General features: G+C 49.7%; 51 protein-coding genes and 1 riboswitch (1 of these 52 only partly in view). Of the genes, 49 read left to right on the forward strand and 2 right to left on the reverse strand.

The genetic code is table 11. The features are described from left to right. From ACSR9A_RS02460 to spoVT, 10 genes are all read left to right on the forward strand, one after another. Positions 1 to 34, forward strand: partial view of an SPFH domain-containing protein gene (locus tag ACSR9A_RS02460; protein ID WP_473755426.1) — the end only. The gene continues 839 nt to the left of window position 1, outside the view; only the last 34 of its 873 coding nucleotides appear in the window; its start codon lies beyond the left edge, outside the window; the stop codon is at positions 32 to 34. Between the two features lie 13 nt (positions 35 to 47). Beyond that, a complete protein-coding gene (locus ACSR9A_RS02465; protein WP_473755427.1) occupies positions 48 to 248 on the forward strand; it encodes a type II toxin-antitoxin system antitoxin in 201 nt (66 codons plus the stop codon). Positions 249 to 330: 82 nt separating this feature from the next. Continuing rightward, a complete protein-coding gene (locus tag ACSR9A_RS02470; protein WP_473755428.1) occupies positions 331 to 465 on the forward strand; it encodes a hypothetical protein in 135 nt (44 codons plus the stop codon). 153 nt (positions 466 to 618) lie between these two features. Then, positions 619 to 768: riboswitch (guanidine-I (ykkC/yxkD leader) on the forward strand. A gap of 53 nt (positions 769 to 821) precedes the next feature. Next, positions 822 to 1550 carry an urea amidolyase associated protein UAAP1 gene (locus tag ACSR9A_RS02475; protein WP_473755429.1) on the forward strand — a complete coding sequence of 243 codons (729 nt, stop codon included), beginning with the start codon at positions 822 to 824 and terminating at the stop codon, positions 1548 to 1550. Continuing rightward, positions 1550 to 2200 (forward strand): urea amidolyase associated protein UAAP2, encoded by a 651-nt coding sequence (locus ACSR9A_RS02480; RefSeq protein WP_473755430.1) that lies wholly within the window; start codon positions 1550 to 1552, stop codon positions 2198 to 2200. The genes ACSR9A_RS02475 and ACSR9A_RS02480 overlap by 1 nt, the downstream gene beginning before the upstream one ends. Positions 2201 to 2223: 23 nt before the next feature. Next, positions 2224 to 5973: an urea carboxylase gene (gene uca, locus ACSR9A_RS02485; RefSeq protein ID WP_473755431.1), complete on the forward strand. Its 3750-nt coding sequence runs from the start codon at positions 2224 to 2226 to the stop codon at positions 5971 to 5973. Then, on the forward strand, positions 5970 to 7805 hold the full coding sequence (atzF, locus tag ACSR9A_RS02490; protein ID WP_473755432.1) for an allophanate hydrolase: 1836 nt from the start codon (positions 5970 to 5972) through the stop codon (positions 7803 to 7805). The genes uca and atzF overlap by 4 nt, the downstream gene beginning before the upstream one ends. Before the next feature lie 220 nt (positions 7806 to 8025). Next, positions 8026 to 8820: an ABC transporter ATP-binding protein gene (locus ACSR9A_RS02495; protein WP_473755469.1), complete on the forward strand. Its 795-nt coding sequence runs from the start codon at positions 8026 to 8028 to the stop codon at positions 8818 to 8820. Between the two features lie 22 nt (positions 8821 to 8842). Next, positions 8843 to 9079 carry a hypothetical protein gene (locus tag ACSR9A_RS02500; protein WP_473755433.1) on the forward strand — a complete coding sequence of 79 codons (237 nt, stop codon included), beginning with the start codon at positions 8843 to 8845 and terminating at the stop codon, positions 9077 to 9079. Between the two features lie 538 nt (positions 9080 to 9617). Further along, complete coding sequence (gene spoVT / locus ACSR9A_RS02505; protein WP_341280342.1) at positions 9618 to 10160, forward strand: stage V sporulation protein T; 543 nt, start codon at positions 9618 to 9620, stop codon at positions 10158 to 10160. A gap of 132 nt (positions 10161 to 10292) precedes the next feature. Here spoVT and ACSR9A_RS02510 read toward each other — a convergent pair whose 3' ends face one another. Further along, a complete protein-coding gene (locus tag ACSR9A_RS02510; RefSeq protein WP_473755435.1) occupies positions 10293 to 10679 on the reverse strand; it encodes a hypothetical protein in 387 nt (128 codons plus the stop codon). A 325-nt stretch (positions 10680 to 11004) separates the two neighbouring features. On the opposite strand from ACSR9A_RS02510, the gene yabN reads away from it, so the two are divergent. From yabN to ftsH, 15 genes are all read left to right on the forward strand, one after another. Next, positions 11005 to 12486 (forward strand): bifunctional methyltransferase/pyrophosphohydrolase YabN, encoded by a 1482-nt coding sequence (gene yabN, locus ACSR9A_RS02515; RefSeq protein ID WP_473755437.1) that lies wholly within the window; start codon positions 11005 to 11007, stop codon positions 12484 to 12486. Between the two features lie 192 nt (positions 12487 to 12678). Next, positions 12679 to 12951, forward strand: a complete 273-nt coding sequence (locus ACSR9A_RS02520) for an HU family DNA-binding protein (protein ID WP_046234423.1) — start codon at positions 12679 to 12681, stop codon at positions 12949 to 12951. A gap of 3 nt (positions 12952 to 12954) precedes the next feature. Next, a complete protein-coding gene (locus ACSR9A_RS02525) occupies positions 12955 to 13236 on the forward strand; it encodes an RNA-binding S4 domain-containing protein (protein ID WP_046234424.1) in 282 nt (93 codons plus the stop codon). Positions 13237 to 13342: 106 nt separating this feature from the next. Then, positions 13343 to 13951 (forward strand): histidine phosphatase family protein, encoded by a 609-nt coding sequence (locus tag ACSR9A_RS02530; RefSeq protein WP_473755438.1) that lies wholly within the window; start codon positions 13343 to 13345, stop codon positions 13949 to 13951. Between the two features lie 91 nt (positions 13952 to 14042). Next, entirely contained in the window at positions 14043 to 14810 is a 768-nt protein-coding gene (locus ACSR9A_RS02535; protein ID WP_473755439.1) for a DUF817 domain-containing protein, read from the forward strand. A 208-nt stretch (positions 14811 to 15018) separates the two neighbouring features. Next, positions 15019 to 15303, forward strand: a complete 285-nt coding sequence (yabP, locus tag ACSR9A_RS02540) for a sporulation protein YabP (RefSeq protein ID WP_473755440.1) — start codon at positions 15019 to 15021, stop codon at positions 15301 to 15303. Beyond that, positions 15300 to 15902, forward strand: a complete 603-nt coding sequence (yabQ, locus tag ACSR9A_RS02545) for a spore cortex biosynthesis protein YabQ (protein WP_473755442.1) — start codon at positions 15300 to 15302, stop codon at positions 15900 to 15902. The genes yabP and yabQ overlap by 4 nt, the downstream gene beginning before the upstream one ends. A gap of 69 nt (positions 15903 to 15971) precedes the next feature. Further along, positions 15972 to 16286, forward strand: coding sequence for an FtsB family cell division protein (locus tag ACSR9A_RS02550; protein WP_473755443.1), 315 nt, complete (start codon positions 15972 to 15974; stop codon positions 16284 to 16286). Between the two features lie 103 nt (positions 16287 to 16389). Then, positions 16390 to 16941: a S1 domain-containing RNA-binding protein gene (locus ACSR9A_RS02555; protein WP_099517810.1), complete on the forward strand. Its 552-nt coding sequence runs from the start codon at positions 16390 to 16392 to the stop codon at positions 16939 to 16941. Positions 16942 to 17305: 364 nt separating this feature from the next. After that, positions 17306 to 19798 (forward strand): stage II sporulation protein E, encoded by a 2493-nt coding sequence (gene spoIIE / locus ACSR9A_RS02560; protein ID WP_473755444.1) that lies wholly within the window; start codon positions 17306 to 17308, stop codon positions 19796 to 19798. A gap of 398 nt (positions 19799 to 20196) precedes the next feature. Next, on the forward strand, positions 20197 to 20922 hold the full coding sequence (locus ACSR9A_RS02565) for a vWA domain-containing protein (protein WP_046234430.1): 726 nt from the start codon (positions 20197 to 20199) through the stop codon (positions 20920 to 20922). Continuing rightward, positions 20906 to 21829, forward strand: a complete 924-nt coding sequence (locus ACSR9A_RS02570; RefSeq protein WP_473755446.1) for a protein kinase domain-containing protein — start codon at positions 20906 to 20908, stop codon at positions 21827 to 21829. Before ACSR9A_RS02565 ends, ACSR9A_RS02570 begins: the two co-directional genes overlap by 17 nt. Before the next feature lie 78 nt (positions 21830 to 21907). After that, a complete protein-coding gene (gene tilS / locus ACSR9A_RS02575) occupies positions 21908 to 23338 on the forward strand; it encodes a tRNA lysidine(34) synthetase TilS (RefSeq protein ID WP_473755447.1) in 1431 nt (476 codons plus the stop codon). A 49-nt stretch (positions 23339 to 23387) separates the two neighbouring features. Further along, entirely contained in the window at positions 23388 to 23927 is a 540-nt protein-coding gene (hpt, locus tag ACSR9A_RS02580; RefSeq protein WP_338553848.1) for a hypoxanthine phosphoribosyltransferase, read from the forward strand. A gap of 103 nt (positions 23928 to 24030) precedes the next feature. Further along, entirely contained in the window at positions 24031 to 26025 is a 1995-nt protein-coding gene (ftsH, locus tag ACSR9A_RS02585) for an ATP-dependent zinc metalloprotease FtsH (protein ID WP_341280352.1), read from the forward strand. A 474-nt stretch (positions 26026 to 26499) separates the two neighbouring features. Here the strand turns inward: ftsH and ACSR9A_RS02590 are convergent, their stop codons facing one another. Beyond that, complete coding sequence (locus ACSR9A_RS02590) at positions 26500 to 26985, reverse strand: hypothetical protein (protein WP_473755448.1); 486 nt, start codon at positions 26983 to 26985, stop codon at positions 26500 to 26502. A gap of 82 nt (positions 26986 to 27067) precedes the next feature. On the opposite strand from ACSR9A_RS02590, the gene ACSR9A_RS02595 reads away from it, so the two are divergent. From ACSR9A_RS02595 to ACSR9A_RS02710, 24 genes are all read left to right on the forward strand, one after another. Beyond that, positions 27068 to 27472 (forward strand): hypothetical protein, encoded by a 405-nt coding sequence (locus tag ACSR9A_RS02595; RefSeq protein WP_473755449.1) that lies wholly within the window; start codon positions 27068 to 27070, stop codon positions 27470 to 27472. A 903-nt stretch (positions 27473 to 28375) separates the two neighbouring features. Then, positions 28376 to 29446 (forward strand): BMP family lipoprotein, encoded by a 1071-nt coding sequence (locus tag ACSR9A_RS02600; RefSeq protein ID WP_473755450.1) that lies wholly within the window; start codon positions 28376 to 28378, stop codon positions 29444 to 29446. 117 nt (positions 29447 to 29563) lie between these two features. Beyond that, positions 29564 to 31111 (forward strand): ABC transporter ATP-binding protein, encoded by a 1548-nt coding sequence (locus ACSR9A_RS02605; protein WP_473755451.1) that lies wholly within the window; start codon positions 29564 to 29566, stop codon positions 31109 to 31111. Positions 31112 to 31116: 5 nt separating this feature from the next. After that, positions 31117 to 32211: an ABC transporter permease gene (locus ACSR9A_RS02610; RefSeq protein ID WP_473755452.1), complete on the forward strand. Its 1095-nt coding sequence runs from the start codon at positions 31117 to 31119 to the stop codon at positions 32209 to 32211. Position 32212: 1 nt separating this feature from the next. Continuing rightward, a complete protein-coding gene (locus ACSR9A_RS02615; protein WP_341280356.1) occupies positions 32213 to 33175 on the forward strand; it encodes an ABC transporter permease in 963 nt (320 codons plus the stop codon). Between the two features lie 417 nt (positions 33176 to 33592). Next, a complete protein-coding gene (gene nadA / locus ACSR9A_RS02620; RefSeq protein WP_046234439.1) occupies positions 33593 to 34531 on the forward strand; it encodes a quinolinate synthase NadA in 939 nt (312 codons plus the stop codon). A 38-nt stretch (positions 34532 to 34569) separates the two neighbouring features. Then, positions 34570 to 36186, forward strand: coding sequence for an L-aspartate oxidase (nadB, locus tag ACSR9A_RS02625; protein ID WP_341280357.1), 1617 nt, complete (start codon positions 34570 to 34572; stop codon positions 36184 to 36186). After that, positions 36179 to 37063 carry a carboxylating nicotinate-nucleotide diphosphorylase gene (nadC, locus tag ACSR9A_RS02630; RefSeq protein WP_473755453.1) on the forward strand — a complete coding sequence of 295 codons (885 nt, stop codon included), beginning with the start codon at positions 36179 to 36181 and terminating at the stop codon, positions 37061 to 37063. Before nadB ends, nadC begins: the two co-directional genes overlap by 8 nt. Next, positions 37060 to 37830, forward strand: coding sequence for a type III pantothenate kinase (locus ACSR9A_RS02635; protein WP_473755454.1), 771 nt, complete (start codon positions 37060 to 37062; stop codon positions 37828 to 37830). The genes nadC and ACSR9A_RS02635 overlap by 4 nt, the downstream gene beginning before the upstream one ends. Before the next feature lie 3 nt (positions 37831 to 37833). Continuing rightward, entirely contained in the window at positions 37834 to 38733 is a 900-nt protein-coding gene (gene hslO / locus ACSR9A_RS02640) for an Hsp33 family molecular chaperone HslO (protein ID WP_341280359.1), read from the forward strand. A gap of 18 nt (positions 38734 to 38751) precedes the next feature. Then, positions 38752 to 39723, forward strand: a complete 972-nt coding sequence (locus tag ACSR9A_RS02645; RefSeq protein ID WP_473755455.1) for a peptidylprolyl isomerase — start codon at positions 38752 to 38754, stop codon at positions 39721 to 39723. Positions 39724 to 40030: 307 nt separating this feature from the next. Beyond that, on the forward strand, positions 40031 to 40969 hold the full coding sequence (cysK, locus tag ACSR9A_RS02650) for a cysteine synthase A (RefSeq protein ID WP_046234444.1): 939 nt from the start codon (positions 40031 to 40033) through the stop codon (positions 40967 to 40969). A 197-nt stretch (positions 40970 to 41166) separates the two neighbouring features. Then, positions 41167 to 42798 carry an anthranilate synthase component I family protein gene (locus tag ACSR9A_RS02655; RefSeq protein WP_473755470.1) on the forward strand — a complete coding sequence of 544 codons (1632 nt, stop codon included), beginning with the start codon at positions 41167 to 41169 and terminating at the stop codon, positions 42796 to 42798. Positions 42799 to 42812: 14 nt separating this feature from the next. Next, positions 42813 to 43394 (forward strand): aminodeoxychorismate/anthranilate synthase component II, encoded by a 582-nt coding sequence (gene pabA / locus ACSR9A_RS02660; protein WP_046234446.1) that lies wholly within the window; start codon positions 42813 to 42815, stop codon positions 43392 to 43394. Beyond that, positions 43391 to 44347 (forward strand): aminotransferase class IV, encoded by a 957-nt coding sequence (locus ACSR9A_RS02665; protein WP_473755456.1) that lies wholly within the window; start codon positions 43391 to 43393, stop codon positions 44345 to 44347. Before pabA ends, ACSR9A_RS02665 begins: the two co-directional genes overlap by 4 nt. A 61-nt stretch (positions 44348 to 44408) precedes the next feature. Then, positions 44409 to 45281, forward strand: coding sequence for a dihydropteroate synthase (folP, locus tag ACSR9A_RS02670; RefSeq protein ID WP_473755457.1), 873 nt, complete (start codon positions 44409 to 44411; stop codon positions 45279 to 45281). 31 nt (positions 45282 to 45312) lie between these two features. Beyond that, positions 45313 to 45699, forward strand: a complete 387-nt coding sequence (gene folB / locus ACSR9A_RS02675; RefSeq protein ID WP_473755458.1) for a dihydroneopterin aldolase — start codon at positions 45313 to 45315, stop codon at positions 45697 to 45699. After that, positions 45677 to 46228, forward strand: coding sequence for a 2-amino-4-hydroxy-6-hydroxymethyldihydropteridine diphosphokinase (gene folK / locus ACSR9A_RS02680; protein WP_046234450.1), 552 nt, complete (start codon positions 45677 to 45679; stop codon positions 46226 to 46228). Before folB ends, folK begins: the two co-directional genes overlap by 23 nt. Continuing rightward, entirely contained in the window at positions 46180 to 46401 is a 222-nt protein-coding gene (locus tag ACSR9A_RS02685; RefSeq protein WP_341280364.1) for a helix-turn-helix domain-containing protein, read from the forward strand. The genes folK and ACSR9A_RS02685 overlap by 49 nt, the downstream gene beginning before the upstream one ends. Positions 46402 to 46448: 47 nt before the next feature. Then, complete coding sequence (gene dusB, locus ACSR9A_RS02690; protein WP_473755459.1) at positions 46449 to 47447, forward strand: tRNA dihydrouridine synthase DusB; 999 nt, start codon at positions 46449 to 46451, stop codon at positions 47445 to 47447. Positions 47448 to 48024: 577 nt separating this feature from the next. Then, complete coding sequence (greA, locus tag ACSR9A_RS02695; RefSeq protein ID WP_046234453.1) at positions 48025 to 48501, forward strand: transcription elongation factor GreA; 477 nt, start codon at positions 48025 to 48027, stop codon at positions 48499 to 48501. Positions 48502 to 48586: 85 nt separating this feature from the next. Continuing rightward, positions 48587 to 50110, forward strand: coding sequence for a lysine--tRNA ligase (gene lysS, locus ACSR9A_RS02700; protein WP_473755460.1), 1524 nt, complete (start codon positions 48587 to 48589; stop codon positions 50108 to 50110). Positions 50111 to 50379: 269 nt separating this feature from the next. Beyond that, positions 50380 to 54234: a glycosyltransferase family 39 protein gene (locus ACSR9A_RS02705; RefSeq protein WP_473755461.1), complete on the forward strand. Its 3855-nt coding sequence runs from the start codon at positions 50380 to 50382 to the stop codon at positions 54232 to 54234. A 65-nt stretch (positions 54235 to 54299) separates the two neighbouring features. Further along, positions 54300 to 54716, forward strand: a complete 417-nt coding sequence (locus ACSR9A_RS02710; protein ID WP_046234455.1) for a GtrA family protein — start codon at positions 54300 to 54302, stop codon at positions 54714 to 54716. The last annotated feature ends 149 nt before the right edge of the window (positions 54717 to 54865 follow it).

The raw sequence follows: 54865 nt of genomic DNA on the forward strand, positions 1-54865 counted from the left end.
TCCGGTCATTAATACCGGGTCTTTGTACACGTAGGGAGCTGTCGATAATGGGAAAAGAAAAGAAAGCTTTTCCGCTCCGACTGAATCCTGACATTCACCGCGCTCTGGAGCAGTGGGCTAATGAGGAATTTCGCAGCGTCAATGGTCATATTGAGTTTTTGCTGCGCGAAGCGCTTAGCCGTTCAGGCAGGCTGCCGAAGCCGCGGCCAGCCGAGCCTCTGGAAAATGCCGGTGAGCCTAAGGAATAGAGAGAAGCAGATAAAGATCCTGATTATAGGTAAGAAACAAAGCCAAACAGCAGCTGCCGTCCAATGACGATGGAGCTGCTGTTTGGCTGATTTGCAATCATCTGAAGCTAAACTTGAAGCTGTTCAAAATTGGTTGGCTTCAAGTGATAGGAAAATCAAGAAGGTTACCATTTTGTTGAACCAAGAGGAGTTGTTAGACGCTTACTCAATGCCTTAGAGTAGGAATGCTAAGGTGTCTAAAATCGACGCCTCTTGTGTTATGTTATCTAACATAATTGTTGACAAACGATATTCAACAGTCATATAATCTATCTAACGTTAGGTTATATGACAATTAAATATGGGTTTCCGTTGCAAAATAAACTGGAAACAAATCGCTGTCTAGGGTTCCGTTAGCTGCTGATGGGGTATATCTCATCTGTTAATAGCTAAGTCTGGTCCGAGAGACGGCATGCAGTCGAATGCGAGTAATACTGGCGCGAATCGCTGTATAACACGGAAGGATAAAAGCCTGGGAGATCAAATCTCCCAGGCTTTTTTTATTTATATTTACACGGGGAGGCGAAAGAGGGAATGAGTGAAGAATGGAGCAAAACGATTGAAGCTGGAGGCAAGTGGTCAGGCGTTATTGGGCGGGGGAGGCTTGTTCGTTTAACCGCCCTTGAAGGTGGGGCGAATGTGTCTACCATGCTGTTCAGCGCTCGAGATTTGAATGAACGCTACAATATGCCAGATACACTCAAGGCGCAGCATACCTCACATCTAACGAAAGGGAATGTGCTGATGAGCGACAATGGACGTGCGATGATCAGTATTGTAGAGGATGGACTTGGCTGGCATGACCCGCTTGGCGGCTATACAAGCCGCGAACTGACGGATGAGCGCTATGGCGCGACGACTTATCAGGTGCTTCGAAACGGCTGGCTGCGAAGCGGGCAGGAAAATTTGGCGGTTGAGCTGGTGCGAAGCGGCATGGGTGTCAGGGATTTGATGCCGGTCATCAACTGGTTTTCCAAAATTAGCTGCGATGAGCAGGGTGATATGCATTATGCCGAAAATCATTGCCTGGCAGGTGCTAGTGTGACGCTTCGAACAGAAATGGATGTGCTGCTGGTGCTGTCGAATACGCCTAATCCGCTTGATGCTAGAACGATTTATCCTTCGGTACCGGTGCGGGTAGAAGTGTTCGAGGCTGAGAGAGTAGATCGAGAAAATGACTATTGTGTAAATTTTCGTGCGGAAAATCGCCGTGCGTTCGAAAATACGTGGGAATACAACCTTTTATGGGGAGGCGGAAGGTAATGGCGGCATTTAACTTGGTAGAAAGCCCGCGCAAGACGGCGGAAGCTGTGTACAGTAAAACAATTTTGGCCGGCGATGGCTGGATGCATGATTTGCTGCCTGGACAAGTGCTCAGAATTGTTGATCTCGAAGGAAATCAGGCGGCGGATACCCTATTTTACGATGCCGATCAGCCGGAAGATCATTATAGCGCCATAGCAACGATTGCAAGGCAAACCAATGTGTATTTAACGGCAGGCTCGGTGCTGCGGGCAGAGTCGGGCAAGCCGCTCGTAACGATCGTTGCCGATACATGCGGACGCCATGATACGATTGGTGGCTCCTGCTCTGCACAGAGCAACACAGTGAGATATGCCCATGAAAAGCTGCAAATGCACAACTGCCGCGATACGTTCATGCTCCAGCTGGCGAAACGGGAGGCTGGCTATACAAAGCGCGATTTGGCGCCTAACGTGAACTTTTTCATGAATGTGCCAGTGACAGCCGAGGGCGGCTTGCAGTTTGCGGACGGCGTATCCGCGCCTGGCTACTACGTAGAAATGCAATCGCATGGCAAGGTGACGGTGCTCATCAGCAACTGTCCACAGTTGAACAATCCTTGCAATGCCTATAACCCAACACCTGTGCAGGTACTAATCTGGAACGAATAAATGAATGCGAAGGAGAGGTCGCTATGTTTACAAAGGTACTGATCGCAAATCGCGGCGCAATTGCCGTGAGAATTGAGCGCACGCTGCGCAAGCTAGGTGTTCAATCTGTCGCTGTCTATACGCAGGCGGATCAAGACAGCAGACATGTCGATGACGCCGATGAGGCGGTGTGGATTGGGGATGGCCCTGCTAAAGAGAGTTACTTGAATGCAGAGCTCATTCTTCAGACGGCGATAGCAACAGGTGCGGAGGCGATACACCCGGGCTATGGATTTTTGAGCGAAAATGCAGACTTTGCCCGTGCCTGTGCCGAGCGTGGTATCGTATTCATCGGCCCGACCCCGGAGCAAATGGAGCAGTTTGGGCTTAAGCATTCCGCCAGAGAGCTGGCGCTGAAGGCTGGCGTGCCAATGCTGCCGGGAACCGACCTGATTGACAGTGTGGAGGAAGCGGTGCTGCATGCACGGCAAATCGGATATCCGGTTATTCTGAAAAGCACGGCAGGCGGCGGCGGTATCGGCATGCGGGTATGTGACGATGAGCAGGCGCTGCTTGCTGCCTATGAGGGTGTTCGTCATCTGGCGGAGACGAATTTCAAGAACGACGGGATGTTTTTGGAAAAATACATCGCCAAGGCACGCCATGTCGAGGTGCAAATTTTCGGCAACAGCTACGGTGAGATTGTTGCGCTTGGTGAACGGGATTGCTCCGTGCAGCGGCGCAATCAGAAGGTGCTGGAGGAAAGTCCGGCTCCCCATTTGCCGGACAGCGTCCGCGCGGCCATGATGGAATCGGCAACGAGGCTTGCGGCCGAGGTGGGCTACCGCAGTGCGGGAACGGTGGAATATTTATATGACCCCGAAACGGCTGCGTTTTATTTTCTGGAAGTGAACACGCGGCTTCAGGTGGAGCATGGCGTGACGGAAGAGGTGCTTGGGCTCGATCTGGTGGAATGGATGGTGCGGGAAGCGGCGGGGGAACTGCGCGAGCTGAAATCATTAGTAGGGGAGCCGCAGGGACATAGCATTCAGGCTCGCATCTATGCGGAGGATTGCTTGCAGGGCTTCCGTCCAAGTGCGGGGCAGTTGGATCAAGCGAGATTTTCAGAGCAGGCTCGCAATGAAACATGGGTGAGAGACGGCATGACCATTACGACGCTGTATGACCCGATGCTGGCAAAAATCATCGTGCATGGCGCGGATCGCGAGGATGCTCTGCGGAAGCTGGGCGAGGCGCTGGCGCAGACGCGGATGTACGGCCTGACGACGAATTTACAGTACGTGCAGGCGCTGCTTGCGGATGCAGCTTGTAAGGAGGGGCTTGTTTATACGCGGATGCTGGAGGATTTTGCGCCAGTTGAGCAAGCCATCGAGGTGCTGGACGGCGGCGTGCAGACGACGGTGCAGGATTGGCCTGGAAGAGTCGGACATTGGGACGTGGGTGTGCCGCCATGTGGTCCGATGGACCCTTACTCGTTCCGCCTAGGCAACAAGCTGCTCGGCAATTCGGATCAGGCGGCGGGCCTTGAGCTGACGCTGCGCGGCGGTTCTTATCGCTTCCGCGGTGCGATGCGATTTTGCCTGACGGGTGCTGACATGCAGGCGAAGCTGGATGGCAAGCTTGTGCCGCTGTATGCGCCTTTACTGGCGAAGGCAGGGCAAGTGCTCAGCTTCGGTGAGGCAGCCGCTGGGCTGCGGACGTATTTGCAGATTGCAGGCGGGCTGGATATGCCGCTCATTCTGGGCAGTGCCGCAACGTTTACGCTGGGCGGCTTTGGCGGTCATGGCGGCCGGGCGCTGCGAGCTGGTGATGTGCTGAGAGTTCACGGTGCTGGCAGTACGCTATCTCATGAAATGGCGGTCTCTGAACGATTGCCGAAACAACAATCTGAACAGCAATCTGAGCAGCTTTCTGAACAACGCTCGGAACTGCTTCGAGACCATGTATCCTCGACGTTAGCAGAAGGGCTTGCTCCTGCTTACCGTCCGGCTATTGGGAGACAATGGACGATTGGTGTCATACCGGGACCGCATTGTACAGAGGAATTTTTGCGACCGGAGTATTTAAAGCAGTTAACCGATACGCAGTGGGAGGTTCACTTTAACAGCTCCCGTACAGGAGTGCGTTTAATTGGTCCTGCGCCGCTTTGGACTAGAGAGGATGGAGGAGAAGCGGGGCTGCATCCTTCGAATATTCACGACAATGCCTATGCTGTGGGAACGCTTGATTTGACGGGCGATATGCCGATTCTGCTGGGGCCCGATGGCCCGAGCCTGGGTGGTTTCGTATGCCCGGTCACGACGGCTTCCGCTGAGTTTTGGAAGCTGGGGCAATTGCATCCCGGCGACAAGGTTTATTTTCAGCTATTGACGCTTGAAGAGGCTGATGCGCTGCGCGATGCGCAGGAAGCTAATTTGCGGGCGCTGGGTGAAGGCGACAGGGCTTCTCTGCAAGAGCTGATGCTTCCTGAGCCTAGGAAACAGTTGCTTTCCCCGTCCTATCCGCTGCTCGTTAGCGAGGAGGCGGGGCGGAGGTTTCCTATCTCCATTCGGTGCAGTGGGGATGAAAATTTGCTCGTGGAATATGGCGAGCTGAAGCTGGACATTTTGCTCCGTTTTCAGGTGCATGTGCTAATGGAGGCGATTCGGGCGGATGCTTCGCTTCCGGTGCTCGATCTGACGCCGGGTATTCGCTCGCTGCAGGTGCATATCGATCGCACTCGCATCACAGCCTACGATGCTTGCCACCGCTTGCTGGAGCTGGATAGCTCGCTGCCGCCGCTTGAAACCATTGAAGTTCCGTCGCGAATTGTCCGGCTCCCGCTTTCGTGGGATGATCCGTCCACGCAGCTGGCGATAGACCGCTATCAGCAAACGGTGCGTCCGGATGCTCCTTGGTGCCCAAGCAACATAGAGTTCATTCGCCGCATCAATGGTTTGGATGGTAGGCAGGATGTACAGCGAATCGTTTTTGATGCCAGTTATCTTGTGCTAGGTTTGGGCGATGTGTACTTGGGCGCTCCTGTTGCGACGCCAATTGATCCGCGGCATCGTCTGGTGACGACTAAATATAATCCGGCGCGGACGTGGACGCCTGAAAATGCCGTCGGAATTGGCGGAGCTTACATGTGTGTTTATGGCATGGAAGGGCCGGGCGGCTATCAATTTGTTGGGCGCACGATTCAAATGTGGAACAAGCTGCGAACGACGAAGAGCTTTACGGCGGGCAAGCCGTGGCTGCTGCGGTTTTTTGACCAAATTCAGTTTTATCCGGTTGCTGCGGATGAGTTGTTGAAGATGCGTGAAGACTTCCCGCGCGGGCGCTTTGATGTCGAAATTACGGAGACAACCTTCGAGCTGAAAGACTATTTGGCGTTTCTCGCTTCTATTGAACAAGATGCGGAGTCGTTCCGTGCTACCCAGCAGGCGGCGTTCAAGGCCGAGCGCGAGAGCTGGAAGGCGCTCGGGCTTGCGGAGTATGTCTCCGAGCAGGATGGCGCGGCTCAAAGCGAAGAAGAGGAGCTGCCTGCAGGGGCGGAGGCCATTCGCTGCAATATGCCGGGAAGTGTGTGGAAGGTGCTTGTACAGCTGGGCGCTCGAGTGAAAAAGGGTGATACGCTTATCATTGTGGAAAGCATGAAAATGGAGTTTTCCCAGCAGGCATCCTGTGATGGGGTTGTTGCCTCGATCTATGTCAAGCCTGGTGATGAGGTTCATACCGGCCAGCTTGTTGCTGGCATTATGCAAATCAAGAAAGAGGTGTCGCTCGTATGACGGCTGTTACTTTTCCTGAAGTGCTCACGATGCAGTGGCTGCGTGAAAAATATACCGCCAAACAGCTTGCGCCTGAGGCGGTTATTGAAGAAATCATCAGCCGTTCCGAGCGAGATGCGGCTATGAATATCTGGATTACGCCGCCTTCGCTTTTGCAGCTGCGCCCTTATCTGGAGCGGCTCGCGCTGCTTGATCCGGCACAAACGCCGCTCTGGGGCATCCCTTTTGCGGTCAAGGACAATATCGACGTTGCGGGCTTTCCGACAACGGCAGCTTGTGCGGAATTTACCTATACGCCAGGCGAGAACGCCACTGTAGTGGAGCGTTTAGTTCAGGCGGGGGCTATCCCGCTAGGCAAAACCAATCTCGACCAATTTGCCACCGGCTTGGTCGGCATGAGAAGCCCTTACGGCGAGGCGCATAATGCTTTGCGCCCCGAGCTGATCAGCGGCGGCTCGAGCTCCGGCTCGGCTGTCGCTGTTGCCCGCGGCCAAGCGGTATTCTCGCTTGGCACAGACACCGCTGGCTCCGGCCGTGTACCTGCCGCGCTGAACGGGCTTGTCGGCTATAAGCCGACCCTTGGCGCGTGGCCGACCAAGGGCGTCGTGCCTGCCTGCGCCAGTCTGGACTGTGTGACGGTATTCGCCCACAGTATAGATGATGCGCTCGCCGTGGACAGCTCCGCTCGCGGCCTGGATCCTGCCGATCTATGGTCAAGGGAGGTTGTACGCTCTGCCAGTGGTCTGCCGTCCAAGCTGTATTTGCCTCAGGAACGTCCAGCCTTTTACGGGCCATTCTCCGACGAATATGCCCGGGCATGGGAGGGCTCAATCCAGCGATTGCAAGCGCTTGGGATCTCCATTGAATATGTGGATTGCAGCTTGTTTGCAGAAGCGGCAGCTGAGTTGTATGAAGGTCCTTGGGTAGCGGAGCGCTGGGCTGATCTGAGCGAATTTATCGAAAGCCACCCTGGGGCTTTCGTGCCTGCAACGGAGCAGGTACTTCGTTCAGGAGCGGCAGAGCGCCATACGGCAGCTTCCGTATTTGCCTCCATGCATCGCTTGCAGGCTTTCAAGCTGGCGACGAAAGCCCTGCTCGGCGATGCGGTGCTGGTAATGCCGACTTGTGGCGGAACGTGGACGCGGGAGCAGGTTCGCGAGCAGCCAATACAGACGAATACGGCAATGGGAGCTTATACGAACCATTGCAATTTGCTTGATTTGAGCGCGCTTGCCCTTCCTTCGGGGGAGGCGGCGGAAAGGCTTCCTTTTGGCATAACGCTGTTCGCTTTAGCAGATCAAGAGCATTTGCTTGAAGGCTTGGGAAGATTGTATGCCGACCAGGCAATGGAGTCTGGGTCGTCGGAACGAGCGAAATGCAGTCTGAATAGCGCTATTGCAAAGGTGTCATCTGAAGCATTCGAATCAACCGACTCCGATCAGACGACGCTCGTCGCTGTGTGTGGTCTCCATATGCGCGGATTTGCTTTAGAGCAGCAAATGCTCGCCTTCGAAGCGAGCTTTGTCAGGGAAGCGAACACGGCGGCTAAGTACGAGCTGATCAAGCTCGATACAACGCCTGCAAAGCCTGGCATGATCAAGCTGGAGCAGGGCGGTGCATCGGTCGCGCTGGAGCTTTGGCGCATGCCGCTTTCACGTTTCGGCGCATTTGCTGCCCTTATACCGGCACCTCTGGGGATAGGAAAAGTGGAGCTGGAAGGTGGGGAAGAGGTGCCAGGCTTCATCTGTGAAGGTTATGCTCTTGAGCGGGCGGAGCGAATTTCCGAGTATGGCGGCTGGAGGGAATATCGGCGAGTAATAAGTCTAATGTAAATAAACCTAACATATAAATTGACAAACCATAAAAAATTACGGTATCCTAATTAAAATTGTTAGATTATCTGACAAAAGGGACGGCGGCTTAGCCAAATTCGCTGCCAGCCCGCTTGCTGGAATGTAAGCGGAGCAGGCGGCGCAAATTGAACGCTTTTGGAGGCGATCATAGTTGAATACAGCGACGGTAACAGCAAAGGAGCAGCCGCAGGAGAAGGCACTGGCGCAAAAAGGGAAAGCTGCTGCTCCGGCAGCTGGCAGCGGAACGATTGAAATTCGCGATTTGCATAAGGTATACGAGACGAAAAAAAGCAGCTTTGAAGCGCTGCGCGATATTCAGCTCACCATTGGCTCCAATGAATTTTTAACGATACTTGGCCCGTCCGGCTGCGGCAAATCTACGCTGCTTCGCATGGTCGCCGGGCTTGATGAGCCTTCGAGCGGCATGCTTGCCTTGGATGGAGAAGAAATCGTCGGCCCGGGCGCTGAGCGAGGCATGGTATTTCAGGGCTATACGCTGTTTCCGTGGCTGACGGTGCGTGAAAATATTGAATATGGTCTCAAGCTGCAAGGGATACCAACGCTTGCTCGCCGTGCCATCTCCAATTATTGGCTTAAAATCATTCGTCTTGAGCGATTCGACAAGTCTTATCCAAAGCAGCTTTCTGGGGGAATGAAGCAGCGGGTTGCCATTGCCAGAGCGCTTGCCAATCGTCCAAAGGTACTGCTGATGGATGAGCCATTTGGCGCCTTGGATGCCCAGACAAAGCTGGAGATGCAGGAGATGCTGCTGGATGTGTGGCAAAAGGAGAAAACCACCGTGCTTTTCATTACGCACGATATTGATGAAGCGATCTTTCTGTCGCAGCGCATTGTCGTAATGGGGGCTGGCCCAGGGCGGATTTTAAAGCAATTTGAAGTGAATTTGCCTGCAGAGCGCTCGCCGGAGGTGCGTGAGCACAAAGCGTTTTTAGCTTTAAAGCGGGAGCTTGTCGAACTGCTGAAGCATGATTGATTTATTTTTAAAGGAGGAGTTAATGATGGAGAAACTGACTAGGGCTGTGCTGGAAGAGGATCAGAAAGATCAGCGGAATTTCCCTACTGCCGAGGTTCTCAAGGCTCGTCCCAAATTGCTTGCGGCTATGGCTTTGCTTGCTACCGTCATGTTATTCAGGCATCCTGCCGCTCTTAATGGAGCGACAGGATGTTTTGATTTTCGGGGAGAAGAAGGACAACAATCGGAGGCCCGAGGAGAGCAAGAGAGGCAGGTTTAAACCTCTTGTAGTCAAATATTTTTTGTAGATGCTACCCAACCCAAGAGCTGGATAGGGCGACAAATATTTAAAAATTTCATGGAGATTCACCCGCTGGAACTAGGAAATTAGTCTGGGAACGAGCTGTCCACCGCCTTTCAGGAGTGCTGAAAGGCGGTGTTAATGAAGGGGATGTAAAGGGTAAAATAGTTTAAAGGGTTGCTGTTCAAGGTTCGTGCATAAGAAATTGGGAGCGGATGAATACTATGGTCAGATTCACAGCAAACGCATTGCCCGGTTTGATCAAGTAAAGAACGGTCCTTCGAGTGCCGGCCTTCGTCATGCATCGGAAAACGACTGCTTCAGCATTCGAGGATTTCCCCTGTTAGCCGTGTTTTTTTAAATATAAGACTTTATAAGTTCCTGCTTATAACCCGCTTATATTTCAGCGCAAAACGAGCCTTTGCCGATAAATGACGGCGAGAGCCGTTTACGCTATTAGACAGGCAGTTCGTACCCAGTAGACTTAAAATCCTCTAGGAAAGTGGGGCAACATGAAATGAAAGCAACTGGAATTGTACGCCGCATTGATGATCTTGGGCGTGTAGTTATTCCGAAGGAAATTCGCCGGACACTACGCATTCGGGAAGGTGACCCGCTTGAAATATTTGTGGATCGCGATGGGGAGGTTATTCTTAAGAAGTACTCTCCTATTGGCGAACTCGGGGATTTTGCCAAAGAATACGCAGAATCGTTGTTTGAGAGCACGAATCATGTGGCGCTCATCTCTGACCGGGATACGATTATTGCGGTAGCTGGCGCCTCCAAGAAGGATCTGCTGGACAAGCAGGTTGGGCCGATACTGGAAAGCTGCATGGAGAACCGCAAAGCTGTAGCTGAAACGACTCCTGGGGCTTATGAGATGATTAAAGATATAAGTGACACTTTCTCAGCCTTCGTTATAGCGCCGATTATTGCAGGCGGGGACCCGATTGGTACCGTTGTGCTGCTTAGCAAGGATGAAACTGTGAAAATGTCGATTATGGAGCAAAAAATGGCGGAGACTGCTGCTGGCTTTTTAGCGAAGCAAATGGAGCAGTAAAACAGGCTCTCCCTTCACACGCAAAAGCCCGGTGCACACAGCAGGTTAGCTGTTTAAGCACCGGGCTTTTGCGTGTTTGTGTTGCTGGGGACTGGATGTCAGAGCATATATGAGCTCATTTTATTCTGATATTTAAAAAGCGTCATCATCTTGAACGGCGAGCTCGCCTGCATAAAGCAGCTTGAAATATTTGTAGCCCAATATACAAAAAGCAATTAAAAAAACGAGTTGTTTAATCAGCATTGGCACAGGAATGAAGTCAGAAACGATCCAAACATCCAACAGGACGGTGAACACGATGATTTGGGTCATAACTTTTGCTCGAAGCTCCGTCCTAATCCACTTTTTCACATGTAAAAGAGCGATTCCGCCGCACAGCATCATTATGAGCCAAATAAAAAAAATGTCTTTATTAAGCGAGTAGCCGAATAAGGAGCCATAAAGCAGTGATGAGGCAATACCAGAGAATTTATGCAATTTTTGTTCGTTGGCATTTAAATTATAATAGGTCTTTTTCATTTAGTTACCATGTGCCTTGCGAGTAATTCAACAAGACCATTTTTCCATCTGGACCTGATGATATTTTTCCGCTGAGGATGCTGCATTTGGAATAGCGGCTAAAATCATTGCCGATGTCGTTATTAAAATTAAGGATTTCTTCAAATTAATACTCCACCTTTCTGGTTATAGAGGGTGTATCTAACGGCATCGAACCCTTTCGCTAAACAATACCTCTATTTTCCATAAAAGGGAATCGAAAAAGTGCTTGTCCGCTTTTTTGTAGTTGCAGCGCCTTCTTTAGTATACTAATGGGAGAAGCTAATTGTAGGAGAGTGGGAGAAAAATGAGTGAACCACATATTACGGTTGTCGGTCTTGGTTCTGGCGACGCCGATCAAATGACGCTTGGCGTATGGCGCAGGCTCCAGCAGGCGGCCCGCGTCTATGTCAGGACGGAGCAGCACCCGGCGATAACGCTGCTTAAGGAGCATCAGCTTGCCTATACCTCGTTTGATTCGGTGTACGAACAGCATGATACGTTCCCAGAGGTGTATGAGGCGATAGCGGCCGCGCTGCTGTTAGAGGCGCAATCGTCGCAAGGAGAGGTTGTGTACGCCGTTCCGGGGCATCCGATGGTCGCAGAACGTACAGTTCAGCTGCTCCGCGAGCGCTGTACGGATGCGGGCGTGCAGCTTGACATTATCGGTGGAGAGAGCTTCTTGGATCAAGCGTTTATTCGGCTTGGCATCGATCCGATTGAGGGTTTTGCGCTGCTGGATGCCGCAGAGCTTCAGCCTGCCATGCTTCAACCGCGCGTACATACGATTATTGGGCAAATTTACGATGCGTTTACCGCATCAGACGTAAAGCTGGCTCTGATGGAGCGTTATCCTGATGATTTCGAGGTTGTCATTGGCCATGCGCTCGGCGTTGCTGGCGAGGAGCAGATTATTCGGGTGCCCCTCTATGAGCTGGATCGCACACCTGGCTTTGGCAATCTTTCATTGCTGTTCGTGCCGCGTACGACGGAGGATGCCGTGCTGAACCGATCTTTTGACCGCTTGCACGAGATTGTGGCGATTTTGCGCAGCCCCGAGGGCTGTCCGTGGGATCGGGAGCAGACGCACTCATCTATCCGCAAAAACTTTATCGAAGAACTGTACGAGGCGCTTGAAGCGATTGATAATGATGATCCGGATGGCATGCGCGAGGAGTTTGGCGATGTGATTTTGCAGGTGATGCTGCATAGTCAGATGGAGGAGGAGACTGGTGCGTTCACCGTCTATGATGTCATTGAGACGCTGAACGAGAAGCTGTTGTTCCGTCATCCGCATGTATTTGGCGCCAGCAGTGCCACGGATGCTGATGAAGCGCTAGGCAACTGGGAGCAAATGAAGGCTGAGGAGAAGGAGCGCAATGGCACAGCTGCCAGCCGCCAATCTCAGCTGGATGGCATTCCGCCAGACCTTCCAGCGCTGATGAAGGCATACACGCTTCAGAAGAAGGCAGCGAAGGTAGGGTTTGACTGGGATGACCTGGGGCCTGTGCTGGATAAAATCCAAGAGGAGCTCTCCGAGCTTCGCGAAGCTATTGCCTCGAAGGATGAGTTGGAACAGGCGGGCGAGCTAGGCGATTTGCTTTTTGCCGTCGTCAATGCAGCGAGATTCATTCATGCCGATCCAGAGGAAGCGCTGACGATGACGAACCGGAAGTTCAAGTCGCGTTTTGCTTATATAGAAGAGCAGCTTCGTATAAACAACAAAACATTTGACCAGACTGATTTAACAGAAATGGACCGCTGGTGGGAAGAAGCAAAGCGACAGTAAGGGACGCGGTTCGCTAAGAGCAGCAAAGATTCCGCACTTTTCGTGAAAAAAATTTGCGGTCAGCGGCAGGAATTCATGTCGGCAAGCAGAATAAGTTAACTTCGTAAGTGTAACAGTTTCAAACTTTCACGAACGTAGGCCGCGCTGAGCGGCTATACCATTAGCTAAGCTTATCATTAGGAGGATTTTAGAATGAACAAAACAGATTTGATTAACAACATTGCAACAAAAAGCGGTTTGACTAAACGCGATGTAGAGGCTGTTCTTAACGGCTTTCTTGGTGAAGTAACAGATGCTCTTGCTGGTGGAGACAAAGTACAATTGATCGGCTTCGGTACTTTCGAAACGCGCACACGCTCAAGCCGTGTTGGCCGCAACCCACAAACAGGCAAAGAGATTAACATTCCAGAATCGAAAGTTCCTGCATTCAAAGCAGGCAACAAGCTGAAAGAAGCTATCCAATAATTCATGCGTCTGGATAAGTTTCTCAAAGTATCCCGCCTGATCAAGCGGCGCACAGTCGCCAAAGATGTGTCCGAGCAGGGGCGCGTCTGGATCAACGGCCGCGAAGCGAAAGCGAGCAGCGCCGTAAAGGTTGGGGATGAGCTTGCTATCCAATACGGGCAGAAGACAGTAACCGTTCGAATTGAGCGAATTGCCGAAACGACCCGCAAGGATGAAGCCGGTGAGCTCTACACGGTGCTGAAGGAAGAACAGCGTCCGCGTGACAATGATCTTGAATGGCAATAAGGTTAAAGGGTTGCTCGCGCATGGTAATTATGTGCAGAGCGGCCCTTTTTTTATAATTTTACGTATATAACCATGAATGGAGCAAATCAAGGAGGGAAACTGAAGCATGACGAAAATAGGTTGGATCAGGCATGGGGTTACGCAATGGAACGTCGAGGGGAGAGCGCAGGGCTCTACGGATATTCCGCTGAATGAGGAGGGCAAGCGGCAAGCGGCAATTTTGGCTGAGCGGCTGAGCAAGGAGGAGTGGCATCATATTTACTCCAGTGATCTGCAGCGGGCGCTTGTGACAGCAGAGACAGTAGCGGCGCGCCTGGGAGGCGGCATGGCAGTCAAGCAGGATGCGCGGCTGCGGGAAATGGGAGGCGGCCTTCTGGAAGGCATGACGGAAGCGGAGCGTATTCTGAAGTGGGGAGCCGACTGGCGCAAAGCGGATTGGCAGGGTGAAAGCCATGAATCCGTTATAGGCCGCGGTTTCGAGGTGCTGAGGGAGATTGCTGATAACCATCCGGGTCAAAATATACTTATTGTCAGCCACGGAGCGCTCATCGGCCGCTGCTTGAAGGAGCTTGTGCCGGACGCTTATAAGAACGAGCCGCTTCAAAACACGTCCATCTCGACGATTTATGCGAATGCGGCAGGTGGCTGGTCCTGTGAGAAGTTTAATTGTGCGCTGCATTTGAGCGGCGTGGCTGATGAAGTAGAGGCGAAATGATTCATTTTCTAAGGTGAAACGGCTGTCGTCGTCCTTTGGCGGAGCGGCACGTTTCAGTCCGAGAAATATAGAGAAAGGATGGCGAAATCACATGCTTTTCTATATTTTAAAAAAACTGCTGCTGTTTGGGTATTTGCAGGCGCTGAATTGCCTATTTCCGGTTACGATCTTCGGGGCTATGGCTCTTACACATTACGTCCAGGTACCGGGCATTGCAAGGTATGACCTAATTCTGCTCATCTGCTTGGTCATGCAGGTTGTTATGGTAGCTACAAAGCTGGAGACGTGGGATGAGCTGAAGGTCATTTGCCTGTTTCACATTATCGGTCTGGCCCTTGAGGTATATAAGGTGAAGATGGGCTCTTGGACGTATCCGGGCGAAGGGTGGTCAAGGGTATTCGACGTTCCGCTTTACAGCGGCTTCATGTATGCGAGCGTAGCAAGCTATATCTGCCAGGCTTGGCGCAGGTTCAATCTGGAGATGGTCGGCTGGCCAAAAATGGCGTATGCGGTAACGATCAGCGCAGCGATTTACTTGAACTTTTTTACCCATCATTATTTGTGGGATTTCAGATGGGTGCTGATGGTGGGGCTGATTATCGTATTCTGGCGTTCTAGTGTCCACTTCACGCTTGGGGAAGCTGTATATAAGATGCCGCTTACGCTGGCTTTTGTTCTAATCGGATTTTTTATTTGGATTGCGGAAAATATTATGACCTTTTTCGGGGCGTGGGCCTATCCGGATCAGGAAAAGCAATGGACGCTCGTCCATGTGAGCAAAATCAGCTCGTGGCTGCTGCTCGTCGTGATCAGCATTATTATTGTGGCCCAGTTGAAACGGGTAAAAAGCGCCCGCTGAGCGCAATGGCATTTTCAGCTAATAGGTATCCGTGCAAGGCATTCTGCTGTTTCAAAATCATAGAATAGGGTATATATCGGTAGCCGCTTTATTTTCATGAGCCCTTTCATAGATTCCATAGGTTTGTCCTTCTGGACAGGTTCTAAAGTTCGTCCCACTCCCATAAGCTTTAGCATAAGCTGCGTTTTTGAAGTGGAGGGACGGGTCAATGGTGGATCAGGATAAAGGGCAGAAGCGTCAGGAAGTGAAGATGCTCAATCGAAAGCTGCTGGAAATTACCGGGGTATTAAACGTGGAGAGCTTTGACAGCGAGGAGTTTTTGCTGGAAACGGATCTGGGCTTTCTGACGATTAAAGGGCAGAATCTGCATATTAAGCATCTCAGCCTGGAGCAAGGTTTTGTCGCTATAGAGGGGCTCGTTCATTCGCTCGCCTATCTGGACGGCAATGCCCCGAGCAAATCCAAAAGCCTGTTTGGTAAATTATTTAAGTGACACTGACGATGCAGTGGTACACGCTCGCGATGATGCTTCTGTCAGGAATCGGCATGGGAGTCGCCTTTGACGGCTATCGTGTGGTGTCGAATGAGCTGCGGTTTCCACGTTGGTGGCTGCCGGTTCTGGACATTATATACTGGCTGGCAGCGTCGATTATCGTGTTTCGTGTGCTGTACGCAAGCAACAATGGCGAGGTGCGGGCGTACGTCTTTCTAGGGCTGGCAATAGGTGTGAGCAGCTATTACTTTCTATTTAGCAAGCCGGTCATCAAGCTGGTACAGGGCATTATTCGCGCTATCCGCGCACTGATCAGAGGAATCGTCAAAACGGTGGAATTTGTCATTATTAAGCCGATTCTTCTTTTGTACAAAATAGGTATTGTAGCACTGGGATTTGGGACTGCTTTCACTATTTTTGTGCTAAAAATTATGTTAAAATTGACTCGTCCATTATGGCTATTGCTATGGTGGGTATTAGGTCCTATCATACGACCGTTGAACCGCCTATTTATGAAGTACGCCGATAAGTTTAAGCTTACAGAGCGCTTTAAGGCAGCGGTTGCACGCGTAGTTGCGCTTTGGCGGAAGTTATTCTAAGTTTTCATGGCATGGAGCAGATCGAGTGATGGATGCATCTGGTTCTATTTCTTAAGGGGGTACAAGCAATTGGCGACAGCAGCAGCAGCAAACAAGTTAACCGTTAATCCAGGCTCCAAGCGTCGGATCAAGATGTGGATGATGTTTATTGTCCTCTTCATGGGCTGGGCGGCTTATACCTTCTTTGGACAAATCCAGCAGCAAAACGCTACCGAACTGCGGCTTGCAGCTGTAATGAAACAGAAGGAAGATGCCACAAATCAGGCGCAGCAGCTGCAACAGGAAATTGAGCGGCTTAACGATCCGGAATATATTGCGCAGCTTGCAACCAAAGGTCAAGGCATGGTTAAAGAGGGCGAACAACAGATACAGGTGGTTAAATAGACGCACAAACGGGTGAACGTCTGTTGACCTTCCTTCTTCCGTTCGGTTATAATCACGTTAATAGTACATTAAGCGAAACTTTTAGGGAGGAACATTTTATTTTATGGCAATTGAAGTAGGCGCGAAGTTAGAGGGCAAAGTGACAGGCATTACGCATTTCGGGGCATTCGTTGATTTGTCTGGAGGTGTCACAGGTCTCGTTCACATCTCGGAAATTGCTGATAATTACGTCAAAGACGTGAAAGATCACCTGAAGATCGAAGACGTGGTCAAGGTCAAAGTGATTAACGTTGACAAAGACGGAAAAATTGGACTTTCCATTAAACAGGCAATTGATCGACCAGAAGGCCAACTGCCTCCTGCACGCGAATCACGTCCAAGCACTCGTCCAAGTGGCGGGCCTGGTGGTGGTGGCGGCGGAGAACGCTTTAATCGTGGCGGCAGTGGTGGCGGTCAGGATCGTGGCGACCGTGGAGGACACGGTGGCGGCGGTGGCGGGCGTCCATTCAAGCAGCAGGCCGGGAGACCAGCTTACGGAAAACCAACTTTTGAGGATAAAGTGTCGCGCTTCCTGAAAGATAGTGAAGAACGCATTTCCTCCCTGAAGAAGAATACCGAAGGCAAACGCGGTGGACGCGGAGCCAAGCGGGTTTAAGCAAGAGCTATATTTTAATGACAAAAGCAGAGCCTTTATGGTTCTGCTTTTTTTGCGTTTATGTGCCGCCTCGAAGTTTTTTCCTCCCCTACTCTTTCAATACCGACACATTCACCTGCATATTCGCCAACAAATGGAAGTGCCAATAGACGGTTTTTGTTGAAGCTATTTGAGGCACTGTCTGCAAAGAGGGCGGCATGAGCCCAGACAGGGCAAGCGAAAATTTGCTTTTGACAAGGACTGCGAGGGCAGTTGATTTTGTCGGAAAAAACTTTTGGGCCGCCTACGTTAAACTGACAAACTTCCTATGGACGACCTCCTATAATGGGAAACACAATACATTCGGAAATGGTGGTGTCTGCGGATGAACAAGGAAAGTGTACTCGTATTTCCCAGAGGAAAGAAAGAAGGATGGTTGCAGCCTCGAATCGGTAAAGTCAAGGAGCGTGTTGCCTCGCAGCGATTTATTCAGCTGGTGCTGGCGAAAAAATGGACCTTCCTGCTTGTTGCTGTTGGTTTTTTGCTTGGACGAGCCGTCATTTTGGAGTCGCTTATGCCGTTTGCCGCCGCTTATTTTGCCGTCATTTATTTTCTTCGAAAGGATGCGGTTGCTTGGGTTGGGCTGTCAGTGGTGGTGGGGAGCTTCTTCGCGGTTACACCCTCCCCAGTCTGGATTGCGATGGAAATTGCCGCATTATTTCTTTTGTTCAAGGGGCTCGAAGCCTACGAGAAGGCTGAGCTTGCTTCGGCTCCGCTGCTCGTATTTACCGCCACCTTGCTCGTCCAATTGTTTCATGCCTTCACCTTGGATACGCTGACCTGGTACAGCATCATGCTGGTTGTAGTGGAAGCGGCACTCGGCTTTGTTCTCACGCTCGTGTTCATCCAAGCCATTCCGGTGCTGACTATGTCTAAGAAGACAACGGCGCTGCGCAGCGAGGAAATCATATGCCTGATGATATTGCTCGCTTCCGTCATGACAGGGGCGGTTGGCTGGGTGATCTACGGCATGTCGGTGGAGCATATAATGTCACGTTATATGCTGGTGCTGTTCGCGCTTGCTGGGGGCGCGCCGCTTGGAGCATCGGTCGGGGTCATTGCTGGACTCATACTCAGCCTTGCGGACTTTAACGCCATTGTGCAGATGAGTCTGCTGGCGTTTGCGGGCTTGCTGGCGGGGCTGCTGCGGGATGGAGGGAAGATGGCTGTAGCCTTCGGCATGCTGCTCGGAACGTCCATTCTAGCCGTATATGTAGGGGGTCAAGGCGATGTGATGGCATCCACCTGGGAATCAGTTACAGCGGCTATTATGCTGATTTTGACGCCGCGCGTCATGATACGAACGATATCCCGCTATGTGCCGGGAACGAATGAGCATGCGAAGTCACAGCATGAATATGCGAAGCGGGTGCGTGAGGTGACGGCTGAGCGGGTCACGCAATATTCGGAGATGTTCCGGCAGCTCTCGCGAAGCTTTGGGCAATTAAACGGCGGCGCTGTGGCGATGAATCGCGAAGATGAGATCACTCATTTTATGAATGAGGTGGCGGCACGAAGCTGCGCAAGCTGCCATCGGCAAAATGCATGCTGGGGGGATAAATTTTATCAGACCTATAAAGTGATGACGGAGATGATGACGACGGTTGAGCAGGAAAGGGCTCCTGGAGCCAAGGATATGCCGCGAACATGGACCGCCCATTGCTCCAAGTCGACGCAGGTGATGTCTGTCATGAAGCAGCAGTACGAGCTTTATCAAAATAATATGCACTGGAAGAAGCAAATATTCGACTCTCGTCAGCTGGTGGCCGAGCAATTGACCGGCGTGTCCCAGGTCATGGAGGATTTGGCGAAGGAAATTCGCCGCGAGGGGCAAACGCTGCATTTGCAGGAGGAGCAAATTAGGGAGGCGCTGGAGGGGCTGGGTCTGTCGATTCGAGAAATTGAAGTGATTAATTTGGAGGAGGGCAATGTTGATATTGAGCTGTACCATACCTTTAGCAAGGGATATGATGAGTGTCGCAAAATTATTGCGCCGCTGCTTACGGATATTTTAGGTGAGCATATTGCAGTTAAACTTGAGGAGGAACCAGAGAAAAATGGAGAAGCAACAAGGGTCGTATTTGGCTCCGCCAAAGTGTTTGAAATTGAAACGGGCGTTGCTGGTGCGGCAAAAGGGGGCGATCTGCTGTCAGGCGACAGCTTTAGCATGGTGGAGCTTGGCAACGGCAAATTTGCCGTGGCAATTAGCGATGGCATGGGAAATGGAGAGAGGGCGCGCCAGGAAAGCAGCGCAGCGCTGTCGATTTTGCAGCAGCTGCTCAAGTCGGGTATGGACGAGAAGCTCGCGGTCAAATCGGTCAATTCCATCCTGCTGCTGCGTTCGTCAGATGAAGTATTCGCAACCGTGGATCTCGCCATTATCGATCTTTACACCGCCTCAACAATGTTTATGAAGATAGGATCAACGCCGAGCTTTATTAAGCGCGGCAAGGAAGTGATTCCAGTTACGGCCAATAATTTGCCAATCGGTATTTTACAGGATATTGATGTGGATATGATTTCGATGCAGCTTCAGCCCGGGGATGCACTCATTATGATGAGTGATGGCATTTATGATGCGCCAGGCCATGCGGTCAATAAGGAGATGTGGATGAAACGAATGATTCATGAGCTGAAAACGGAGGACCCGCAGGAGATGGCCGATGTGCTGCTGGACACCGTTGTGCGTTACCATAAGGGGGAGATTATCGATGACATGACCGTGCTGGTGGCGCGTGTGGACAAGCATTTGCCAGAGTGGGCGGCATTCCGCTGGCCGGGGATGACGCGAATGGAGCGCCCGCGGACGGTAAGCTAGCATATAGGAGGGCCGCCAGGGACGGCGACAGCCGTTTTACCTTGGCTCACATACTAATTGGAGGTGAAGCGGCTAAGCGGTAGCTAAATAGAATGTTCTCTTGGAGGTGGTTAACCAAACCAGCGTTCATTCATAGCGTGCTTCAAAGGAAGCGGCTATGAATAAACGCTGGTTTTTTCTGCGTATAGCCGTTTATCTCTCTTAAAATGGGCAAAACTGATAGAATCAGCTCCTTGTCACTCTAAGTGGGTCGGCATGCTGGTTTGTGGCTGTTTGTGCAAATATAAGAATTTATAAGTTTCACACTTATAAATGGGCTTATATTTCAGCGCGAAACGGAAGCTTTGCCGCCAGATGATGGCAAAGCCGTTTACGCTTGTGAAGGGAGATTGATAGGGATGAAACAAATTTTGCTAATAACCGATGGTTGTTCGAATGTAGGGCTTAGCCCGATTGTAGCAGCGGCTCATGCGAAGGCGGAGGGTATTGCAGTCAATGTCGTCGGGGTGCTTGATCACGGCGATGCAGGCGAGTCCGGCAGCATGGAGATTGAGGAGATTGCAAGGGCTGGCGGGGGCATCAGCCGGATGGTTCATACGCGCCAGCTGGCGCAGACTGTCCAGATGATGACGCGCAAGACGGTTGTACAGACGATTCAGCTAGCTGTACAGAAGGAGCTTAAACATGTGCTTGGCAGCGGGGCGATTGAGGATTTGCCGCCGGAGACGCGCAGCGAGGTCGTGAGGGTGATGGATGAGCTGGGGGAAAGCTCCAGTCTGCAGGTGGCGCTTCTTATCGATGCCAGCGCTAGCATGAAGCCAAAGCTGATTGCGGTAGAAGAGGCGATCCGCGACTTGATGCTGAGCCTGCAAGCAAGGCAAGGGAAAAGCGAAATCGCTGTCTTTCATTTTCCGGGCGGAAGGCATGGAGAAGAGTGCAAAATGGATTTGGGCTGGACGGATAATTTGACAGGAGCGCAGTCGATTTTTCCAAAATTGCAAATGAGCGGCACGACGCCAACGGGTCCTGCGCTGATGCAGGTGATTGATTTTTATCGTCAGGGGGATTATGGTAGGAGGAGCAGAGAAGAAACGGATGGGATGATGAGTGACTACGTCGTTTAGAATCAGTCTCCGCCGTGGCACTGTGGTGACTGGAAAATGGAAGCGCCGTAAGTATCGGGTCGAGCGTCTGCTTGGGGAAGGCGCCAATGGCAAAGTGTACTTGGTCCATTCCGACCAGGGGTGGGTTGCGCTTAAGGTAGGTGCTGACGCAGTAGACCTGCAATCGGAAATCAATGTGCTTCAGACGCTTGCGAAGCAGGGGAGGCGTCAGGCGCCTGCATTTTTGTATGACGTGGATGATCTGCAAGGCTCCGATGGACGCGATTACCCTTTTTATATTATGAAGTATGTGCGCGGGGTGAACTTGTCTGCGTATTTGCTGCAAAACGGCAAGGAATGGTTCCCGCTGGTCAGCCTTAATCTGTTGAATAAACTGGCGGAGCTTCACAGCAAGGGCTGGGTATTCTGTGATTTGAAGATGGAAAATGTGATGGTTGCCGATTATGGGCATGTCGAGCTGGTGGATTACGGCGGGGTGACGGCGGTAGGAAAGAGCATTCGCCAGTTCACTGAAATTTATGATCGTGGCTACTGGAACGCAGGTTCCCGGGCTGCCGATTTGAAATACGACTTATTTTCTTTCGCTGTGCTGTGCATCCAAATGCACGAACCGAAGAGACTGCACCAGCTTACCTTGACGCTGCTCCCGCAAAATCGTTCGACCGATGATTTAGAGCAGCTGATTGCGACCAATGCTTCTCTGAAGCCGATTGCAGGCTGGCTTGCAGAAGCTCTTGCGGGACGTTTTGCAGATGCTGCTGAAGGCGCGGAGGCGTGGCGTGTGCTGATGCATGGAACGAGCCGCAAGCAAGCTGCTCCGACCCCTTTCTGGCTCAAAGGGCTAGTTGCGGGTTCGGCAATTATGCTGGCTGTATCGGTTTATTGGCTGCTTCGCGTGGGTATGTAATGACATGAGATGTTATAGCAAGGTTTCGCCAGCTATTTTGTTGAAGGCGGCGGCCAGAAGGGAATGAGGGAAGAGGAAATGACGATAGGAATCGATATGCTTCCCGATGTTCAGAAGCTGGCAGCAGTGGAACGGTTATGGAGCGAAGGGGACTGTGTTGTTGTTGCTGTCTCCGGGGGACCGGACTCTATGGCTCTGCTGCATCTCCTGAGCCGCCTGAAGTCAAGCGGGGTGCTAAACGTTGTTGCAGCTCACGTGAATCACGGCTTCCGGCCGAAGGAGTCGGCGCTGGAGGCAGAGGTAGTTCGGCGTTATGCGGGGGAGCTTGGGCTGCCCTTTGAGCTGACAGAACTCGATTTGCCTGCTTATATAGAAGAAAAAAAAATGAACGCACAATCGGCGGCGCGCGAAAAACGCTACGCCTATTTGCATGAGGTTGCGCAGCGATGGGGCGCGCAGGCGATTGCCCTTGCCCATCATGCAGATGACCAAGCGGAAACGGTGCTCATGCATTTGATTCGCGGCAGCGGTATTTCGGGACTTTCTGGCATGTCGCTGCGCAGGCAGGAAAAAAACGTGGAACTCATTCGCCCCCTCATGCGTAAGAACAAAACAGACCTTTTACAATACTGCCGTCATTACGGCATTCCGTATTGCGAGGACAGCAGCAACGAGAAGCGCCATTACTTTCGCAATGTTGTCCGTCTGGATGTTATTCCGCAGTTATCCAGCTTCAATCCGCAGCTGTCCGAATCGCTTGGCCGCCTTGCTGAAGTGGCGGGCGCCGAGGATGAATGGCTGGATAGGCAGACAAAAGCTTTATTCGAAGAGTTAGCCTATACGGAGCCAGAGGAATGTTCTGTAAGCTGCAGTCGTTTGGCGGGCCTTCATGTCGCTTTACAAAGGAGATTGATTAAACTAATATTAGATTATCTTTCGAGGGATGCTGATGTGGTCTCCTTCGAGCATATCGAGTCTATGCGGCTTGCCGCAGCGCCCGAAAGTTCAAGCACTTGGCGTATGGATATTGGAAACGGTTTGCGCTGCTTGCGTGAATACGACCATATGCGTTTTGTCAGGATGCCGAAACAAGAGGAAGCGAATACAGACTATGCGCTTGTTGTTGTACCTTTGACCCAGCAATACATAGAGGTAGAGGCGGGCGGCTGGAAGCTCGCATTTGAGCGGCGGACAGCTGATGATCAGACTGCTGGAAAACTGGCGGGCCGCCATGAAGCTTGTTTCGATTTGGAGCAGCTTGCGTTTCCGCTGACTATACGAAATCGGCGCCGTGGCGATCGAATTCAAGTTTTAGGATTAAATGGGTCTAAAAAAGTGCAAGATATGTTCGTTGACGAAAAGCTGCCTCCTTCACAGCGCGAACGCTATCCACTGCTTTTCGATGCAGATGGGCGGCTGCTGTGGATTCCAGGCATAAGGCGATCTAGCCATGCGCTTATCAGCCCAAGCACGAAGGAACTATTATTCATTCGTCTTACGAAAGAATAAGAAGCACTGTTACACTCATAAACATAAGTACTGTAGGGGGATTAATCCGTTGTTAAACGACATTCAAGAAGTGCTTTACGATGCACAGCAGATTCAGGCCAAGGTGCGTGAGATGGGCAAGAAGCTCAGTCAGGATTTTGAAGGGCGTGACCCTCTCGTTATTTGTATCCTTAAAGGGGCCATTATTTTCATGTCCGACCTGATCAAGGAAATGACGATTCCGCTGGAGATTGATTTTATGGCGGTGTCGAGCTATGGTCAGTCGACCAAGTCCTCAGGTGTGGTCAAGATTATTAAGGATCTTGATGTATCGGTTGAAGGCCGCGATGTACTCATCGTTGAGGACATTATTGACAGCGGTTTGACGCTAAGCTACTTGATTGATGTTTTGGAGCGCCGCAATTCCAAATCGGTTACGGTGGCTACGCTGTTCGATAAGCCAGCACGCCGTACAGTAGATCTCGAAGCAGACTATACGGGCTTTACGCTGCCGGACGAATTCGTTGTCGGTTATGGGCTTGATTTTGCTGAGCGTTACCGCAACCTGCCGTTCATTGGCGTTTTGAAACCGGAAGTGTACGAGAAGTAATTTGAATGGGCTTAACCAGTATGCCTGTCCTCCAAGTGGTTCTATTGTGATGGAAAGTCATGCTATGTTAAAATATGAAAAGCGTCTTGAGAGGAGGTAGGAGATGAATCGGATCATCCGTAACACTGGATTTTATTTGATCATCTTTTTGGTAACCGTCGGGATTATTCAGTTTATCAGCAATCAGAATGATACTACCGTCGAAATACGATATGATCAGCTTCGCGCTGCTATTAATGAGAACAACGTCGCGGAAATGATGATAAAGTACGATGGTCAGTCTTATTATATTTCTGGTAAATACATTAAACAGCCCGAAAACGCGAAGAGCATACAGTTCACATCGCGTGCAGGGATCGATTCAGGCGAGGTATTGCGTGAAGCCGCAGTGAAAAACGGTTTTGAGTTACAGTATAAACCAATGGATACGCCAAGTGTCTGGCTTACACTCCTTACTTCCATCATTCCGTTTGTGATTATATTCGTTCTGTTCTTCTTCTTAATGAATCAAGCGCAAGGCGGTGGCGGCAAAGTCATGAATTTCGGCAAAAGCCGTGCCAAGCTTTACAATGAAGAGAAGAAGCGCATCACTTTCGAGGATGTGGCAGGGGCGGATGAGGAGAAGCAAGAGCTGGTTGAAGTTGTTGACTTCCTCAAAGATCCGCGTAAGTTTAATCTGGTAGGCGCCCGTATTCCTAAGGGTGTTCTGCTCAATGGTCCTCCGGGAACAGGTAAAACGTTGCTTGCCCGTGCAGTTGCCGGTGAAGCAGGCGTGCCATTCTTCAGTATTTCGGGTTCGGACTTTGTGGAAATGTTCGTCGGTGTCGGCGCATCCCGTGTCCGTGATTTGTTCGAAAATGCGAAGAAAAATGCACCTTGTATTATCTTTATCGATGAGATTGACGCCGTTGGCCGTCAACGTGGTGCTGGTCTTGGCGGTGGTCATGATGAGCGTGAGCAAACGCTCAACCAATTGCTCGTCGAGATGGACGGATTTGGAGCGAACGAAGGTATCATTATCGTGGCAGCAACGAACCGCCCTGATATTTTGGACCCTGCCTTGCTGCGTCCGGGACGTTTTGACCGTCAAATTACGGTTGACCGTCCAGATGTGAGAGGCCGTGAAGCGGTGCTAAAAGTTCATTCCCGCAATAAGCCGCTTAACAAGGACGTCAAGCTGGATATTATCGCAAGACGTACAACAGGCTTCTCCGGAGCAGATCTTGAAAACTTGCTGAACGAAGCAGCGTTGCTTGCTGCTCGTCGCAATAAGAAAGATATTGCAATGAGAGAGGTTGATGAAGCTATTGACCGTGTTATCGTAGGTACAGAGAAGAAAAGTCGCGTAATCAGCGATCGTGAGAAGCGTATTGTTGCTTTCCATGAAGCTGGACATACGATTATTGGATTCTTCCTGGAGCATGCGGATCTCGTTCATAAAGTGACCATTATTCCTCGTGGCAAAGCTGGCGGTTACGTCATCATGATGCCGAAGGAAGACCGGATGCTGGTAACGAAGCAGGAGCTGCTGGATAAAGTGACTGGCTTGCTTGGCGGACGTGTAGCTGAGGAATTGTTTATCGGCGAAATCGGCACAGGCGCATACAGTGACTTTAAACAAGCGACGAGTATCGTTCGTGCGATGATTATGGAATACGGAATGAGCGACAAGCTTGGTCCATTGCAATTCGGAAGCTCGCAAGGACAGGTGTTCCTTGGACGTGATATCGGCCATGAACAAAATTACTCCGATGCGATCGCTTATGAAATTGACCAAGAAATGCAGGCGATTATCGGAGCTTGTTATGAGCGTGCGAAAAAATTGCTCACCGAGAGATCGAAAGAGGTTCACACGATTGCGGAGACGCTTCTGTCTGTAGAGACGCTTGAAATGGATCAAATCAAACGTTTGATCGAAACAGGCACGCTTGAATTGGCGGAAGGTGAAGCAGAGAGTGTTGCTGTTGAACCAACAACTGAACCAATCGTCGATACGATTGGCGACGTTAAGGTTCGTATACAGTCAAGAGAAGCAGGAGAAATCCCTTCATTGGATAAATCTGATGATAAACCGAATGATGGGGAAGAACCGAAATAAACAGGATAGAACTAAAAGAGCATTCCTTTGATTTAGTGAATTTTAAAAATTCATTAAAGGTCGAAGGAATGCTTTTTTATTTCTTAATAATACGTTATCAAGTTATTTTAATAGTTCGTTCATGAAAATTTATATTTATTCACGAGTTCAATATTATATGAATCAAGTTATGGGAAATTCTAAGCAGTAGAAATCCTAGCAGGCAATGTTAAATCTTAAAATTAAAAAATAAGCTAGGTGAATACATATATCTATAAGGATTATTGTTGATTCTAGGGCTTATCTAGGTTCAATCTGTTTTCACTGAATTCGTCAAAGTGAAACTTGAGGAAGGCTAATGTATGACTGTAATAGCATTCAATTATTAAAAATGCTTATGAAGGGTAAAGATTTAATTTAAAAAGAACGCTTCCTAAGTGTTGTTCTTAAGGGAGCGTTCTTCAGTTTATAAAGAATTATTGCTCTAGACTTTTATTAATATACGCTAATAGATCCTTTGACATTACCCATAATTCTTATGAGATAGTTTTCAGATGCATCCAATCCAGTCCATATCCAACCTGCTCCCCCACTAACAGGATTGGTTTCTGTTCTTAAATTAGCCCAGCCCCCAGCCCAATCATTGAAAGATTCCAGTCCAACCTGATAGGTTGAATTAGAGCCAGTGTTCTTTGAAGTGCTAAGGTTGATTTCGATGGAGCTTTTCCCTGTGATGTTTTTGGGGATTTGATAATGTGTGGTAACAGTGAAATTGGCAGACCATAATAAAGTCTTGGTAGCAAATAATTCAAATGAAGTTTTTGGTGCTACAGGTGTTGTATGTTTTGTTAATACACCATTTTCGGGACCAAAAATTTGATCAAGTTCTTTTTCATACGAAGATTGTGCAAAAGCAGAGCCTGTTAATAATATTGAACTAGAAACAACACCAATAAGAGTAATTTTCAATTTTTTTAACATAGTCAAACTCCCCATCTTTTGGAATTTATGATACAATTAGACTGTATCATAAATTTTGATGGAATAATAGGGGGATTATAGAATGAATTTCAAAATAAACCAACAAATAGCTTTTTTATTGTTCTTGACAATTTCTTTTTTTGTACTAACTGGTTGTAATGAATCTGAAGATACATTAGTAAAAGAAACAGTTATTAAATATCTTGAAAGTATTAAGGAAGGTGACTCTGAAAAGTCTTATAGTTTATTGGATAATACCAACTTGCCGGTAAAGGAGAAATTTGTTAAGTCAATTAAAAATAACGTTTTAAGCGAATATAAAATTGAAAAGATAAAAGAAATTGAAGATGATAGATATAAGGTTCTTGCTAGTATGGTTGTAAATGGAGTTGAATCCGAAATGGTATTTGTTTTGACTGAAAATAAGGATGGTAATTGGAAAATATTAATAAATACCGATATAAACAAAGAGAAAACCGTTTTTTGATTTGTAATAATTATTACTAACATTTAATAATCCGGATTTATTCGAATGGTCAGAAGATAAGGGGAATAATAATGTGATATAAAATCAAAAAGGGTGAACAGCTCTCAAGGGTGGTTCTATCCATTGGGATATTAAACAATTCAACTCAGAAATCATAAAGTTGACCGTTACTATTGTTTTTTTGAAGTCGCAGGCCGTTTTATTATGGCAGGGGTTCGGCTTAGGTTTCCGTTTCACATACCTTCTGACCAGTGACTCGGTGAGAGTTACTAGAGCAATTCTTGAAGCCATCTGTAAAATTCAAAATATTCTGCACACCACTGTCTCAAGTCTCACTAGCAACAGGAAATGTGCGAGATTAAAATTTTTTTAAGGAAAGCCACTGTGTAGAGCTTATATTTGGATGAGGAAGTTGGTGGGGGAAATATTCGGTGGAATACTATTCTAGTGAGATGGAAAATGCCGTCATTTGGAGGTCTATAGAATAAATAGCCATATTCCTTTAAGGGTTTTACTATGATTTGTCTTTTTGGTTTAGTTAGCTTAGGCATTAGAGTACACGTTCTCCTATAATTAGGTTCCCTATAATAGAAAAATCTGATTTTAGTATATTTCACTTTAATAATGTTCGTGTTTAGCCTATAATGATTATGATCAAAATTAAAGCTATATGCTTTTGCTTATAGTTTATGAGATATGTGTGTAATCAATTGAGAGCAAATGTTAAATAATTGTGAGATTTAGGCGTGAACAAAATTTCTGTGTCATGTTACATGACGTAAAAATGTTGACGTATGTGGATAAGCAATTATAATAAAGAGAATAGCAGCCAAGCACAACAACAATAATATAAGCAAGTAGGTTGCAGTTACAATACATCTATATTAAGGGGAGAAATCGAAGATGAAAAAACGTTTAGGTTTTATGTTGTCTATTGTTCTTATGTTCGCATTAGTATTGTCTGCTTGTGGTGGCGGCAGCAAAAACAATAATGGCGCTTCTGGCACAAACGGAGCAGCATCGTCTGCACCTGAAGCATCATCAGATGCTGGTACAGCAGCTAAGCTCAAAATCGGTATGGTTACAGATACAGGTGGCGTTAATGATAAATCCTTTAACCAAAGCGCTTGGGATGGTCTGCAAAAAGTGAAAACCGATACAGGTTCCGAAACAATGTATCTTGAAAGTAAAGGCGACGCTGATATGGAGCCTAACCTGAATCAATTCGTCTCTGAGAAATACGATATGATTTGGGGCGTAGGCTTCTTGTTCCAAGATGCAATGGGTAAAGTAGCGAAAGACAATCCGGACTCCAAGTTCGGCATCATTGACTCCGCTGTTGACGCACCAAACGTTGTTTCTGTTAACTTCGCAGCTAACGAAGGTTCGTTCCTTGTAGGTGTAGTTGCTGGCTTGACAACAAAAACAAATAAAATTGGTTTTGTAGGCGGCATGGAAATTCCGAGTGTTACTGTATTTGAAGCAGGCTTCAATGCAGGTGTAGCAGCAGTAAACCCTGAAGCGAAGGTTATCCGCAACTACACAGGCGAGTTCGGTAAACCAGACTTAGGTAAAGCAGCAGCAACCGTAATGTACAATGACGGCGTAGATATTATTTTCCAAGTTGCTGGTGGTACTGGTAACGGCGTATTCAACGAAGCTACAGCTCGTAAAAAAGCAGGGCAAGATGTATGGGTAATCGGTGTTGATAAAGACCAATCGATTGAGTTCGGCAACGAAGTTACGCTTACTTCCATGCTTAAAGGCGTTGAAGCTGCGATTTACCAAGTTTCCACTGACCTGATTAACGGCAAATGGGAAGGCGGCAAATCGGTTGTTCTTGGTCTTAAAGACGGCGCAGTTGGCCTGCCAGAGAACAACCCTAACGTTTCTGCAGAAATTATGACAAAAGTTGAAGACTACAAACAACAAATTATTAGTGGTTCGCTTGTAGTTCCAACTGAAGTGAAATAGTTTTAAACTTATGATTTAATGTCGTTTGTTTATTATGTACAGCCGACAAGACCTGCCCTCAAGCCGGTCTTGTCCTTTTTTGAGATTGGGAGCTAACAAACCGGGGAGGATAACTGGATGAAACAAAGTGCAGTGGCTGTCACACTTAAGGGGATTACGAAACGCTTTCCCGGGCTTGTAGCCAATGATTCGATTGATTTTGAGCTCAAGAAAGGCGAAATCCATGCATTGCTGGGCGAGAATGGTGCAGGTAAGTCTACGTTGATGAACATTTTGTTCGGCTTGTATCAGCCGGATGAAGGAGAAATCTGGGTCAACGGCAATAAAACGGTTATTGAAGGTGCAGGAAAAGCTATTGAGCTTGGAATTGGTATGGTACATCAACACTTTAAGCTGGTACAGCCATTTACAGTGGCTGAAAATATTGTGCTTGGCAATGAGCCGCGTAAATTTGGCACATTCGTCAATTATAAGCAAGCAAATGATAAAGTCCGTTCCATTTCGGAACGTTATGCATTGAAAGTAGATCCGCAGGTGCGGATTAAAGATATTACGGTGGGTATGCAGCAGCGTGTGGAAATTTTAAAAACCTTATACCGTGGCGCTGAAATTTTAATCTTTGATGAGCCAACTGCTGTGCTTACCGTACAAGAGATCGAAGAGCTGATTGGCATTTTGCGCAATTTGGCTGCAGAAGGCAAGTCCATTATTTTGATTACGCATAAGCTCAAAGAGGTTATGGCGCTTGCAGATTCGGTGACGGTTATTCGTCGGGGCAAGGTGGTTCGAACCGTTACGACAAAAGAAACGAACGAGCAGCAGCTTGCGGAGCTTATGGTTGGCCGTGACGTTAATTTTCAGGCGGTAAAAACCAAGAAAGAACCTGGAGAGCTTATCGTATCTGTTGAAAACCTTACGATGAAAGGCGAGGAGAATAAGCTCGTTCTAAATGGTGTCGCTTTTAATATCCGTGCAGGCGAGATTTTGGGTATTGCTGGCGTTGATGGCAATGGACAAAGTGAGCTGGTACAGGCTATTACTGGCATGCGTAAAGCGTCTGGTGGATCTGTGAAGCTTTTGGGCAAGGAAATGATCAATAAAACGCCGCGCCAAATGTCCGTTGCAGGCGTCAGTCACATTCCAGAAGATCGTCACAAGCATGGAATGGTGCTTGATTTCACACTCAGCGAAAATATGGTGCTGGATACGTACTTTGATCCACAGTTCGGCAAACATGGCTTTATTGATTTTAAAGCTATAGACGCTCTTGCGAATCAACTTGTAACTGAGTTTGATGTGCGTTCATCAGGCATTGGGGCCAAGGCCCGCTCCTTGTCGGGCGGTAACCAGCAGAAAGCCATAATTGCCCGTGAAATATGGAAAAATCCGTCCTTGCTCATCGCTGTACAGCCGACTCGCGGTCTGGATATAGGCGCGATCGAATATGTGCATAAGCGGTTAATTGAAGCGCGGGATGCAGGCAAAGCGATTTTGCTCGTTTCTTTTGAGCTGGATGAGTTGTACGCATTATCTGATCGTATTGCGGTTATGTATGAAGGTAAAATAATGGGCTATGCCGATGCTGATCAGCGTGACGATCAACAGCTGGGTCTAATGATGGCAGGCAATTCAACAGCGAAGCAGCCGAGCAAAGGTGGGAGATAGCAACCATGGATAAAGTCAAAGGAATTGCGGACAAAATATTCAATAAAACATCCTTCCTCGTCCCCTTGGTGGCTATCATTTTGGGTCTGTTATGCGGGGCAATAGCCATGCTGGCAGGCGGGTTTGATCCTATTCTAGCTTACCAATCACTGATTAAAAAGCTATTTGGCAGTCCTTACGATATGGGCGAGGCTATTCGTGCGATTACCCCGCTGATATTCACAGGTACAGCGGTTGCTTTCGCTTTCCGTACGGGCCTGTTTAATATCGGGGTAGAAGGCCAGTTCATGATGGGTATGACTGGTGCAACCGTCATAGGGATTACGCTTGACCTCCCTTGGTTTCTGCATGCTCCGCTTGCTATTATTGTCGGAGCGCTGTGTGGAGGCTTATGGGCGGCATTGACTGGCTATTTAAAGGCTGTTCGCGGCGTTAACGAGGTTATTTCTTCGATTATGTTGAACTGGGTTGCGCTTTATTTATCCAATTACATTATTCGTGCGTTTTTTGTGGCAAAAGGGCAGCAAAAATCGGATCCGATTCAAGAGTCAGCACTCGTATCGATTGGCTGGTTATCCGATGCGATGGATCATGCCCGTATGCATTGGGGTACTGTCATTGCCTTGCTCGGTATTGGGGTATTTTATATTATACTGTGGAGAACGAAGCAGGGCTATGAGCTCAGAGCAGTGGGACAAAGCCCTGACGCAGCGCTGTATGCAGGGATTAATGTCAATCGCACCATTGTAAAGTCGATGTTTATTAGCGGATTGTTTGCGGGACTGGCAGGCGTGTTTGAGACGCTGGGCGTATTTGGCTATCAGACGATTCTGGCAGCGCCATGGGGCTATGGCTTTGATGGTATCGCGGTTGCTTTGCTTGGCGGCAATACGCCAATTGGCGTATTGTTCGGTGCTGTACTGTTCGGTGGTCTCAGCTATGGCTCTGCGGGTATGAGCTTTGGAGCGGGCGTACCGCCAGAGCTCGTTCGAATCGTTATTGGTTCGATCATTTTCTTTATTGCTTCGCATGGCATAGTAAAGTTTTTCTTAAAACCATTCCTTGGTCGACGTGCAGACAAGCGTAAGGAGGCGATCTAATATGAATGCACTAGAGATATTGGGTCAGCTTATTAACGTTACGCTTGTATTTTCTACGGCGCTTATTTTTACCGGTCTCGGTGGACTATTCTCTGAGCGCTCAGGCGTTATTAATATCGGTCTCGAAGGCTTGATGGTGTCTGGCGCGTTCGCGGCAGCAGTCATTACCGACTATGCGATACAAGCTGGTTATGAGGAATCTGCTCCGTGGATAGGCTTAGTGGGGGCAGCGATTTATGGGGTGATATTTGCCCTTCTACATGCGATATCCACCATTACATTTAAGGCGGATCAGACGATAGTCGGTGTCGTTATTAATATTTTGGCAGCGGGTATCGCGATTTATTTGACGAAAAGCTTGTATGAGGGTTCGGGACAGACGACAACGCTGACTCATGTATTCAACAAATGGGAAATCCCTTATTTATCAGATATTCCGTTTTTTGGAGAGGCGTTCTTTAAAGCTTATCCGACGACCTATGTTGTTATTATCCTTGTCATTATCAGCTATATTGTGCTGTACAAAACGCACTTCGGCTTGCGCCTTCGCGCAGTCGGCGAATACCCAAGCTCGGCCGATACAGTGGGTATCAGCGTAACAAAATACCGTTATATCGGCGTGCTGCTCAGCGGAGCACTTGCAGGTCTTGGCGGTGCGACCATTACGTTAACAACGACGAGCAACTTTGCCCATAATACCATTTCGGGCCAAGGCTTTATCGCTATCGCGGCTGTTATTTTCGGAAAATGGAATCCTCTCGGCGTTGCGGGAGCTGCTATTTTCTTCGGCTTCGCGCAAGCGATTCGGAACTTTGCTCAACTGTTCGATTGGTCGCAGCAAATTCCGACTGAGTTTTTCTATATGCTGCCATACGTATTGACGCTCGTTGTACTCGTTGGTGCAGTAGGACGTTCTTCCGCTCCAGGCTCGCTTGGCGAACCATACGATCCAGCTAAGCGCTAATCGAAACAAGAAGCATCATACTTCCCATGGCTATCACGTAAGTGATGATTCATCCATGGGAAGTTTTTTTGTTTTCTAACCCTTTACACAAGGTTAGTCACAGAAAATCCACGATTGTGGATAACTTGTGGATAACCATGTGCGTAAACGCTGCATTTATACACAATAGCCGCCAATGATGGAAAGTTTAGCTGTGGCAGGTGCTATTTTCAAAGGGAATTCACACTTTTGTCATAAACGCATTGACAGCATGATCTGCCTGGAGTAAATTAAACCTTATCAAATGAATTTACCGTAAAGGTCAAATGAAAGGCGAACGACTTTTTAGGTTTGTGCATCAATTCACAAAGTCGGTAGTAGCCATATCTGGAATGGGCAATCAGCTTGCCCTTCCCTCATAAGAGGAGAGGATTAACTGTGGAAGCACTGGCACTGGAACGCAAGGCGGAGCAGAACCGCGAACTGCGGGAACGGCTAATGCAATTGAAGAAAGAGCGCAACGCCATCATTCTTGCTCATTATTATCAGCGTGATGAAATTCAAGAGGTTGCGGATTTTCGCGGCGACTCGTTTTTGCTAGCTCAGAAAGCGGCTCAGACGGATGCGGATGTCATCGTATTTTGCGGCGTGCATTTTATGGGGGAGAGCGCCAAAATTTTGGCTCCCAATAAAACCGTCATTATTCCGGACGAGCGTGCAGGCTGCCCGATGGCCGATATGGTCAATGTCGATGGTCTTCGCAAGCTGAAAGCCCAGCATCCGAATGCGACTGTCGTTACGTATATTAACTCTTCCGCCGAAATTAAGGCAGAGACTGACATTTGTTGTACATCGGCGAATGCGGTTAACGTTGTAAATTCCGTTGAAGGCCAAGACGTCATTTGGGTACCGGACAAGAACCTTGGGCACTATGTGCAGCAGAAGACCGATAAGAACATGATCATCTGGGAAGGCTACTGCAACACGCATGACATGTTGACGGTAAAGGATGTAGAGGAAATGAAGGCGAAACATCCGAATGCGCAGTTTGTTGTGCATCCTGAGTGCCGCCCTGAAGTGGTGGAGCTGGGTGATTTTGTCGGCAGCACGACAGCGATTATTAAATATTGCAAGGAATCGGATTGCAAGGAGTTCATTGTCGGCACGGAGGATGGCACAGGCTATCAGCTGAGATTGGACAGCCCGGACAAAACATTCCTGTTTGCATCTAAATATTTGGTTTGCCCGAACATGAAGGTTAATAACCTGAAGAAGCTGGTTAAATGCCTTGAAACGATGCAGCCGCAAATCTATGTACCGCCGCATGTGGCGGATCAAGCACGCTTGTCCCTGGAGCGCATGTTACTCGTGAAATAGGAGCAGCATGCGCTACTCCTATGCCTGGAGGCGCAGAAATGATTCCCAGATACCTTGTAGACATAAAGCTGGACGAACTGCCGGTAATCGAGAAGGATGTTATTGTGATTGGGGCCGGCATTGCCGGTCTTTTTACCGCACTTCGGGCCAGTGATCGGCATTCCGTGCTGATGATTACGAAGAAGTCGCTGCTCGACAGCAACACCCGCTATGCGCAAGGCGGCATTGCCGCGGTCATATCGGAGGACGATTCACCAGCTTACCACAGCGAGGACACGCTAATTGCGGGAGCGGGGTTGTGCTCGGAGGATGCGGTCAATGTGCTCGTGCATGAGGGGCCGGAAGGTGTGAATCAGCTCATTGAAATGGGCACACAGTTCGATTTGGAAAATGGCGAGTTTGCGCTGACGAAGGAAGGCGCTCACAGCCAGCGTCGTATTTTGCATGCGAATGGGGATGCGACGGGCTACGAAATTGTACGAGCCTTATCGGAGAAAGCGTTATCCAAGCCGGGTATTGAAGTATGGGACGACCACTTTGTCATCGATTTGGTTACCAATGATGGAGAATGTGTGGGCGCTGTTGTGCAAAAGCCGGACGGCTCGCGTCTGCTTGTACGCGGCAAGGCGACCATTCTATGCTCGGGCGGCGCAGGCCAGCTCTACCGTTACACGACGAATCCTGAGGTGGCCACAGGCGATGGGATCGCTATGGCTTACCGGGCAGGAGCTTTTATACAGGATGTAGAGTTTGTCCAGTTTCATCCGACCTCCCTATGTTATCCTGGAGCGCCACGGTTTCTGATTTCAGAGGCCGTACGCGGCGAAGGAGCCGTCCTCCGCAATACGCGAGGCGAGCGTTTTATGGAGCGCTATCACCATCAGCTGGAGCTGGCGCCGCGTGACGTAGTGGCCCGCGCAATTATTAGCGAGATGGAAGCTACGAAATCAACTTTTGTTTATTTGGATGTGACGCATGAGTCGCCGGATATGGTGAAGCATCGTTTTCCGAATATTTATGAATTTTGCCTGCAATACGGTTTGGATTTGACGACAGATTGGATTCCGGTCGCCCCTGCTGCACATTATATGATGGGCGGCGTTAAAACCGATCTCGATGGAGAAACCAATATTAAAAGGCTGTTCGCCTGCGGAGAGGTTTCCTCTACAGGCGTTCATGGAGCGAATCGGTTGGCCAGCAATTCGCTTTCGGAAGCGGTCGTTTTCGGCAAGCGTATCGTCGAGGCGATTGATAAACTTGCAGAGCATGCAGAGATTCAGCCTATAATAGAGAGCAGCGTACCGCGCAGCAGTGTGCCGATTCAGGCAGTGGTGGAGCGGAGATTGAAGCTGCAAAAAGTGATGGTCAGGTATGCGGGCTTGCAGCGCGATGCCAAGGGCCTCGAGAAGGGGCTGGAGGAGCTGCGGCGCCAGTTGACTATTTTTCAAGCGATGCTGACCAAGCGGGAAGAGTTTGAATTTGCCAATATGCTGACATGCGCCCTGCTGACGGCGGAATCCGCTTTACAGCGGGAGGAGAGCCGCGGCGCGCATTACCGTGAGGACTTCCCGGAGCGCAATGATCAAGTATGGCGCAAGCATACCGTAATGCACCGTGTATACGGGAGGACAGAGGAGCGGTTAACCAATGTTTGAGACAACGCTGGATGGCTATAATGAAGCGCTGCGCGCGCAAATACGCGGCTGGCTCGCTGAAGATATCGGAAGCGGCGATGTAACGACGGCTATGACTATTTCGCGTGGAGCGCAGGCGAAGGCCGTCATTCATGTGAAGGAAAATGGGCGGATTGCGGGCATTCCAATTGCGCGCCTTGTGTTTGAAATCGTTGACCAATCGCTGGTCTTCACGGCAAAGGTCGAGGATGGACAGTATGTAGAAAAAGGCACTGTACTCGCTGAAGTAGAAGGCAGCATCCATAGTCTGCTTACAGGGGAGCGTCTAGCGCTTAATTTAATGCAGCGGATGTCCGGCGTGGCGACGAAGACTAGTGAGTTTGTAGCGGCGCTGCAAGGCCTGCCGGTCCGACTGGTCGACACTCGCAAAACGACGCCAGGCCATCGTCTGCTTGAAAAATATGCCGTTCGCGTAGGCGGCGGCTCGAATCACCGCTTTGGCTTGTATGATGCCGTTATGATCAAGGATAATCATATTAAGGGCGCAGGCGGTATTCGGGAAGCAGTGGAAGCAGCTCGAGCAGGTATTCCCCATACGATGAAGATCGAGGTGGAGACGGAGTCCTTGGAGCAAGTCGATGAGGCGATTGCATGCGGCGCTGATATTATTATGCTGGACAATATGCCGCATGAGATGATGAAAGCCGCAGTAAAGCAAATCAAGCAGCGCGCACCACATGTTATTGTAGAAGCCTCCGGCAATGTGCGGGTTGATACCATACACGGTATAGCCGCTTGCGGTGTCGATGTCATTTCGGTAGGAGGCCTCACCTATTCCTTTCAATCACTCGATATTAGTCTCGACCTGTTTGCGAAGAAGGGAGGGACCATGTCTTGATTCTCGTCATTGACGTCGGAAATACGAATATAGTCTTGGGCATTTATCAAGGCAAGGAGCTGCTTCATCACTGGAGGCTCAGCACGAATCGTTCCGCTACAGTTGATGAATATGGCATCAACTTTCATCATTTGTTTCATTTTGCCGGCATGCGTCTGGAGCAGATGGAGGGTGTCATTATTTCATCAGTCGTTCCGCCGCTCATGCGGACGTTGGAGCAGCTGTGCATGAAGTATTTGCGCAAGACTCCTTTTATCGTTGGTCCAGGCGTGAAAACCGGACTTAATATCCGGTATGAAAATCCCCGCGAGGTCGGCGCTGACCGCATCGTGAATTCGGTGGCGGGCATCGTCAAATATGGCAGTCCGCTTATTGTCGTCGATTTCGGAACGGCAACGACGTTTGATTACATTGATGCCGCTGGCAGCTATTTGGGCGGCGCTATTGTGCCGGGCATTGCAATATCGACAGAGGCGCTTTATCAGCGGGCGGCGAAGCTGCCGCGGATTGAGCTGGTGAAGCCGCCAAGCGTCATCGGCCGCAATCCGGTCACTTCCATGCAGGCGGGTATTATATATGGCTATGCAGGACAAGTGGACGGTATCGTGGGCAGAATCCGCAAGGAATTTAAAGTCTCGCCGCGTGTTATCGCGACGGGCGGCTTGGCTGAGTTAATTAGCTCAGAATCGGAAACGATAGATGAGGTTGATCCGCTTCTGACATTAGAAGGTTTGCGTATTATATATGAACGGAATCAGGAGGGATAGACGATGGAGCAAAGGAAAGATTTTTTGGTGCGTGGCACGGCATGGGAAGGCAAAATTCGTGTTTTTGCAGCCCGTACGACGCAATTGGTCGATGAGCTGCAGCGCCGGCACGGCACTCTGCCGACTGCAACTGCAGCACTTGGCAGAACGGCAACGGCTGGAGCTATTATGGGCGCCATGCTGAAGGGCGATGAAAAGCTGACGATTCAAGTGAAGGGCGAAGGCCCAATGGGACAAATTGTCGTCGATGCAAATGCTCATGGAGAAGTGCGAGGCTACACGGACAATCCACTCGTTCTGCTTCCAAGCAATGCGCAGGGAAAGCTTGATGTTGCAGGTGCCGTAGGCCATAGCGGCTATCTTCATATTACTAAGGATCTTGGGTTGAAAGAGCCTTACCGCGGCAGCGTTCCGATTGTTTCTGGCGAGCTGGGCGAAGACTTCACCTATTATTTTGCTGTATCGGAGCAGACGCCTTCCGCAGTTGGATTGGGCGTACTGGTTGATGAAGACGGCCGCGTTATTCATGCGGGCGGCTTTATCGTACAGCTGATGCCAGGACTTACGGATGCGGAAATTACTAAGCTGGAGAAAGCGCTCAGCGCGATGCCTCCGGTCACAGCCCTGCTTGATCAAGGGGAGACGCCAGAAGGGCTTCTTAAATGGGTCGTCGGCGATGATGTTGTCATTCATGAGTCGCTGGACTTGCGTTTTCAATGCAAATGCTCGCGCGATCGCGTAGAGCAGACCTTGATCAGCATGGGTGAATCGGAATTGCAGCAAACGATTGAAGAAGAAGGTAAAGCAGAGGTCGTCTGTCACTTCTGTAATGAAGCGTACCAGTTTAACCGCGTAGAGCTGGAGCAATTGCTCGAACAAGCCAAACCGAAGCCGATCCATTAATATGGAGGCTACCGGGCAATGAATAAAATCGGTGTAGTGAGGACGATCGTCGTCATTCAGGCGTTATGTATGATCGTACTAAGTGTAGTTGTTGTAGTGAGATTGTCGCCTTTTTCTGAAGGCATGCCGGACCATGAGCCAGATTCGGGAACACGTACTGAAACAGGTAATGAGGTTGTACCAGGCAGCTTGGATAATGATAAAATTGTTGCCATAATTGGCGATCACAGCATCAGGGAAAGCGAACTGATGAATGCGCTTAGCGAGCAATATGGCCAAGCTACCCTCAAGCTGATGATGATTCACAGCGCCATTGACCAAGAGGCTGCCTCGCAGCAGCTTGAAGTGACCGCTGAGGAACAGCAGAGAGCTGTTGAGGAGCAGGCAGAGGGATATGATAGCGAAGAGGATTTTTACCGCATCATGGATCAGCAGCTGGGCATGTCCAAAGAGGAAGTTTTGAAGGATACGAAGTACAGGCTGTTGACTGAAAAAATAGCGATCCAAAAAGTAGATGTGCCTGATGCTGAGGTTGAACGCTACATTGCGGATCATGAGGAGCAATACGGCGACAAGCTGCAATATCGCTTATCCTGGATTGTGACGGCGAATATGGAAGAGGCGAACCGCGTGCTGGATAAGCTCTCTGAGGGAGCAGACTTTGCGCAAGCAGCAGATAAATATTCGATAGATGCTTTTACGGCAGATGCTGGCGGAGATTTAGGCCTTATTGATGCCAATGACCCGTTTCATGAGCTGGCGATTCTTACGGCGGCAAGCAAGCTGGGTACAGGAGAGATCGCTGGCCCGATAGCGATTGCCGAAGGGTATGCCATCATTCGTTTGATGGAGCGCCACACAACGGATAAGCCACAGGGGCAGCAGCTGTATGAGCTGGTCCGCAAAGAGCTGGCATTATCACAGGCTCCTTCCCTAAGCCAAATTGAGCAGCAGCTATTGGAGAAATATGACGCGGTCACCTTTCCGTAAATATAAGAAATTTTAGGTTTGTTTATAAGCTTCCATTATATTGGAGCATCATATAGTCGTGTTCGCCAGACGATTGGAAAATGGGCGAACAATCCTTCTTTTTCAAAATGTAAGCATTTATAAGGCTTCCACTTATATCAGGCTTATATTTCAGCGCAAATTGATGCTTTATCGGTCAGGGATGGCGTTAGCCCGCCGTATTCGCATGAAGGAAATGAAGGTATTGACAACGAATACAACTCATTGATAAGATGGAATTAGTTTAAAAACCAACTGAATTAGTCGGAATAAGGAGGAAGTATGACACATGGCAAAAATCGTGCAAAGCATTACTGATCTAATTGGTGATACACCGCTAGTTCGCTTGAATCGTCTTGTTCCTGAGGACAGCGCTGAAATCTATGTAAAGCTTGAATATCAAAATCCAGGTGCGAGCGTAAAAGACCGTATCGCAATCAGCATGATCGAAGTAGCTGAACAGGAAGGCATCATCAAGCCAGGCGATACAATTGTTGAGCCTACGAGCGGCAACACGGGTATTGGTCTTGCATTGGTAGCAGCAGCTAAAGGCTATAAAGCCATTCTCGTTATGCCTGAGACGATGAGTATTGAGCGCCGCAACCTGCTTCGTGCTTATGGCGCAGAAGTGGTTCTGACGCCTGGTTCGGAAGGCATGAATGGAGCTGTTCGCAAAGCCGAGGAATTGGCGAAAGAAAACCCGTCCTATTTTATCCCGCAGCAGTTTAATAACCAAGCCAATGTAAAAATCCACCGCGAGACAACAGGTCCGGAAATCGTTGAGGCGATCAACTCCCTGGACGGCAAGCTAGATGCATTCGTAGCGGGTATTGGTACTGGCGGTACGATTACGGGTACTGGCGAAGTGCTGAAAAAGAACTTCAAAGATATTAAAATTTATGCGGTTGAGCCTGCGGCTTCCCCACTGCTTTCGGGTGGACAGCCTGGACCTCACAAAATCCAAGGGATTGGCGCTAACTTTGTGCCGACGATTTTGGATCGCGAAATTTATGACGAAGTCATTACGGTTGAAAATGATGATGCATTCGACTACGCACGCCGTGCTGCGAAAGAAGAAGGCATCTTGTGCGGAATTTCCTCCGGTGCTGCGATCTATGCTGCTTTGAAAGTGGCGAAGGAGCTTGGCAAAGGCAAGCGCGTTATCGCGGTTGTTCCAAGTAACGGTGAGCGTTACCTCAGTACGCCGCTGTTCAACTTCGAGAACTAACACTTATGTCCAATCGGGGCCGTGCCTTAAGTAGGATCGGTATACCGTTTGACTGGCCTTCCATTCATTTGAGTGGAGGGCTTTTTTCATATGCGTAAATGGCCGTGGGAATATGGCGGCAGCGCTCTTTCCTTTTGGGCGGGTATTCTGTATACTAGGCAAAATAAACATGCTTGTCGATCGGGGGTTGGAAGGTGATGTTCACCGCCTTTGACTATTGGTTAGGGTGGCACGCCGAGCGGAAGTATACGACTTTTCCACTGCTGCGGGAGCTGCCGCTTGGAGAAGAAGGTGTCGCTTCATGGGAAGAGGCATGGCGGGATGCATCGCCATATGCTTTTGTACTGGAGAGCGGTAAGGGCGGGCGCTATACGTATCTCGGCTTGCAGCCGGAAAGCGTTATTCGCGGCAAAGGTTTGGAAGCGGAATCCCGGACGCTGCGGACAGATGGAGCTGAAGCTTTAGATGATGCTAATTCGGGCTTGCGCTACCAGGGCAGGCCGCTCGAAGTGGTGCGGAGCTGGATGGAGCCATATCGCGCACCAAAGCTTGAAGCAGCTGGCACGCCGAAATGGACAGGCGGGTGTGTCGGATTTTGGAGCTATGACGTCGTTCGTTCGATTGAACGGCTGCCGGAGCTGACGGAAGATGATTTGAATGTGCCGGATTATTTATTTTTGCGTTTAAATGAACTATGGATTGTCGATCATAGCGACAAGAAGCTATATTGCGCTGTGCATACGCCTGTGCCAAGTGAAGCAGGTCAAGAGGAGCTGCGACTGCTTTATGCGCAAGCTTGCTCGCGGACCGGCGAGATGGCCGCTTATTGGCAGCAGCGGTTCGGGAGCGCAGCGAACGGCCAGCGAGGCGAGAATAATGCTGCAAGCACAAGCGATAGCAGCCGGCTGCGGCAAGAGCGGCAGCAGCTCGCTGACGATGATTCTCTTCACAGCAATGGGGACGCACTGGATGGGATCAGCACGCGTTTTTCGAAGGAAGCTTTTGAAGAGGCAGTTCGGCAAATTCAGCGTTACATCGGACAAGGCGATGTATTTCAGGTGAATTTATCGGTACGCCAGAGCCGGGCGCTGGCTGCGCAGCCGGAAGAGCTGTACGAGTGGCTGCGTCTCATTAATCCTTCTCCTTATATGGGCTTTCTGCGCTGTCCTGATTTTCAACTCGTGTCGGCTTCGCCGGAGCTGCTGGTTGAGCGCCGCGGCGACTTGCTTGCAGCCCGACCAATTGCCGGAACGCGCAGGCGCGGCCGAACAGAAGAAGAAAATGAGCTCATGGCGGAAGAGCTGCGGACAAGCGAGAAGGAGCGCGCCGAGCATATTATGCTGGTCGATCTGGAGCGCAACGATTTGGGCCGGATTTCGGCTTACGGCACGGTGAAAGTGGAAGAGCTGATGGTTATTGAGCAGTATTCGCATGTGATGCATTTGGTATCCCAAGTCGAGGGGCGGCTTGCCGAGGGCAAGGATGCTTATGATGTCATTGCGGCGACTTTCCCAGGCGGCACCATTACAGGCGCTCCGAAAATCCGCACGATGGAAATTATTGAAGAGCTGGAGCCTGTAAGGCGCGGTCCTTATACCGGCTCGCTCGGATGGATTGACTATAATGGCGATATGGAATTTAATATTATTATACGAACGATGGTCGTCAAGGATGGCATGGTGCATATCCAGGCTGGAGCAGGCATTGTCATTGATTCCAAGCCGGAGCGCGAATATAAGGAATCACTAAGCAAGGCCAAGGCGCTGTGGAAGGCGATTGAGTATAGTGAGCGGTTCAGGCAGGCTGCGCCAAGCGGGCGCAAACAATAGAGGGGGCGCATGCGATGATTCTCGTAATAGATAACTATGATTCGTTTACCTACAACCTGGTGCAATATTTAGGCGAGCTTGGCGAGGACATTGTTGTGAAAAGAAATGATGAGCTGGGGCTGGCGGACATTGAGCAGCTGGCGCCTGACCATATTTTGATTTCTCCAGGACCATGCTCTCCGAACGAGGCAGGCATCAGCCTGTCGCTCATTGAGCATTTTAAAGGGAAAATCCCGATTTTCGGCGTGTGTCTTGGCCATCAGGCGATTGGACAAGCGTTTGGCGGCGATGTCATTCGCGCAGAGCGCCTGATGCATGGCAAAACTTCGCAAATGGTGCATGACGGCAAGACGATTTTTGAAGGAATCCCTTCACCGTTTACCGCAACCCGTTACCATTCCCTTATCGTGAAAAAAGAAACCCTGCCAGACTGTCTTGAAATCAGCGCAGAAACAGCGGAAGGCGAAATTATGGCCCTTCGCCATAAAGAATACCCGATTGAAGGGGTGCAATTCCATCCGGAATCGATTATTTCCGAGCATGGGCTGACGCTGCTGCGCAACTTTTTGAAAATTCGTACAGGCGCGCCGCGATGAAGGTTGCGTTGGGCGGCGTTGTCATGGATGCCGGGCAAGCTGTGATCTCAATATATGATCACGGCTTTTTGTACGGTTTGGGTTTGTTCGAGACGTTTCGAACCTATGGCGGCCGCGCTTATTTGCTGGAGCGGCATTTGCGGCGTCTGGAAGCGGGCTGTTTGTCGCTGGGCATCCGCTACAAAGCGGATCAAACCGCACTGGAGGCGAGCATTGCCAAACTGCTTCAGGCGAATGAGCTGAAGGACGGCTATGTCCGGTTGACCGTTACAGCGGGCGATGGCGGGCTAGGCTTGCCAGTGGGCGATTACGAGCAGCCGCAGGAGTTGATCTTGATGAAGGGGCTGCCGCCCTATCAGGCGGCGCTTTATGAGCATGGCCGAGAGCTTAGGCTGCTGCATACGAAGCGCAATACGCCAGAGGGCGAGATTCGACTTAAATCGCTGCATTATATGAATAATATTATAGCGAAGCGCGAGCTTGCCGCGAGCGATGCCTCGCCGGGAGCAGAAGGCTTGATGCTGAGCGGCGACGGCCTGCTGACGGAAGGCATCGTCAGCAATCTTTTTTTCGCCCAGGATGGTATTATTCGGACGCCTGCGGTAGATACGGGCATCCTGCCCGGCATTACGCGAGAGCGCGTTCTGGAGCTGGCCCGTGCGGCTGGCTTTCAGGCAGAAGAAGGACACTACAGCTGGAATCAACTGCTGGGGGCAGATGAAATATGGCTGACGGGCTCCGTACAGGAGCTGGTGCCAGTGACGCGGTTATCTGGTACCGACGGTACTCAGGTGCAGGTCGGCAAAGGGGCAGGTGCGGGAATCGGCGTGGGCTACGAATCGGCAAGAAATGCAGCTAGGCTTGAAGCCGAAGTAGAAGCTGGGACTGCAGCTGGTCCGATCACTCGTCAGCTTTTAAAGGCCTATCGCTCCGATACGATGAGAAGCAAGTAAGGCGGGAGCGTCAGGCGACTGCATATCAAGACTAGTATAGCTAAAGGTGTGAACGTAGCTTATGAATACAGCAAGAGAAGGCAAGCTTGAATATTACAGCAGGAGCTATGGGCTGGCTTGCGGCACTCGGCTGGAGCTGGGCAAGCGCACGCTGATTATGGGCATATTGAATGCGACGCCGGATTCTTTCTCCGATGGCGGGAAATTTAATGAAGTGGAGGCGGCTGTCAGCCGCGCTGTGGAGATGGCCGCAGAGGGCGCGGATATTATTGATATCGGCGGCGAGTCCACACGTCCAGACTTTGTGCCGGTCGATGCCGAGGAGGAGCTGCGCCGCGTGATTCCGGTCATTCAAGCTGTCCGCGCCGCGCTGCCGCATATCGCGATATCGATAGATACGTATAAAGCAAAGACAGCGCGCCATGCGCTCGAAGCAGGAGCTACGATCATTAACGATATTTGGGGACTCAAATACGATGCCGATATGGCGGCAGCCGCAGCAGCATACGGCTGCCCGGTTATTTTAACGCATAATCGCACGAATCCCGTCTATCTGGCCGCTGATTTTGTAGAGGATGTTATTGCCGATTTGAAAGAAAGCATCGAAATCGCAAGACATGCCGGCGTGAATGAAGAGCAGATCTGGCTCGATCCAGGGCTTGGCTTTGCCAAAACCTATGAGCAAAATATGGAGCTGCTAGGACGGCTCGCCGAGCTGCACGCTCTGGGCTATCCTGTGCTGCTGGGCACTTCACGCAAGAGCTTCATTAGGCAGACGCTGAATCTGCCAAGGGAAGAGCTGGTAGAGGGTACGGCAGCAACAACGGCTCTTGGCATTGCTCAAGGCTGCCAAATCGTTAGGGTGCATGACGTCCGCGCGAATAAAAGAACAGCTGTGATGTCGGATGCGATTATCTATCCGCGTTATTCATAGATTCAGATATAAGTATAAGGGGCGTAAGCTTATGGATAGAATGCTTGTGAAAGGCATGCAGTTTTACGGTTATCACGGTGTTTTTGCAGAAGAGAACAGGCTGGGCCAAAAATTTGGCGTCGATCTGGAGCTGCTGCTGGATTTGGAGAAGGCGGCAACGATGGATGATTTGGAAGCAACGGTGAATTATGCCGAATTGCATGCGTTAACGAAGAAAATTGTCGAAGGAACGCCGTTTAAATTGATTGAAGCTTTAGCAGGTAGCATTGCAACCCAGTTGCTGTCGGCTTATACTATGATAAATGAAGTAACGGTTCGTGTGACGAAGCCGAACCCGCCGTTCGACATTCATTTTGATGGCGTGATGGTAGAGCTGCGCAGAAAGCGGGATGCTGATGGACGCGTTGTCACCGTTTAACTCGCCCGCATATGCTTATGTGGCTCTAGGTTCAAATGTAGGTGATCGGCAGCAGCTTTTGCTGCAAGCGATCCAGCAGTTAAGTGGCCGCCCAGACATCGAAGTGCTTCGCGTTTCGGGCGTGTACGAGACCGATCCGGTCGGCTATACGGATCAGCCCCCTTTTCTGAATATGGCTATCGCCGTGCGAACTACGCTGTCCCCGCTTGCTTTACTGCACGTTCTGCTGGATACCGAGCAGCAGCTTGGGCGTGTCAGAGATATTCGATGGGGGCCGCGCACTATAGATCTCGATTTGCTGTTGTATGCTGATGTCGTGATGGATGGCGAGGAGCTGACGCTTCCGCATCCACGAATGATGGAACGCTCCTTCGTGCTCGTTCCGCTTGGTGATGTGATCGAGCAGTCCCATCCGCTTAAGGAACAGGTGGCTGCGGCCGCGGCTTCAGCGCTTCAGGATGGAAAGGAAGGCATCATGTTATGGAAAATCATCAATTGGCACAGCGAGTCCGGGCATTTCGTAAGCTAAAGGGCTACACACAACAGGAATTAGCAAAAGTACTTGGCGTGTCGGTAGCGGTGTTAGGCTCCCTTGAGCGTGGCACCCGCAAGGCGGACGCCAAGTTATTGATTCATATATCAAACACCCTTGGCATTAGCTATGAAGAGTTGACGGATTCGGGTTCGAACGGAAACGTGTAAGAAACTAACGTACTAGGAAACAAATCAGAGGAGGAGTGAGGAGAAACATGCTGAAAATCGGAGACATCGAGATGAAGAACAGGGTTGTGCTTGCACCGATGGCCGGCGTGTGTAATCCCGCTTTCCGTCTAATTGCAAAGGAATTTGGAACAGGTCTTGTATGCGCGGAGATGGTGAGCGACAAGGCGATTTTGCACGGCAATAAGCGGACGATGGAAATGCTGTTCGTGGACGAGCGTGAGAAGCCGCTTAGCTTGCAAATCGTCGGCGGTGACCGTGAATCGCTGGTCGAGGCGGCGAAGGTCGTGGATAAGCAAACCAATGCTGATATTATTGATATCAATATGGGCTGCCCGGTACCGAAAGTAACGAACTGCGATGCCGGAGCACGTTGGCTGCTTGACCCGAACAAAATTTACGAGATGGTTTCTGCCGTAGTGGAAGCTGTTGATAAGCCAGTAACGGTGAAAATGCGTATTGGCTGGGATGACGAGCATATTTATGTGGTGGAAAATGCGCGCGCCGTTGAGCGTGCTGGCGGCAAAGCGGTCAGCGTTCACGGTCGTACGCGCGAGCAGCAGTACACAGGCGTAGCGAATTGGGACATCATTCGCGATGTGAAGCAGGCGGTGTCGATTCCGGTAATCGGCAACGGGGATGTTTTTTCACCTGAAGATGCCAAACGCTTACTGGAGCATACGGGCTGTGACGGCGTCATGATCGGACGCGGTGCACTTGGAAACCCTTGGATGCTGTACCGGACCATTCAGTATTTGACGAATGGCGAGCTGCTGCCCGATCCTATGCCGCGTGAGAAGATGCTGGTCGCTACCTTGCATCTGGACCGTCTCATTGATCTAAAAGGCGAAGCGGTTGCCGTACGGGAAATGCGCAAGCATTTGGCTTGGTATTTGAAAGGCTTGCCGGGCGGTGCGCGCGTCAAGGATGTTATTATGGAAGAAACCGGCCGTGACCGGATGGTGGACATTTTGGATCGATATGTGTTGTCGCTTGAAGAGCAGGGCCTTGCTGCTGCGAGCCTGTAGTCTGAAATAGCGGGCTGTTCAGATACGGCTGTGCGCCATGCCGAGCATTGTCAAACTTGATTTGCAAATGAAATAAACGGGCAGGTTATCTGAGAACGTTCAGAGGCCTGCCTTTTTTCAAAATATAAGATGATAAAGGCGCTTCTCCTTAAAATGGAAAGGTTATGTAAAAAATCTTATATATTTGGAACTTTGTGTTTTTTGTAAACGAGTTAGGAAGGAATGTGCGGTTTTATAACGAATAAAAAAGAAGGGCCGTGCGGCTGTCCCGCCAACTGCAATAGTGGGCACAGACACAGGAGCTTTTACAAGCGGCGCGTTCCTTGCAGACAGGTATACATATATGGTGGGCAACGCTTTCAAGGGGCCTAATGCGAAAGTCGTTCCAGTCGTTTGGCTTTGATTGACATTCAGGAGAACATTGCATATAATCGTGCAATATAACCTTAATGACTATAGTCAACACGGCTTATCTGCTCCCTCAGCTTGGTCTGAGGCAAGAGGAGCGTAATATATTAATTAACAGTGAATTCATACCTGGTATGAAAATTGGTCACACGACGGGAGAATCGGAAAGATGAGCGATAAAGAGATCATTCTGACTCAGGAAGGTTTGAGAAAGCTTGAGGACGAACTGGAGATGCTGAAATCGGTCAAGCGTCGCGAAGTAGCTGAGCGGATCAAGGTCGCGATTGGCTACGGCGATATTAGCGAAAACTCCGAGTATGAAGATGCTAAGAATGAGCAGGCCTTCATCGAAGGTCGTATCATTACGTTGGAGAAGATGCTCCGCAACGCTCGGATCATCAATAGCGATGAAATCGATACGGACGTGGTCAGCATCGGCTCCACGGTAACCGTAGAAGATTTAGAATTTGGCGATAAAATGGAATATGCGATTGTCGGTTCTGCTGAATCGGACCCGCTTAACAATAAGATTTCCAATGAGAGCCCTGTTGGCAGAGCGATTTTGGGTAAAAAGGAAGGCACGGTCGTTGATGTCAGCGTACCTGCCGGCGTTATACAGTATAGAATCGTCGATATTAAAAAATAAGGTTTGCACTGTGTCTGATTCAGAAAGCTTCCTTAAGCGGAAGCTTTTTGAACGTTAAAGCGGTGCCTTAGGAGATGAAATCAAGTTGGAACATCAGAACACCGAGACAGGTCATGAACAAGAACAAGAGCTAAGCGAGCTGCTGCAAATCCGCCGTGACAAACTGGACGAGCTGAGAGGACTCGGCATTGATCCATTCGGCAGCAAATTCGAGCGTTCGCATAATGCGAAGGACATCGTGTCCGCTTATGAGTCGTTTACGAAGGAAGAGCTGGAGGAGAAAGCCGTTCAGGTTAGCATTGCGGGCCGGATTATGCAGAAGCGCGGCATGGGGAAAGCGAGCTTTGCCCACATTCAGGATCTAAGCGGCAAAATTCAAATTTATGCGCGCAAGGATACGGTTGAGGAAAATCAATTCGCAGCGTTCACCCTGCTTGATATCGGCGATATCATCGGCGTGAAGGGAACGGTATTCAAGACGAATACCGGCGAAGTATCGGTAAAAGCGCTGGAAGTGATCGTACTTACGAAATCGCTTCTGCCTTTGCCGGACAAGTTCCATGGACTGAAGGATGTCGAGCTGCGCTACCGCCAGCGTTATGTTGATCTAATTGTGAATCCTGATGTTCAACAGACGTTCATCTCCCGCTCCCGCATTATTCAATCGATGAGACGTTACCTGGATGACCAGAACTATCTGGAAGTGGAAACGCCGACGCTGCACTCCATTCCAGGCGGAGCATCCGCAAGACCTTTCATCACGCATCATAATGCGCTTGATATGCAGCTGTACATGCGTATCGCGATTGAGCTGCATTTGAAACGCCTCATTGTTGGCGGTATGGAGAAGGTTTACGAAATTGGCCGCGTTTATCGGAACGAAGGCATGTCGACGCGCCATAATCCAGAGTTTACGATGCTGGAGCTGTATGAGGCTTACGCTGACTACAAGGACATTATGGCATTGACTGAAAACATGATTGCGCATATCGCGCAGGATGTGCTTGGCACAACCAAAATCATTTACCAAGGCCAGGAAGTCGACCTGACGCCGCAATGGCGCCGTATTTCAATGGTTGATCTGGTTAAGGAAATCAAAGGCGTTGATTTCAGCGTTCAAATGACGGACGAAGAAGCACATGCCATTGCGAAGGAGCATAACGTCAAAGTAGAGCCGCATATGACGTTCGGTCATATTGTGAATGCATTCTTTGAAGAGTTTTGCGAGCATACGCTTATTCAGCCGACCTTCGTTACGGGACATCCGGTTGCGATTTCGCCGCTGGCGAAGAAAAGCCCGGTTGATCCGCGCTTCACCGACCGTTTTGAATTGTTTATCGTGGCGCGCGAGCATGCCAATGCGTTTACAGAGCTGAATGATCCGATCGATCAGCGCGAACGTTTTGAGGCGCAGCTGCTGGAGAAGGAGCAAGGCAATGACGAGGCGCATGAGATGGATGATGATTTCATCCGCGCGCTTGAGTACGGCTTGCCGCCAACTGGCGGACTAGGAATCGGCATCGACCGTCTGGTCATGCTGTTGACCGATGCGCCTTCCATCCGCGACGTGCTGCTGTTCCCGCATATGCGCAATCTGGCAGGCGAATAGCCAATCATAGTTTTCTACTAACCTGTTGAGGCCTAAGGCTTCAGCAGGTTTTTTTCTGTAAATAGGCTAGAATAGCTGTTTGAGCGTGCTTTAGGCTAGGCAATAGGCTGATGCCGCCTCCATCCATTGACCCGTGCCTTATTTTCCTTTAAAGTGAATATGTATTTTCAGACAAAAAAAGCTATCTTAGCGAGGTATTGACTATAGAAATCAGAGGTGAACAGACGTTGCTGAAAGGTTCGATGAGAAGTTTGCGGTTGGTCATATGCATGGTAATGCTCTTATTCAGTTTTTTGCCTTATGGCAGCAAGCAGGTGTTCGCGGAGGAATTTAATATTATACATAATGCTGGCTTCGAAAGTACGGAGTCTGGCGTGCCTTTGTCATGGACGCAGGATGTATGGGAAGCGGGCGAGAGCATTTCGCGCTTCACGCTGGAACAGTCCGATGTTTATTCGGGCACCGGCGCAGCTAAAATTCAAAATTTTCAACCGAACCATGCCAAGTGGATACAGAAGCTGACGGTTAGTCCGGACGCCTATTACCATGTGAGTGGCTGGGTCAAGGTTTCAGATGCGAAGAGTGATGCAATCGGCGCTAATTTGTTTATTGTAGGAGTTGGTGATCCATTTCCTCAGTTGACCGATACTGCGGGCGAATGGAAGCTGCTCGAATTTTACGGCCAGACAGGCCCGGAGCAAAAAGAGCTGCAAATGGGCATCAGCCTGGGCGGCTACGGTAGCTTGAATACGGGAACAGCGCTGTTTGATGATTTGAAAATGGAACAGCTTCCAGCAAAGCCGGAAAACGTCCAAATCATCTCCTTTGAACCATCGAAGCTGACAGGCGGCGGGGGAGCAGCTTCAGGAACTGATAATTTGGACCCGAAAAAGATATCTGCTTTTCCCGTATTATCGATATCGGCCCTATTCGGCCTCTTGTTTGTTTTTCTTTATCGAAAAATGCTTCGGACACAGCCACTCGGCAAGCCTCGCATCTCCTACCGTAGCTGGCTGATTGCCGCTATGGCGGCGGCCCTTATTTTCAGGCTATGGGTTGCGATTAAGGTGCCGGGCTACGTCAACGATATTAAAACCTTTATGTACTGGGCGGATCGCGCCTATCAGAATGGCGTACAGCATTTTTATGAAGAAGGAGTCTTCGCAGATTACCCGCCGGGCTACGTCTACATTTTGTATGTCCTTGCTGCTATCAAATCTTGGTTCAGCATAAATCCTGATACAAGCGGAGCAACGCTGCTGTTCAAGCTCCCGGCCATCGTGGCTGATTTGGTTTCCAGCTGGCTCATTTACCGTTTTGCCAAAACAAAGCTCAATCCAGCGGCAGCGGCAGGTCTTGCCCTGCTCTATGTCTGGAACCCGGCGATCTGGATCAATTCAGCGGGCTGGGGACAGGTGGATTCCTTCTTCACCCTGTTCCTCATTATGGCCATTAGCAGCATGGCAGGGGAACGTTTGGAACGAGGAGGCATCTGGTTCGCACTTGCCGTACTTATTAAACCGCAGGCGTTGATTTTCGCTCCGGTCGTATTGCTCGCTTACTGGCACAAACGCGATTGGAAGCGTGCCCTGCTGAGCGTCGCTTACGGCATAATCGCTTTTCTGGTGTTTGCCGCTCCGTTTTTCTTAACCAATGGCGGTTTGATCGGTGTTATTGAGCTTTACAAAGCGACGCTGTCCTCCTATCCTTACGCAACGCTGAATGCGTTCAACCTATATGCGCTTACGGGAGGGAATTGGGCACCGCTGGAGAGCAGCTGGCTTGCGCTGTCCTATAAAACTTGGGGCAACATTGCCATAGCACTAGCGGTTATAGCCGCACTATGGTTCTCCTTTATGGGCAAGCCAAAGCGCAATCTGGGCATCTCTTATTTTATTGCGATCATTCTCATTACAATCGTCTTTCTGTTTGCGACAAAGATGCATGAGCGTTACCTGTTCCCCGTCATTTTGCTGTATGTTTTCGCCTATATCGAGTCTCAGGATCGGCGACTGCTCCATCTCTTGATGGGCTTCAGTGTCACGCATTTCATTAATGTAGGCTACGTGCTTGCATTTAGCGAGGCGGGCCAGCATACGGTGACCGACGGCATTGTCATTTTGTGCTCGATTACGAATTTGTGCTTGTTCGCCTATTTGCTTTATGTCGGCTATTCACTCTATGTAAAAAATGATCAAAAACCAGTTCCTCCACTCACACAGGAAGAATTGCGCGAAGCAGACCGTCAGGCACTGAAGGAGCTGGAGCAGCAGAGCGTCCCTAAGGGCAAGGAACTTCAAGCTTCTTCCTCTGATAAGAGCGGCAATAAGCTCACTCGCAAGGACTGGTGGTGGATGGGCGGCATTACCGCTGTCTATGCAATTGTGGCGCTGCTTAATTTGGGCTCGTTTAACAGCCTGAATACAGGCTGGAAGCCGCAGCAAAATGGCCAGAGCTTTTATGTTGACCTTGGTCAAACACAGCAGCTGGAGCGGGTCAACATGTTCGGCGGCGTGGGCTCCGGCAAGCTCAAGCTGGAGTTTGGAAATTCACCGGATGCCTGGAGCGGCGGCGTAGATGTCGAGCTGAAAATCGGCGATAATTTAAAATGGGTAGTCCAGCCGCTTAACGTGAGCGCAAGATATGCCAAGGTTACAGTTGCCTCAACGGGTTTCTCGCTGCAGGAAATGGCCTTTTATCCAAGTGGAAGTGATCAGCCGCTGCCTATTGGAGACATTGTTTATATCGGCTCTAATGCGGCAGCGGCCGAGGACCCGCGTTTTGGCCTTGTGGAGCATCTATTTGATGAACAAAGCTCGGCAGCTTACAAGTCGACCTATTGGAACGGCTCATATTTCGATGAGATTTATCATGCACGTACTGCGTATGAGTTCCTTGAGGATTTGACAGTATATGAAAATACACATCCGCCACTGGGCAAAATACTCATCGCCATCGGCATCAAGCTGTTCGGGCTCAGTCCATTCGGCTGGCGGATCATTGGAACGCTGTTCGGCATTGCGATGATTCCGCTTATGTATATATTCGTGCTGCGGTTGTTCCGCTACCGCACGGTTTATGCAGCAGCTGGCGCGATTTTGCTGGCGGCCGATTTCATGCATTTCACACAGACGCGCATTGCGACGATCGATGTGTACGCCGTATTTTTCATTATGCTGATGTTCTACTTCATGTACCGTTACTATAGAATGAACTTCTATTTAGTGGCCCTAGGGAAGACGCTCGTTCCGCTTTCGCTTGCGGGGGTCGTATTCGGCATCGGCGCAGCGTCCAAATGGATCGTCATTTACGGCGGGGCAGGGCTTGCCATTATGCTTGGCTTATCCTTGTTCGACCGGTATAAGCAGTATGCAGCCTCCAAGCGTGCGCTTGCATCTGGTACGGCGAGTGCTGAGCAGAAGGAAACGTATAAGCGCGTCATTAAGGCTTTCCCACGCAATGCGCTGTTAACGCTCGCGAGCTGTTTGATTACGTACATCGCCATTCCGGTTGTCATTTACAGCCTATCCTTTATGCCGGTGCTGAACGCAGGCGATGGCAAGTATACAATTGAAGGCCTGGTAAGTCAGCAGGAGCATATGTACTCTTATCACAGCGAGCTTGTTGCTACGCATCCTTATTCCTCTCAGTGGTGGGAGTGGCCGTTTATGAAGCGGCCGGTATGGTATTACAGCGGCAAGGATTTAGAAAACCCTAATGATGTGTCGTCGATTTCCGCATTCGGCAATCCGCTTATTTGGTGGACGGGGCTGTTTGCGCTAATAGGCGCCTTCTATATAAGCCTTAAGCGCAAGGATAAACGCATGTATATAGTCTGGATCGCTTATCTGTCGCAATACTTGCCGTGGATGCTTGTGCCAAGGTTGACGTTTATTTATCATTATTTTGCGATGGTGCCGTTCATGATCATGGCGATACTCTATATGTTCCAGACGGCAGAGGAAAAAAATCCGAAGTGGAGAAAATATCTAGGCATCTACGTCGCGGCAGCAGTCGTGCTGTTCATTATGTTTTATCCTGTGCTATCCGGATTGCCTTTCAGCAAAACCTATGTGGCTCATATTCTACGCTGGTTCCCGAGCTGGGTGCTCTACAGCGGCTAGTGCCAGAAAGCTGAGTTATGCAAGCATTTAAACGAAGAAGTTTAGGAAGACAAAGGAGCGGCAACATGTCCCAAGGTACAATGAGGCAAACAATCAGGCAGTTTATAATGTTTAATATGATAGGGCTTGTAAATACGGCTGTCGATTTTATGGTGTTTAGCCTCTTGGTATGGCTGGGTGTGTACTTCGTTGGCGCACAGGTGATTTCTTATGGAGCAGGTATTGTGAACAGCTACGTTATGAATTCATGGCTGACGTTCGGCAAAGGGCCGGAGCAGCGAAGAGAACGCAAATTTGATAAAGCGCAGGCAATAAGGTTTACTATTTTGAGCTGTACGGTACTCGGTCTGTCGTTGCCCTTATTGTATTTCGTGTCTGAAAAGATGCTTGTTAACGAGTGGCTGGCAAAGCTGCTCGTTACGGGGGTAACGACAGTGCTCAATTTTATTGGCAGCAAAAAGTGGGTTTTCCGCGGTAAATAAGGCTTTGCAACGCCGGAAAAAGCCGCTGTAATGCGGGTTTAATAAAAGTTAAAAGTTTTTTTAAAAAAACACTTGCAATCCTCTAGGCACCCGTGATATATTATATGAGTCGCCGCTGAGACATACGGCAGACAAGAACAAAACGCAAG

The organism is Paenibacillus sp. R-74696 (assembly GCF_055814915.1).

Bases quoted from the DNA above. Each gene is read 5' to 3' on its own strand.
- ACSR9A_RS02520 (WP_046234423.1), top strand. From the start codon at position 12,679: ATGAACAAAACAGATTTGATTAACAACATTGCAACAAAAAGCGGTTTG.
- ACSR9A_RS02595 (WP_473755449.1), top strand. From the start codon at position 27,068: ATGAATTTCAAAATAAACCAACAAATAGCTTTTTTATTGTTCTTGACA.
- ACSR9A_RS02605 (WP_473755451.1), top strand. From the start codon at position 29,564: ATGAAACAAAGTGCAGTGGCTGTCACACTTAAGGGGATTACGAAACGC.
- hslO (WP_341280359.1), top strand. From the start codon at position 37,834: ATGGAGCAAAGGAAAGATTTTTTGGTGCGTGGCACGGCATGGGAAGGC.
- dusB (WP_473755459.1), top strand. From the start codon at position 46,449: ATGCTGAAAATCGGAGACATCGAGATGAAGAACAGGGTTGTGCTTGCA.
- ACSR9A_RS02645 (WP_473755455.1), top strand. From the start codon at position 38,752: ATGAATAAAATCGGTGTAGTGAGGACGATCGTCGTCATTCAGGCGTTA.
- ACSR9A_RS02475 (WP_473755429.1), top strand. From the start codon at position 822: ATGAGTGAAGAATGGAGCAAAACGATTGAAGCTGGAGGCAAGTGGTCA.
- yabN (WP_473755437.1), top strand. From the start codon at position 11,005: ATGAGTGAACCACATATTACGGTTGTCGGTCTTGGTTCTGGCGACGCC.
- ACSR9A_RS02555 (WP_099517810.1), top strand. From the start codon at position 16,390: ATGGCAATTGAAGTAGGCGCGAAGTTAGAGGGCAAAGTGACAGGCATT.
- cysK (WP_046234444.1), top strand. From the start codon at position 40,031: ATGGCAAAAATCGTGCAAAGCATTACTGATCTAATTGGTGATACACCG.
- folK (WP_046234450.1), top strand. From the start codon at position 45,677: ATGGACGCGTTGTCACCGTTTAACTCGCCCGCATATGCTTATGTGGCT.
- folB (WP_473755458.1), top strand. From the start codon at position 45,313: ATGGATAGAATGCTTGTGAAAGGCATGCAGTTTTACGGTTATCACGGT.
- atzF (WP_473755432.1), top strand. From the start codon at position 5,970: ATGACGGCTGTTACTTTTCCTGAAGTGCTCACGATGCAGTGGCTGCGT.
- spoIIE (WP_473755444.1), top strand. From the start codon at position 17,306: ATGAACAAGGAAAGTGTACTCGTATTTCCCAGAGGAAAGAAAGAAGGA.
- ACSR9A_RS02710 (WP_046234455.1), top strand. From the start codon at position 54,300: ATGTCCCAAGGTACAATGAGGCAAACAATCAGGCAGTTTATAATGTTT.
- ACSR9A_RS02600 (WP_473755450.1), top strand. From the start codon at position 28,376: ATGAAAAAACGTTTAGGTTTTATGTTGTCTATTGTTCTTATGTTCGCA.
- ACSR9A_RS02655 (WP_473755470.1), top strand. From the start codon at position 41,167: ATGTTCACCGCCTTTGACTATTGGTTAGGGTGGCACGCCGAGCGGAAG.
- ACSR9A_RS02480 (WP_473755430.1), top strand. From the start codon at position 1,550: ATGGCGGCATTTAACTTGGTAGAAAGCCCGCGCAAGACGGCGGAAGCT.
- ACSR9A_RS02465 (WP_473755427.1), top strand. From the start codon at position 48: ATGGGAAAAGAAAAGAAAGCTTTTCCGCTCCGACTGAATCCTGACATT.
- ACSR9A_RS02500 (WP_473755433.1), top strand. From the start codon at position 8,843: ATGATGGAGAAACTGACTAGGGCTGTGCTGGAAGAGGATCAGAAAGAT.
- uca (WP_473755431.1), top strand. From the start codon at position 2,224: ATGTTTACAAAGGTACTGATCGCAAATCGCGGCGCAATTGCCGTGAGA.
- ACSR9A_RS02510 (WP_473755435.1), bottom strand. From the start codon at position 10,679: ATGAAAAAGACCTATTATAATTTAAATGCCAACGAACAAAAATTGCAT.
- ACSR9A_RS02610 (WP_473755452.1), top strand. From the start codon at position 31,117: ATGGATAAAGTCAAAGGAATTGCGGACAAAATATTCAATAAAACATCC.
- pabA (WP_046234446.1), top strand. From the start codon at position 42,813: ATGATTCTCGTAATAGATAACTATGATTCGTTTACCTACAACCTGGTG.
- nadB (WP_341280357.1), top strand. From the start codon at position 34,570: ATGATTCCCAGATACCTTGTAGACATAAAGCTGGACGAACTGCCGGTA.
- ACSR9A_RS02705 (WP_473755461.1), top strand. From the start codon at position 50,380: ATGGTAATGCTCTTATTCAGTTTTTTGCCTTATGGCAGCAAGCAGGTG.
- ftsH (WP_341280352.1), top strand. From the start codon at position 24,031: ATGAATCGGATCATCCGTAACACTGGATTTTATTTGATCATCTTTTTG.
- ACSR9A_RS02565 (WP_046234430.1), top strand. From the start codon at position 20,197: ATGAAACAAATTTTGCTAATAACCGATGGTTGTTCGAATGTAGGGCTT.
- spoVT (WP_341280342.1), top strand. From the start codon at position 9,618: ATGAAAGCAACTGGAATTGTACGCCGCATTGATGATCTTGGGCGTGTA.
- ACSR9A_RS02685 (WP_341280364.1), top strand. From the start codon at position 46,180: ATGGAAAATCATCAATTGGCACAGCGAGTCCGGGCATTTCGTAAGCTA.
- ACSR9A_RS02615 (WP_341280356.1), top strand. From the start codon at position 32,213: ATGAATGCACTAGAGATATTGGGTCAGCTTATTAACGTTACGCTTGTA.
- greA (WP_046234453.1), top strand. From the start codon at position 48,025: ATGAGCGATAAAGAGATCATTCTGACTCAGGAAGGTTTGAGAAAGCTT.
- ACSR9A_RS02530 (WP_473755438.1), top strand. From the start codon at position 13,343: ATGACGAAAATAGGTTGGATCAGGCATGGGGTTACGCAATGGAACGTC.
- yabP (WP_473755440.1), top strand. From the start codon at position 15,019: ATGGTGGATCAGGATAAAGGGCAGAAGCGTCAGGAAGTGAAGATGCTC.
- ACSR9A_RS02535 (WP_473755439.1), top strand. From the start codon at position 14,043: ATGCTTTTCTATATTTTAAAAAAACTGCTGCTGTTTGGGTATTTGCAG.
- folP (WP_473755457.1), top strand. From the start codon at position 44,409: ATGAATACAGCAAGAGAAGGCAAGCTTGAATATTACAGCAGGAGCTAT.
- ACSR9A_RS02665 (WP_473755456.1), top strand. From the start codon at position 43,391: ATGAAGGTTGCGTTGGGCGGCGTTGTCATGGATGCCGGGCAAGCTGTG.
- tilS (WP_473755447.1), top strand. From the start codon at position 21,908: ATGACGATAGGAATCGATATGCTTCCCGATGTTCAGAAGCTGGCAGCA.
- nadC (WP_473755453.1), top strand. From the start codon at position 36,179: ATGTTTGAGACAACGCTGGATGGCTATAATGAAGCGCTGCGCGCGCAA.
- ACSR9A_RS02525 (WP_046234424.1), top strand. From the start codon at position 12,955: ATGCGTCTGGATAAGTTTCTCAAAGTATCCCGCCTGATCAAGCGGCGC.
- ACSR9A_RS02590 (WP_473755448.1), bottom strand. From the start codon at position 26,985: ATGTTAAAAAAATTGAAAATTACTCTTATTGGTGTTGTTTCTAGTTCA.